This window comes from Longivirga aurantiaca, from assembly GCF_042660085.1.
Classification (GTDB): Bacteria; Actinomycetota; Actinomycetes; order S36-B12; family CAIYMF01; genus Longivirga; species Longivirga aurantiaca.
Window position 1 is genome coordinate 169,916 of the sequence record NZ_JBHSTI010000002.1, and the last position, 56,306, is coordinate 226,221.

A 56,306-nucleotide genomic window follows, 5' to 3' on the forward strand; every position below is an offset into this window, starting at 1 on the left:
GGACGGGTGACGGACGGCCGTCGGGAGGCCGTCAGGAGTCCTCGAACGCTGCGACGTCGGCCGTCGAGGACCGCAGCCGTGCGGACAGGCTCCGGGAGATCGCGAGCACGAGCTCACCCGCCGACGCCGGGTCGCGGCGGCGCAGCTCGGCGAACGCGTCCGGGGCCAGCACGTGGCAGATGGTCGGCTCGAGGGCGACGATCCTCGTCGATCGGGTGCTGCCGTCCACGAGCGCCAGCTCGCCGAACGACGACCCGGCCGAGATCGTGCTGAGGCGCCGGCGGCCCGACTGGTTCTTGATCCGTACGTCGGCCGCGACCTGACCGGCGCCGACGAAGTAGAGGCCGTCGGCCTCGTCGCCCTCGTCGAACACGATCGCCCCGGCCGTGATGACACGCGTGGTGCAGCGCTCCTCGATCGCCCGCACGGCGAAGTCGGGCAGCCCTTCGAGCAGCTCCTGCGCTGCGAGGGGCACGAGCCCCTCGAGCATGTCGTCCTCGATGCCGTGCTCGCGCAGGAGCTCGGTCTCGCACCACTCCAGCGCGGCATCGGCGTCGGCGAACCTGTGCACGGTGTCGGGCAGGGCCCGCAGCGTGGTGCGCGGCTGCATCGTGCGCGGCTCCACGAGCCCCACCACCACGCCGTCCGCCGTCAGCTGGTCGACCAGCGAGAGCAGCAGCGCCGCGGCGGCGGTGTCGATGCGCGTCACGCGCCGCAGGTCGAGCACGCGCCAGCGGGCAGGCCGAGGGTCGTCGAGCACCGCACGGATGAGCAGCTCGGTGCTCGCGAAGCCCTCGTCGCCGACGAGCTCGTGGACGACGATCGCCGAGGCCTCGACGTCGAGCACGGCTCGGTGGGCGCGGGGGCGGCCGCGGCGCGAGCGGATCGCGTCCGCCCGGTAGGTGCGGCGCAGGCCGCTGCGGGTGCGCTCGGACGGCAGCAGCAGATGCATCCCGAGCCGCTTGGACAGCAGCTCGGCCGCGACGACGCCGCGCACGCTGTTGCCGTTGGAGTCGAGCAGGGGGCTGTGCAGGCCGAGGCCCAGCTGGCCCGGGAGGGCTGCCGAGACGCCGCCGCTCACCCCGCTCTTGGCCGGGATCCCCACGCGGTAGAGCCATTCGCCGGCGTAGTCGTACATGCCGCAGGTGGCCATGACGGTGAGCACCGAGGCCACGACGTCGCGCGGCACCACCTGCTCGCCGGTCACGGGGTTGATGCCGCTGTTGGCGAGGGTCGCGGCCATCACCGCGAGGTCGCGGGCGGTCACGAGCACCGCGCACTGGCGGAAGTAGCCCTCGACCTGCTCGTCGACGTCCTCGTCGAGCAGGCCGGCCGACCGCATGAGGTAGGCGATGGCGCGGTTGCGGTCTCCTGTGGTGCGCTCGCTGTGGAACACGTCCTCGTCGATCGCGAGCTCGTGACCGGCGAACGCCGACAGCCCCGAGTGGATGCGCTCGAACTGCTCCGCCCGCGTCTGCCCGGACACGAGCGTGGAGGTGACGATCGCGCCGGCGTTGACCATGGGGTTGAAGGCACGGCTCGACCGGTCGTCGAGGCTGATGCTGTTGAACGGGTCGCCCGTCGGCTCGACGCCGACCTTCTCGAGCACGGCCTCCTGCCCGCGGTCGGCCAGGGCCAGCGCGTAGACGTACGGCTTGGACACCGACTGGATCGTGAACGGCACCAGCACGCCGGCGTCGTACACCTGGCCGTCGAGGGTGGCGAGGCTGATGCCGCAGGTCGCGGGGTCGGCCTTGGCGAGCTCCGGGATGTACGTCGCGATCGTGCCCTCGTCGTTGGCGGACACCTCGCGCCACACCTCGTCGAGCAGGGTCTCGATCGGGCCCCGCGTGCGGCTGGGTGCGGCGTCGCTCACTGCTGGTCTCCCGGGTGGTTCGGCGTCTGGTGGCAAGGGTGGCAGCCAGGTGTTGCGCGTGCGTTTCGTTCGGTCACAACCGCCGGCCGCCGCGGCGGGTGAGGACCGCCCGCGGCCGCTGCTCGCCTAGGGTTCGGGTGACGTCGAGGGCTGGAGGGCACGTGGGCGAGGTGCTGCCGCTCGCGATCGGCATCGCTGCCTCGCCGTTCCCGGTGATCCCGGTGATCCTGCTGCTGTTCACCGACCGAGCCCGTGCGGCGGCGTGGTCGTTCCTGTCGGGCTGGCTCGTCGGCGTCGGAGGGACGGCCGCGGTCTTCGTCCTGCTGGCCGAGGTCGTCGACCAGAGCTCCGACACCCCCGAGTGGGCGTCGTGGCTGCGCATCGTCGGCGGCGTCGCGCTCGTGGCGTACGGCGTGAAGCAATGGGTCGGCCGCGGGCACCATTCCGAGCAGCCTGCGTGGATGCGCCAGATCAGCGGCGCGTCGCCGAGGGCCGCGTTCCGCCTGGCGCTGCTGCTGTCGGCAGCGAACCCCAAGGTGCTGCTGCTCGCCGCCGCGGCCGGCCTCGCCATCGGCGCGGACGACTTCACGGCGCGGGGCGACGTCGTCGCCGTCGTCCTCTTCACGCTCGTGGCGTCCGTGAGCGTCGCCATCCCGGTGCTGGCGTACACGCTGCTCGGCGAGCGGGTCCTGCGCCCGCTGGGCGTCGCGCGCGACTGGCTCGTGCGCAACAACGCCGCCGTGATGGCCGTCGTCCTGGTCGTCATCGGGCTCCTGCTCCTGCAGGAGGGCATCACCAGTCTGTAGCCGGCTCGGCGTACTGCCCCTGCAGTACGCCGCGGCGTTGCCGGCTACCGCATCCGGGGGACGCGTCGCCGACGGCACCGCACCTACAGTGGCCGCGTGAGCTGGCCCGCCGATGCCCGTGCGTGGATGCGTGGGCATCCGCGCGCCAGCGACGTCGGCTTCGCGGTGCTCGTCGCGATCCCGTCGATGCTCGTCCCGGCGGACGCCCCCACGGGCATCGCGGCGGCCACCCCGCTGTCCACGCTCCTCGTCCTGACCGCCTGCGCGGCTCTCGTCGTGCGCCGCCGCCGCCCGGTCGCGGTCTGGGTCGTGACGCTGGTGGTCGCCGTCGTGGCGGTCGCGGTGCAGGCGGGCCCGACCGGCGCGCTCTTCCCCGCCCTCGTCGCCCTGTACACGGTCGCCCTGCTCCGCCCGCGTCGCGACGCGGCCGTCGCGGGTGTCGTGACGGTCGTCGCCGTGATCACGGCCCTCGGCGTGTTCGACGACTGGCGCTCCCCGACGACGTACATCGTGCTGGCCTGGGTGGGCCTCGCGGTGTCGGCAGGCTTCGCCGTCAGCAGCCAGAGGGCGATCGTCGCAGCTGCCGAGGAGCGCGCGCAGCGGGCCGAGGCGAGCCGCGAGGAGGAGGCCCAGCGCCGCGTCACCGAGGAGCGCCTGCGGATCGCGCGCGAGCTGCACGACGTCGTCGCGCACCACATCTCCGTGGTCAACGTGCAGTCCGGCGTCGCTCTGCACCTGCTCGACGAGCAGCCCGAGCAGGCGCGCGCCGCCCTCGGGCACGTCCGTGAGGCGAGCCGCGACGTGCTCGCCGAGATGTCGTCGCTGCTCGGTGTCCTGCGGACCAACGACGACGGCACGGAGACGGCGCCGGCGCCGGGGCTGTGCGAGCTCGACACCCTCGTGGAGTCGATGCGCCGCACCGGGCTGCGGGTGACCGTGCACGAGGAGGGCGGCCGACCGTCGCTGGCCCCGATCGCGGACCTGACGGCGTACCGGGTCGTGCAGGAGGCGCTGACCAACGCGTACAAGCACGGGGCGGGCAGCGCGGACCTGCGCATCGTCGACTCCGACCCCACGGTCGTCATCGAGGTGACGAACCGGGTCGCCGGAGGAGCGGTCGAGGGATCGGGGCTCGGGCTCGTGGGGATGCGCGAGCGCGTGCTGGCCAGCGGCGGCCACCTCGAGGCCGGGCCCGACGGCGCCGGCGGCTTCCGCGTACGCGTCGAGCTCCCGGCGTCCGCCCAGGCGGCGTCGTGAGCATCCGGGTGCTGCTGGCCGACGACCAGACCCTGATCCGGGCCGGCTTCGCCGCGCTCGTGGCCAGCGCGTCCGACATGGAGGTCGTCGGCGAGGCGGTGGACGGCGAGGACGCCGTCCGCCAGGCGCGCGAGCTGCGGCCCGACGTCGTGCTCATGGATATCCGCATGCCGGGGACCGACGGGCTCAGCGCCAGCCAGACGATCACGGCGGACGCCGATCTCGCCGACGTGCGGGTGGTGGTCCTGACGACGTTCGAGCAGGACGACCTCGTGCTCGCGGCGCTCCGTGCGGGTGCCAGCGGCTTCCTGGGCAAGTCGGTCGAGCCGGCCGAGCTGCTCGAGGCGATCCGGGTCGTCGCGGCCGGCGAGGCGCTGCTGTCGCCGAAGGCCACCCGGGCCCTCATCGGCCGGCTGCTCGCTCAGCCGCAGGACGTGCCGGACGCGTCGTCGTCCGATCTCGACGTCCTCACCGAGCGGGAGCGCGAGATCGTGGGACTGGTCGCCCACGGCCTGTCCAACGACGACATCGCGCAGCGGCTCTTCGTCTCCCCACTCACGGCCAAGACGCACGTGAACCGGGCGATGGCCAAGCTCGGTGCCCGCGACCGTGCGCAGCTCGTGGTGCTCGCGTACCAGTCGGGCCTCGTGCGCGCGGGCGACCCGGACCCGCGCGGCCGCTAGCCCGCTGCGCGACGTACTGCGTCTGCAGCAGTCGCGAGAGCCCGCAGCAGGACGACGACGACTCGTACCCGCGCAGGCGACGGTGGTGTCACCACGAAGACGACACCACCAGGAGCACCCATGATCGAGGTCCACGAGCTGACCAAGCGGTACGGCGACGTCACCGCTGTCGACTCCATCAGCTTCACCGTCCAGCCGGGCGTCATCACCGGCTTCCTCGGCCCCAACGGCGCCGGCAAGTCCACGACGATGCGCATGATCCTCGGCCTCGACCGGCCGACCTCCGGCACCTCGACGGTCAACGGCCGCCCCTACGCCGAGGCGCCCGCACCGCTCACCGAGATGGGCGCGCTGCTCGAGGCCAAGGCCATCGACAAGGGCCGCTCGGCGCGCAACCACCTGCTGGCGCTCGGTGCGACCATCGGCGTCGGTGCGCGACGCGTCGACCACCTGCTCGACGTCGTCGGCCTCACCGAGGTGGCCGGCAAGGGTGCCGGCGGTTTCTCGCTCGGCATGGGTCAGCGCCTCGGGATCGCGACGGCGCTGCTCGGCGATCCGCAGACCGTGATGCTCGACGAGCCCGTGAACGGGCTCGACCCCGACGGCATCCTCTGGATCCGCAACCTCCTCAAGGAGCTCGCGGCCGAGGGCCGCACCGTCTTCCTCTCCTCGCACCTCATGAGCGAGATGGAGCTCACCGCCGAGCATCTCGTCGTGATCGGGCGCGGCCGCATCCTGGCCGACGTCCCCATGGCCGAGTTCATCGCCCAGTCGTCGCAGAACAGCGTCCAGGTGATCTCCCCGGACGCCGGTCGGCTGCGCGATCTCCTGATCCAGCCCGGGGTCGTCGTGGCCTCGAGCGCGCCAGGGCGCCTGGACGTGACCGGATTGAGCTCGAGCCAGGTCGGAGAGCTGGCGGCCGCAGCGGGCCTGGTGCTCCACCAGCTCGTCGACGTCGCCCCCTCGCTGGAGGAGGCGTTCATGGAGCTCACCCGCGATGCCGTGGACTACCACGGCTCGACCGACACGACCGGAAGGACGGCAGCCTGATGAGCACCACAGCCCTCGAGACGGGGACGACGCGGGCCGCCGCCACAGCGCCTGTCCGGACGACGACCTCTCGCGTGCTCGTCAGCGAGTGGATCAAGCTGCGCACGCTGCGCAGCACCTGGGCGTACGTCGTGGGGACGCTGGTCGTCCTCATCGGCTTCGGGGTGGTGGCCGCGCTCACCGCGAGCGGTCAGGCCGACAGCCCCGGGGGCGGCCCGGCGTTCTCGGCGAGCGACCCGGTGAGCACCACGCTGACCGGCGCGAACCTCGCGGTGCTCGTCGTGGCGGTCATGGGATCGATCGTCGGTGCGCGCGAGTACTCGACCGGCATGATCCGCACGACCCTGGCGGCGGTGCCGAAGCGCCTGCCCGTCCTGTGGGGCAAGCTCGCCACCTTCACGGGCCTCATGGCCTCCGTGGTCGTGACCGGCGTCGTGATCGCGTTCTTCGCGGGCATGGCGGTGCTCGACGCCGGCGGCGCTGCGACCATGGCGTGGTCGGACGACGGCGTGGCGCGGGCCGTGCTCGGCACCGCGGCGAACGTCGTCGGCCTCGGGGTCATGGGGCTGGCGCTGGGCGTCATGCTCCGCAGCACCGCGGCGGCGATCGGCACGGTGATCGGTGCGGTCCTGTTCATCCCGACGCTGGCCTCGGCGCTGCTGCCGGACAGCTGGGACGACGTCCTCAAGTACCTGCCGTCGAACGCCGCCCAGGCCTTCACGTCCCTCTCGGACACCGGCGCATCGCTGCTCAGCCCCGGCGCCGGCATGGCCGTCTTCGCGAGCTGGGTCCTGGCCTCCGTCGTCGGCGCCGCCGTCGTGCTGAAGCGACGCGACGCCTGATCCCGCAGCGCCGTGCGGCACCGCCCCCGAACCCGGCCCCCGTCGTCCCTCGGCGGGGGCCGGCCCATGCCGCGGTTGGTCAGGCGTTGGGCGGGGTCGGCGGCCTCGTCGTCTCCCTGGTGCTCGGAACGGCCCGCTGCCGCCCACGCGAGCATCACTCCCCTCCGGCTCGTACGTCTTCGGGTGAATTGCGCGTGCCGTGGCGCCGCTCGGCCTCTTAGCATCGGGTGCCGTGCGCATCACTCCCGCCGTCCGCATCTGCGCGTCCGTCGCCGTGGCACTCCTGGCGCTGACTGCGTGCTCGACCGGTACCGAGCAGACCCCGGCGCCCACCACATCGACTCCGGGAGGCGCGCCGCCCCCGTCGCCGTCCGGCCCGTCGGATGCCGAGGCTGTGCAAGCCCTCGCGGCGCCGGGCCCGTACGAGGTCGCCGCCGCCGACTACGCCCTCGACGACCTCGCTGTCGAGGGGCTCTCCTCCCCGCTCGAGGTGGAGGCTCAGGTGGTCGGCCCCGTGGGTGCGACCGGTCCACTGCCTGTCGTGGTCCTGCTCCACGGGTATTGGGCGTCGTGCTGGAACCCGACGACCAAGGACTCGAGCACTGCGTGGCCGTGCCCGACAGGGCAAGAGCCGATCGGCAACAACCGCGGCTTCACGTACCTCCAGGAGCGGCTCGCCTCGCATGGGTTCCTGACGGTCTCTGTCTCGGCTAACGGTGTCAACGTGCTGGCAACCGACATGGGCGACGACGCAGGAGCCGCCGCCCGCTCAGTGCTCGTCCGGCGACATCTCGACGCGCTCGCCAATGGCGCGATCGGCTCCTTGGCCCAGTGGCCTTCGCTCGACCTGAGGTCCGTGCTGCTGATGGGCCACAGTCGTGGCGGCGAAGGCGTCGATCGCGCGGCCTGGGAGGGCGCGGGGTCCTCGGCCTGGACGGTCAAGGGCGTGGTCCTCGTCGGGCCGACCGCGTTCGAGCCCTCGCCCCGCAGCACGACCGCGGTCGTCGCGATCTCCGGCGACTGCGACGGCGATGTCGGCCCGAGCCTCGGCCAGGCGTACGTCGATCGCGTCGCCGACCCCGGCCTCCTGCGCTCGTCGCTGCTGGTGCGGGGCGCCAACCACAACTACTTCAACACCGAGTGGGACGAGAACGTCTCGGTCTCGGGCGGTGGCTACGACGACGTCGTCACCGAGGGCGGCACGGTGGACCCGATGTGCAAGGCGTCCAGCCCCACCCGGCTCTCGCCTGCGGATCAGCGCGAGACGCTCGCACGAGGGATGACGCTCGTCGCCTCGGCCCTCCTCGGGGGGTCGGACATCGCTGGCCGCGTGCTCGACGCGTCTGTGGACTTCCCCGTGACCGACGGTGCCCGGGTCTGGGTGACCCCGACGGGTCACGGGCGCACTTCCGCCGCCCCCGACGCGTCGACCCGGGTGACAGCGACCGACGGAGCAACCGCCTTCGTCTGTCGTGGTGTGTCCGAGACGGAGCAGCCGCAGGACTGCGGCAGAGGGGCGAACCAGGGTCTGAACCCCCACTGGCCCAATGCATCCGACGGCACGGTCGGCCCGTCTGCGGTGGAGATCTCGTGGACGCGCGCCGGTGGGTCGGTGTCGATCAGGCCGTCCACGCCGATCGACCTGGCGGGTTCGACGTCGTTGGAGTCGCGCGTCGCGGTGGGTGCTGAGGGGTCGCCGGTGGCCTTCGAGGTGGCGATCACCGACACCGCCGGTCGCTCCGCCGAGCTCGGCGTCTGGGGCCCGATCGAGGCGATGCCGGGCGGTCCCGTATTGCCCTCGCGCACCTGGGCCCAGCTTCTCTCGCTGCCGCTGGGTGACGTGCCCGGGGTCGACCTGACGCGCATCGCGACCGTGACCTTCCGGCCGATGACGGAGAGCGGCAGGGCCTGGGTCCTCGACCTCACGACCTCGCCGACGTGAGGGAGTCCGCGAGCTCGCGCCCGCTGTCGGCTTCAAGCCTCCGGCGCGCTGCTCCGGGCAGGGGTCCGCGGGCGGTCAGGCGTCGGGGGAGTGGGTGCCCTCGGTCTCGTCGTCCTCGCGGCGGCGGCTGAGCAGCCAGCCCGCGCCGGCCGCGATCGCGGCGAGCACGAGCAGGATGATCCAGCCCCACGAGGGCATGCCCGAGGAGTCGGACGCCGGCGGCGGGGTGCCCTGGCCGACCGACGCCGAGGCGCTCGGCACCGCGCTGCTCGACTCCGCCGTGGGGCTCTCCGACGTCGGCTCGGGGGTCGGCTCGGGGGTCGGCCCGGCGGAGGACTCCGTCGGGGTGGCCGACTCGCTCGTGGGCTCGGCGGACGAGCTCGTCGGTGTCGGGCTGGGGGTGGGCTTCGCCGACGACGTCGTCGGCGTGGGCGAGGCCGCCTCGGTCTCGCTCTCGGCCGGCTCGGGCGAGCTCTCGGACGCGGTCGGCTCGGGCGTGGCCGACTCCGTGGGCTCGATCGACTCGGACGGCGACTCGCTCGGCGACTCGCTCGGCGGTTCCGACGTACGGCTCGGGAGGATCGTCGGGAGCTCGCTGGGAAGCGAGATCGACGGCGTCGGCAGGGTCGGGCGCTCGCTCGGGAGCGAGATGCTGCCGCTGCCGCAGCCGGCCACGAGCCCGACGACGAGCGCTGCGCCCGCAGCACCGGTGAGAAGCCTCGATCGCACGCTGAACCCCGTCCCGTCCGGGCGGCTCGTCCCGCCGGGGCTACCTCAGCACAGGAGGGGTCGGTGATGCGCGCATCCGAGCCGACTCGTGACCTCCGGGTCGGCGGCCGGAACGCGAGCCCACGTCCGCGGGGCGGGCGCATCGGGCGCGGCCGCGTGGTTGGCTGGACGTCATGAAGGCGTTGGTGAAGGCGGAGGCTGCTCCGGGGCTGTGGCTGAAGGACGTGCCGGAGCCTCCTACGGGGGCCGGCGAGGTGCGGATCCGGGTGCTGCGCACAGGGATCTGCGGCACCGACCTGCACGTGCGGTCGTGGGACCCGTGGGCCCAGGGCGCGGTGCGCACGCCGGTGACTCTCGGCCACGAGATCGCAGGGCGCGTGGAGGAGATCGGCACCGGGGTCGACACGGTCGACGTCGGCGACCTCGTGAGCGTCGAGGGGCACATCGTCTGCGGACGGTGCCGGTGGTGCCTCGGCGGACGGCGTCAGCTGTGCCCCCACACCGTGAGCGTCGGCATCGACCGCGACGGCGGGTTCGCCGAGGTGGTCGTCGTGCCGACGACGAACGTGTGGCGGCACCCGAAGCCGATCGACCCGGACGTCGCCGCGATCTTCGACCCGTTCGGCAACGCGGTGCACTCGGCGCTCGCGTTCGAGGTGCTCGGCGAGGACGTGCTCGTCACGGGCGCCGGCCCTATCGGGATCATGGCCGCGTCGGTCGCGCGGCACGCGGGCGCGCGCAACATCGTCATCACCGACCTCTCGCCCGAGCGGCTCGCGCTCGCGGAGTCGATGGGCGCCGTGACGCGTGCGATCGACGTGCGCACGGCCAACCTGCGCGACGTGATGGCCGAGCTCGGCATGGTCGAGGGCTTCGACGTCGGGCTCGAGATGTCGGGTGCTGCACCGGCGCTCCAGTCGATGATCTCCTCGATGGCGCACGGCGGGAAGATCGCCCTGCTCGGCCTGCCGTCGACGTCGGTCGAGTTCCAGTGGGACCGCGTCATCCGCTCGATGCTCACGGTGAAGGGGATCTTCGGCCGGGAGATGTTCGAGACCTGGTACGCGATGTCGGTGCTCGTCGGAGCTGGCCTCGACATCTCGCCCGTGATCACACACCGCTTCCCGTACACGGACTTCGACGAGGCGTTCGACACCGCCGCGTCCGGCCACTGCGGGAAGGTCGTCCTCGACTGGGAGGTGGCGTCATGACGGCGTCGCTCGACGCGCTCCGCGCGGACATCAACGGCCGCCTCGACGAGATGCGCGCCACCGGCGTCTTCAAGCCCGAGCGGGTGATGGCGTCGCCGCAGGGCACGCACGTCGTCGACGGCGAGGGCCGGGACGTGCTCAACCTGTGCGCCAACAACTACCTCGGGCTCGCCGACGACCCACGAGTGGTGGAGGCGGCCGAGAAGGCCGTGCGCCAGTGGGGCTACGGGATGGCGTCGGTGCGCTTCATCTGCGGGACGCAGACGATCCACCGCGACCTCGAGCAGCGCCTCGCGGCGTACCTCGGCACCGAGGACTCGATCCTGTTCGGCTCGTGCTTCGATGCGAACGGCGGTGTGTTCGAGGCCCTGCTCGACGAGCGCGACGCCGTGATCTCGGACGCGCTCAACCACGCGTCGATCATCGACGGCGTGCGCCTCTGCAAGGCGCAGCGGCTGCGCTACGCCAACCGCGACATGGCCGAGCTCGAGGCCAGGCTCGTCGAGTCGGCCGGTGCGCGCTACCGGCTGATCGTCACCGACGGCGTCTTCTCGATGGATGGCTACCTCGCGCCTCTCGACGAGATCGTCGCGCTCGCCGACAAGCACGACGCCCTCGTGATGGTCGACGACTCGCACGCCGTCGGCTTCGTCGGTCCGACGGGTCGAGGCACGCCCGAGCTGTTCGGCGTGCGCGACCGCGTCGACATCGTGACGGGCACGCTCGGCAAGGCGCTCGGCGGTGCGTCCGGCGGCTACGTCGCCGCGCGGGCCGAGATCGTGGCGCTCCTCAAGCAGCGCGCGAGGCCGTACCTGTTCTCGAACTCGGTCGCGCCGCCGATCGTGGCGGCGTCGCTCGCCGTGCTCGACCTGCTCGAGGGCGAGAGCGCGCTCCGCGACCGCGTGCACGCCGCCGCGGCTCGGTTCCGTGCAGGGATGGAGGCCGAGGGCTTCGACCTGCTGCCGGGCTCGCACCCGATCGTGCCGGTGATGTTCGGCGACGCGATCGTCGCGGGGCGGATGGCGGAGGAGCTGTTCGCCCGCGGCGTGTACGCCGTCGCGTTCTCGTTCCCGGTGGTGCCGCAGGGCCAGGCCCGCATCCGCGTGCAGCTATCGGCCGCGCACACGGACGCCGACGTCGACCGCGCCGTCGCCGCCTTCGCGGCCGCCCGCACCGCGGTGTCCTAGGGGTACCGGGACCATCGGCCGGGTTCCGCGCCGCCCTCGGGCGGACGCAGCCTTCTCGTGCCGGGAGACGGACAGCCTCCCGGGAACCACGAGGAGGACCACATGCTCAGCATCCGGAACACTGCCGCACTCGGCGCGGCCGCAGCGTCGCTCGTGCTCGTGGCCGGCGTGGTCGTCACCGCGCCCGCCAGCGCCAAGAGCACCGATGTCATCGCGACCGGCTCCTGCACGGGCGGCAGCAACTACAAGCTCAAGGCCAAGCCCGACAACGGCGCGCTCCAGGTGGAGTGGGAGGTCGACCAGAACCGCAACGGCCAGGTCTGGACCTGGGCGATCACCCATGACGGCGTCACCAAGGCCTCGGGCCGCGCCACCACCCAGGCTCCGAGCGGCTCGTTCTCGGTGACGCGCCGTGTCGTGAACGCCGCCGGCACTCACACGATCAGCGGCGCCGCGCGCAACGCGGCCACCGGTGAGGTGTGCCGAGGCTCGCTCGTCATCTGATCTCCGGCACGGAGCCACCGCGTCGGTCGCGGCCCGGTGGCCGGTTCCTCTCCCACCGGGTCGCACGCTGCGGCACCCGCCTCCGCGGAGGTGGGTGCCGCCGGTGATGCCGGCCCTCCAGACGCCGTCACGCACCCCCGCCATCCCCGTGGAGGCGGTGCGTGACGGCCCCCGGCCCGCCGGGACGATCGCCCGCCCCACGCACCTCGGCCTCCCCCGACACGAGGTGCGTGGGGCGGACTTCGTCGTGAGGGGGTGCCCGCCGGCGTCCGTCGTGGGAACCTGGAGCCGCCCGAAGGCGTCGGACGGTACGAGCCCGAATCTCCGGGACGAGGGAGGCACGACATGGCGAGCACCCGCAGGAAGGCCGCGTACGCCGCGGCCGCCAGCGCCGCGGCGACCGACGGACCGGTCGGCTTCGCGCAGCGCGTGGGCTCGATCCCGCGCATGGTCCGCGACGTCATGTCCGGCCGGTTCGACGGCATCGGCCGAGGCCGCCTGCTCATCATGCTGCTCGCGGCCGTCTACATCGTGTCGCCGATCGACCTGCTGCCCGAGGCCTTCCTGACGCTGCCCGGCATGATCGACGACGCCGGCATCGCGGCCTGGCTGATCGCGGCGCTGTTCGGCGCGACCACGGCGTACCGGCACTGGGAGAGCGGCCGAGTCGACTCGCCGACCGTCGACGACCCGCGCGTGGTCCCGGGCGAGGTACTGCACCCCTAGCCGTCGCACCCGCCGCGCCGCCCGGCCTAGGGTCGGGGCGTGGGAACCGACGAGTGGATCGCCACGGCGACCGTGGCCGAGAAGGCCGAGCTCCTGGCCGGCCGTGACTTCTGGTCGATGCACGGAGTCGCCGCGCTCGGCATCCCTGCCATCGTGCTCACCGACGGCCCGCACGGCGTGCGTCTGCAGAGCACCGCGACCGACGAGCTCTCCATCGGCGCCAACCATCCCGCCACCTGCTTCCCCACAGCGGCGACGCTCGCCTCCACCTGGGACCCGGCCCTGGTCGAGCGCGTCGGCGTCGCCCTCGGCGTGGAGTCGCGCGCCCTCGGCGTGAGCGTGCTGCTCGGCCCCGGCGCCAACATCAAGCGCACGCCGCTGTGCGGCCGCAACTTCGAGTACTTCTCCGAGGACCCGCTCGTCTCCTCGAGCATGGCCGCCGCCTGGATCCGCGGCGTGCAGAGCCAGGGCGTGGGTGCCTCGCTCAAGCACTACGCGGCCAACAACCAGGAGCGGCTCCGCTACAGCGTGGACGCCGTGGTCGACGAGCGGGCGCTGCGCGAGATCTACCTCGCGAGCTTCGAGGCCGCGGTCCGCGAGGCGCGTCCGTGGACCGTGATGGCGGCGTACAACCGGGTGCTCGGCGAGTACGCCACGCAGCACCCGTGGCTGCTCACCACGGTGCTGCGCGACGAGTGGGGCTTCGACGGCGTCGTCCTGTCCGACTGGGGTGCGACCGACGACCGTGCCGCCGCGCTGCGCGCCGGCCTCGACCTGCAGATGCCCGGCGTCCCGGACGCCGCCAAGCCGGTGGTCGACGCCGTGGCCGCCGGCTCGCTCGACCCCGCGTACGTCGACACCTCGGTGCGGCGCCTGCTCGACCTCGTCGACCGCACGGAGGCCGCGCGCACGCCGGTGGAGATCGACGTCGAGGCCCACCACGCGCTCGCCGAGGAGGTGGCCGCCGCCGGCAGCGTGCTGCTCAAGAACGACTTCGGCCTCCTGCCGCTGCGCGACGCCGCGGGGCTGAAGATCGCAGTCCTCGGCGACCTCGCGCGCACTCCGCGGTTCCAGGGCGCGGGCAGCTCGCTCATCAACGCGCGCAGGGTGGTCGCCGCGCTCGACGCCCTCGAGGAGCGGGTCGGCTCGGTCAGCTACGGGCAGGGCTACGAGCGGTACGTCGACCGCCCCGACGCCGGACTGCTCGACGAGGCGCGTGTGCTCGCCTCGCAGGCCGATGTCGCGATCGTCTTCGTGGGGCTGCCCGAGGTGTTCGAGACCGAGGGCGCCGACCGCGAGCACATGCGGATGCCGGCGTCGCACGACGCGCTCGTCGAGACGGTCGCTGCTGTGAACCCGCGCACGGTGGTCGTCCTCAGCAACGGCTCGCCGGTCGAGATGCCGTGGATCGGCCACGTGCCCGCGGTGCTCGAGGGCTACCTCGGCGGGCAGGAGTCGGGCGGCGCGATCGCGCGGATGCTCGTCGGCGAGCTCGAGCCCGGTGGTCGCCTCGCCGAGACCTTCCCGCTGCGCTGGAGCGAGCACCCGGTGTCGGCGCTGCCCGACGGCCCGCGCTTCACCGAGTACCGCGAGAGCGTCTACGTCGGCTACCGCTGGACCGACACCGTCGACGCCGACGTCCTCTTCCCGTTCGGCCACGGGCTGTCGTACACGTCGTTCGGGTGGTCCGCTGCCGCGGCCGACCGCACCGCGCTCACCTCGGACGACCCTGCCGTCACGGTCACGCTGACCGTCGCCAACACCGGGGAGCGGGCCGGGACGGACGTCGTCCAGGTGTACGTGCGCCCGCCGATGTCGGGCACGTTCCGCCCGGCCCACCACCTGGGCGGGTTCACCAAGGTCGCGCTCGCCGCAGGGGCCTCCGCCGACGTGCAGGTCGTGCTCGACCGGCGCGCATTCGCGCGATGGAGCCCGAGCCGGCACGACTGGGTCGTGGACCCGGGCACCTATGTGCTCGAGGTGGCGGCGTCCTCCCGCGACGTCCGCGGCACGCTGGAGGTGCAGGTCGCCGGTGACTCCGTGCCCGAGGCGGACGCCGCCGTGGTCTACACCGCGCCGCGCGCCGGCCAGGAGCTCGACCGGGCGTCGTTCGAGGCGCTGCTCGGCCGCGCGCTCGAGCCGAACGAGCCGGAGCGCAAGGGCGAGTTCACGATGAACACCCCGCTGTCGCAGCTGGGCACGTCGACGGCCGCGGCCCGGCTGCGGGGCCTCATCGCCGACCGGATGGGCGGTGTGATCGGCGAGGACGAGGTCGCGCGCGTCATGGTGCGGCACACCCTCGAGGACGCATCGCTGCGGATGCTGTCGATGTTCGGCCAGGGCAGGGTGTCGCCCGCTGTGGCCGAGACGGTGCTCCTGGTCGCGAACGGACGGATGGCCGACGCCGTGCGCGCTCTGCGCGCCCTGAGCACGCCGCAGGCGTGACGGCCCGACCGGATACCGGCCGACCGGGTGTCGCTCAGCCTGGCCCGACGCGCCTGCTGGTTACGCTGCACGGCATGGTGCGTCGTGGTCGTCTCCTTGCAGCAGCAGCACTCACCTCGGTCGCGCTCGCGCTCACCGCGATCCCCGGGGCCGCCACCGCCGCGACGCCGAGCCTGGTGATCGCACCGACCTGGACACCGATCCCGACGTACTCGGTCGCCAAGCACGACGAGCCGATCACGTACGCCAACGGCTGTCACGCCAAGGGTGTGGTGACCACGCCGATCGTCTGCACCTTCAACCCCGGCGGCGGTCGCACCGTGATGCTGTTCGGGGACTCGCACGCCAACCACTGGTTCGGCGCCGTCCTCAACGCGGCCAAGGTCGGCAACTGGAAGTTCAAGACGATGACGAAGTCGGGCTGCCCCGCCGTCACCGTGAGCGTCCGCCGCTACAAGTCGGCGAACTACTACCCCGAGTGCAACTCCTGGCGTGCCGGGACGCTCAGCAACCTGCAGGCCGTCAAGTACGGGCGCATCGACGTCGTGGTGATGAGCTCGTGGCACTTCCACCAGGTGCTGACCTCGACGTACGGCAGCAACCTCACCGGTGCCACCAAGTACGCGACGTGGAAGAAGGGGATGAGCGCCACCCTCACGAAGATGCTGAAGGGCGTCCGGCAGATCGTGATCCTGCGCGACTCGCCGGACCTTCCCGGAGACATGCTGCAGGCGCAGGCCTGCTACGCGGCGTACGGGCTCGCGGCCGAGACCAGGTGCGGCACGACGCTCGCCAAGGCCACGAGCGCCGGCATCTGGAACGCCGAGCGCCAGGCCGTGGCGGAGCTCCCGTCGACCCTGCGCGCGCGCGTGAAGACGGTCGACCTCACCACCCCGACCTGCCCCAACTCGTGGTGCGGCCCGATCGATGGCCCCTACCTCGCGTTCAAGGACGACAACCACTGGACGCAGACGTGGGTGAAGGCGCGCATGAACAAGCCCGTCTACACCGAGGTCAAGGCCGCGATGCTGCGCGCGGGCTGACCTCCTCGACCCCCGTTCTGCGTGCAGGACGGAAGAGGACGACAGTGGGGGCATGACCGAAGAGCAGGACTACCAGGTCGTCATCCGCTATCCGGGGTTCGAGGTGCGGCGCTACCCCGAGCACGTCGTCGCCGAGATCGAGGTGTCCGGCAGCTTCGAGGCTGCGGGCAACGCGGCGTTCCGGCCGCTGGCGTCGTACATCGGCGGGGCGAACGAGTCGAAGGCCGGCATCTCGATGACCGCGCCGGTGCTGCAGCGCGCACCCGCCGAGCAGCCCGCGACGGTGTCCGAGACCGAGGACGGCGCGCATGTGATCGCCTTCGTCCTGCCCTCGACGATCACGGCGACCGGCGCGCCGGTGCCGGCCGACCCGCGGGTCAGCATCCGCGTGGTGCCCGAGGAGCTGGCGGCGGTGGCGTCGTACTCCGGCCGCTGGACCGAGCACTCGTACCGCAAGCATGTGGACGAGCTCCTCGCAGCGATGTCGGCAGTCGGCCTCGAGCCGGGAGGGCCGCCGCGGTTCGCGCGCTTCGACCCGCCGTGGAAGCCCTGGTTCGCCCGCCGCAACGAGGTCGTCATCCCCGTCGCGTGACGGTCAGGCGAACCGACGACGGTACGTGAGCATCGCGACGGCGTACGCGACGGCGAGGATGCCGAGGCACCAGGCGAGGGCAATCCAGATGTCGGAGCTGACGGCGCGCTGGCTGTAGAGGTCGCGGATCGCGTCGACGATGGGCGTCACGGGCTGGTTCTCGGCGAAGGCGCGCACCGGTCCGGGCATCGTCGCCGTCAGCACGAACGCGGAGCTCACGAACGGCAGGAAGATCAAGGGGTAGGAGAAGGCGCTCGCTCCGTCCACGGTCTTGGCCGACAGCCCCGCGATGACGGCGAGCCAGGTGAGGGCGAGCGTGAACAGCGTGAGGATGCCGGCGACCGCGAGCCAGGCTCCGACGCCCGCGCCCGAGCGGAAGCCCATGAGCAGTGCGGCGACCACGACGACCGCGACCGAGATCAGGCTCGCGACCAGTGAGGTGAGCACGTGCGCCCACAGGATCGACGACCGTGAGATGGGCATCGACTGGAAGCGCTCGAAGAGCCCGTCCTTGAGATCCATGAACAGGCGGAACGCCGTGTAGGCGATGCTCGAGGCGATCGTGATGAGCAGGATTCCAGGGAGCAGGTAGTTCACGTACGAGGCCGACCCCGCGCTGATCGCGCCGCCGAACACGTAGACGAACATCAGCAGGAACGCGATCGGCATGACCGTCGTGGTGATGATCGTGTCGGGGCTGCGGGAGATGTGACGCAACGACCGCCCCGTCAGCAGCGCGGTGTCGCCGAGGAGGCGGCTGCTCATGGCTGCTCCTTGCTGGTGGGGGAGGCTCCGACGACAGCCAGGAAGACGTCCTCGAGCGTGGGCTGCTTCTCGACGTACTCGACGGTGGTCGGCGGCATCAGCGCCTTGAGCTCCGCGAGCGTCCCGTCGACGATGATGCGTCCCTCGTGCAGGATCGCGATTCTGTCCGCGAGCTGCTCCGCCTCGTCGAGGTACTGGGTGGTCAGCAGCACCGTGGTGCCGTGCCGGGCGAGGTCCTTGATGCTGCGCCACACCTCGAGGCGCGACTGCGGGTCGAGGCTGGTCGTGGGCTCGTCCAGGAAGACCACCGGGGGATCCCCGAGCAGGCTCATCGCGATGTCCAGCCGGCGACGCATCCCGCCCGAGTAGGTCGCCACTCGCCGGTCGGCCGCGTCTGAGAGCTGAAAGCGGTGCAGCAGCGTGTCGGCGGCGGCACGCGCCTCCGGCACCCTGCGGAGGCGGGCGATGAGGACGAGGTTCTCGCGGCCGGTGAGGATCTCGTCGACGGCGGCGAATTGCCCGGTGAGGCTGATCGACCCGCGCACCTCGGCGGGGTGGGTGGCGACGTCGAAGCCCGCGACGGTCGCCGATCCTGCGTCGGCTCGGAGCAGGGTCGACAGGATCCTGACGACCGTGGTCTTGCCGGCGCCGTTGGATCCGAGCAGGGCGAAGATCGTGCCTGCAGGTACGTCGAAGTCGACGCCCCGGAGGATCGGCAGCTCCCTGAACGCTTTCTCGAGGCCCTGAACGCGGAGTGCGGGGGTCGCGGTGGTGGTCATGCGGGTGCCTCCGTCTCGCCGTCCGCCGCCTCGATCGCGCGGCGCAGGCGGTCCTGCTCACGGACGATCCACTGGCCGGCCGGGTAGTTGCGCACGAAGGCCTCGGCGAACTCGACGGGGTCGTCACCGACGACCTCCCTCACCGGGGAGCCGTCCGCCGCCGCCTGCTCGAAGAGGTCGGCCAGGTCGTCGAGCATCCTGAGGATGCTCTCGGCGTCGCCGACTCCGCCGAGGTGGTTGATGTAGCGCTCCATCCCGGCGACCGCCGTGCGGTAGCTCGGCGGCAGCTGCGCGATGCGAGCCTTGTACCGCCGGTACTGCCTCTTCTGCTCGAGCATCTTGAACGCCATGGCTACCGTCCTCCTTCGCGGAGCTGCTCCAGCTGTTCTGCGAGGAAGCTCCAGGTCCTCCAGAAGTCGTCGAGGTGCGCCCGGCCGGCCGCGTTGAGCGTGTAGACCTTGCGCGGGGGGCCCTTCTCGGAGGGCTCCTTGGCCACATCGACCAGGCCCCGCTGCTCGACGCGGATGAGGAGGGCGTAGATGGTCCCCTCCGCGATCTCGGCGAAGCCCTTGTCGCGCAACCACGCGGTGATCTCGTAGCCGTACGCCGGTCGATCACGGAGCAGCGCGAGGACGATCCCCTCGAGAGTGCCCTTGAGCATCTCCGTCTCCTGCTTGCCCATCCGGCTCGCCGTCCTTGCTACTCAGTGATAGTGACTACTGGTACAAAGTAACACTGAGTACCGGGAGGGTCCACCCCGTCGCGTGACCCCGCCCGGCTCGGGGAGGAGCAGACTGGGCGCATGGCCGACCTCGACGCCGTGCGACGGGTGCTGCTCGACAAGCAGCGCGACCTCGTCGAGCGCGCGGCCGGGCTGACCGCTGCCCCCGACGCCACCGGCAACATCTCGTTCGGCAAGCGCGTCGGCGACGGCACGAGCCTGGCGGTCGAGCGCCTCACCCAGGTGGCCGCGCACGAGCAGATGCTCGTGCAGTCCGAAGAGGTGCAGCGCGCCCTCGACAAGCTCGACGAGGGCACCTACGGCATCTGCGACGGGTGCGGGGCGACGATCCCCGAGGGCCGTCTCGAGATCCATCCGTGGGCCGTGCGCTGCGTCGCCTGCGCCGCCGGCTGACCGGCCGACCTGGCCGGAAGTACGACGCGGTCACCGGCCGGCGGACCGACACAGGTCGGGCTCGGGGGCTGATGGCTCAGCGGCTGGGTGCGACCAGGCTCGACCGGACAGAGGTCGTGGTCGAGGAGGCGTCAGCACCATGTCGAACGGATCCTGGAAGCAGTGGCGCGTGCCGGCCGGACTGCTCGTGCTCTCGGCGGTGCCGATGGTGGCGGGCGCGAGCCGCCTCAACCAGCTCGCGAGCGACGCGACGGTCACCGAGGCCAACGCCCGGTTCTTCGACCAGCCGCTGCCCGTCGTCCTGCACATCGTCGGCGCGAGCATCTTCTGCCTGCTCGGTGCCTTCCAGTTCGTGCCCAGCCTGCGCCGTCGCCCCTGGCACCGCGTCGCGGGCCGCATCGCGCTTCCGATGGGCCTCGTCGCGTCGCTCTCCGGTCTCTGGATGACGGTCTTCTACGACTGGCCGGCGGGGGACGAGCTGTCGCTGGCGGTCGTGCGGGCGGTGGTGGGCGTGGGCATGACGGCGTCGCTCGTCGTGGCCCTGACAGCGGTAGGTCGACGCGACTTCCGCACTCATCGCGCGTGGGTCACGCGCGGCTACGCCCTCGGCCTCGGCGCAGGCACCCAGGTCGTCACGCACCTGCCGTGGATCGTCGCGACGGGGCACGCGCCGCTGGGCTGGCCGCGCACCGTCCTCATGGCGCTGGGCTGGGGCCTCAACCTCGCCGTCGCCGAGTGGGCGATCCGACGCCGGCCGATGGGGACGCCGATGCCGCGCCGGGAGCGAGAGCCGGCGTTCGCGACCGGGGCGGCGTGAGCGTCCGGCCCGGTCGACCGGCGGCGTTGCCTACAGTGGCGCCGTGATGCGACGCGCGCTGCAGTCGGTCTGGGCCGCGCCCCGGGCCGCGCATCCGCCTGGACCGCTGGCGCGCGACTGGGTGCTCGTCGCCGTCGTGATCGGGGCCGCGCTGCTCGAAGGGCTGCTGCGGTCCGACATCGAGCAGCGGCCTCTCGAGATCGTGCTCGTCGTCGCCATCGCCTTCACGCTCCCGTGGCGCCGCGTCCACCCCCTCGCCATGGTCGCTGTCGCGATGGGCGTGAAGTCGGTGGTGGTCGCCGGGATCGTCGCGTCGGGCGGCACGGTCGTCGGGCTGACGGCGGGCGTCTTCGTCCTCGTGCTGCTCTACGCGGTCTTCCGGTGGGGCTCCGGGCGCGAGGCGTTCGGCGCGGTCGGCGTCGTCGCGCTGGTGGTCGCCCTCGGCTTCAGGCGCGACTACACGTCGATCGCGGAGCTGCTGCCCGAGCTCGCGATCCTCACGCTGCCGGCTCTCGCCGCCGTTACCGTGCGCGCGCTGTCGACGTCGCGCACCCGTGACCTCGAGCGGGTGCGGCTCGCCGAGCGCGAGCAGCTGGCGCGCGAGCTGCACGACACCGTGGCCCACCACGTGTCCGCGATGGTGGTGCGGGCCCAGGCCGGCCGCGTCGTCGGCGCCACCGACCCGTCCGCCGCGATCGACGCACTGGCGGTCATCGAGGCCGAGGGCGCGCGCACGCTGACCGAGATGCGCGTGCTCGTCGGTGCGCTCCGCCAGGGGGACGACCCCGCCCTGCTCGCGCCGAAGGGCGCAGGCGACATCGCGTCGCTCGCGCGCGCGACGGGCACCGGCCCCACTGTGGAGGTGTCGTCGACCGGTGACGTCGACGGCCTGCACCCGTCGGTCGGCGCGGCGCTCTACCGGATCGCGCAGGAGTCGGTCACGAACGCGACCCGGCACGCCGTGCGCCCACGACGCGTGCGCGTCGACCTCGTGGTGGACCCCGACGTCGCCCACGTGGCGATCGTGGACGACGGCGAGCCCGTCGCGGTCGAGCGTGACCGTCCCGGGTACGGCATCGTGGGGATGACCGAGCGGGTGTCGCTGCTCGGCGGCACGCTGACGGCCGGCCCGGGCGTGCAGCGCGGCTGGGTGGTCGAGGCCCGGGTGCCGACGACGGGGGTGAGGCCATGACGATCCGCGTGGTGCTCGCCGACGACCAGGAGATCGTGCGGACCGGCCTCAGGATGATCCTCGACGCCCAGCCCGACATCGAGGTGGTCGGCGAGGCAGGCGATGGTCGGGAGGCGGTCCGGCTCGCGCGGGAGCTGCGCCCCGACGTGTGCCTGTTCGACATCCGTATGCCCGAGGTGAGCGGGCTCGACGCCACGCTCGCCCTGGCCGGGCCCGACGTCGAGGACCCGATGGCCGTCGTGGTCATCACCACGTTCGACCTCGACGAGTACGTCCACGGGGCGCTGCGGGCGGGAGCCCGCGGCTTCCTGCTCAAGGACGCCGGACCCGACCTGCTGGTGCAGGCCGTCCGTGCTGCCGCCGACGGTGAGGCGCTGATCGCCCCGAGCGTCACGGTGCGGCTGCTGTCGGCGTTCGCGCGGCTCGACCCGCGGGCGTCGCCGACCCAGCCCGTGGAGCCGTTGACACCGCGCGAGGAGGAGGTGCTCGTCGCCGTCGCCCGTGGCCTCACCAACGCCGAGATCGGCGAGGCGCTGCACATCAGCCTGTCGACCGTGAAGTCGCACCTCGCCGCCCTGATGGCCAAGCTCGGCGTCCGCAACAGGGTCGAGATCGCCCTGTGGGCCTACGAATCCGGGCGCCTCGACAGTTGATTCTTCACCTACCGGGCTACCCCGGGGGGTGTGCTGGTGGCCGCCGGTAAGGGAAACGTCTGAAACGCCGGTTCAGCAGGTACATGCAACGCCGGACGTCGTACATTGGGGGTGTCCGGGGGCCGACGTCCCCCCTCTGCTCCCGGTCAACGCGTCCCGCTCCGGCCCGAGTCCCCCTCGCGCCGGGGTGGGACGCCCCTGGTACGGGTGCGGGTCAGCGGCCGACCGAGAGGGTGCCGGGCGCGGGGGCGGACGAGCCGTCCGGGCGGGTGCCGGGGTCGCTGACGATCAGCGCGACGACGCAGGCGGCGAGCAGGGGCGGGACCGCGACGCGCGCGGTCTCTCGTGCGATGTGCATGGCGATCCTCAGGACGACCGGACAGGGCACCCCCCATGGATCAGTGCATCGTCGTCGCCCGCCGCGGGCTTGATGCACGCGAACCTCAGGATCTGCTCACGTCGTCACACGTCACGTCACACGCCGCGGCACTGGGCTGGGCCCGTCCACCCCGGACACCGCCCTGAGCGGACCGCACACCTGGGAGCACGCATGCCTCGATTCATGGATGTCCACACCATCGCCGGCGGCGTCACCGAGGAGGCCGTGGCCGGTGCCCACGCAGCCGACCTCGCGACGCAGGCGGCGCACGACGTCCACTACCTGAAGTACTGGGTCGACGGGGAGGCGGGCAAGATCTTCTGCCTCGTCGACGCGCCCGACGCCGAGGCGGCCAACACCGTCCACCGCGAGGCGCACGGGCTCGTCGCGGACGAGATCTACCGCGTCACCGAGCACGAGTGAGCAGCAGCCGACGCCGTACGTCCCGGGGGCCGGCCGGCCCGGGCGAATCCCGCCGCCGGGGCGCACCGTCGTGCGACGATCCGCGGCAATGACACTCGAGGTCTCGTTGCTGGGTCGTCCGACCATCTCGCGCGGCCCGGATCCGGTCTACCAGTTCCGGAGCCGCAAGAGCTGGGCGCTGCTGGCCTACCTGCTGCTCGCCGAGCGCCCGCCGTCGCGCGCCCGGCTGGCCTCGCTCCTCTTCGACGACGCCGAGGACCCGCTCGGCGCCCTCCGCTGGAACCTGGCGGAGGTGCGCCGTGGCCTCGGGCCCGAGGCCACGGTCGAGGGAGACCCGGTGGTGCTCGCCCTGCCGGCGGACGCGATGGTCGATGTGGCCGTGCTCGCCCGCGGCTCGTGGGCCGACGCCATCGACCTCGCCGATCTCGGCGAGCCGTTGCTCGACGGCGTCGACGTGCGCGGGGCGGCGGGGTTCGAGTCGTGGCTGCTCGTGGAGAAGCAGCGGCTGGCCGGCGCGTCCGAAGCAGTGCTGCACGAGGCGGCTCAAGGGCTCATGGCCCGGGGCGAGGTCGCGCGCGCCCTGCCGCACGCCCGGCGGGTGGCGGCGCTCAGCCCGCTCGACGAGAACCACCAGGCGCTGCTCATCCGGCTGCTCCGGCTCTCGGGCGACGACGCGGCAGCCGCGGCGCAGCTCGAGGCGTACGCGCGGCTGCTCGATGACGAGCTCGGTGTCGAGCCCGGCCCCGCCGTCCGGTCGGCGCTGCGCGAGCCGCTCCGGCGTACTGCACCGGTCACCGGGAGCGTCTCGATCGAGGCGATCCGGGAGTCGGGTGCGGCGGCCGTCGCCGCCGGTGCGACCGATGCCGGGATCGCCTCGCTGCGCGCGGCCGTCGGGCTCGCGGACCTCGCCGAGGACACGCGGCTCCAGGTGCGGTCGCGCGTCATCCTGGCCGAGACGCTGGTGCACTCGCTGCGGGGCATGGACGAGGAGGGCCTCGCAGCCCTCTACGCGGCGGACGAGATCGGCCGCGGTCACGGGCAGCCTGAGTGGCTCGCCGAGGTTCGGGTCGAGCTGGGGTACGTCGACTTCCTGCGCGCCCGGTACGACCGCGCGGACCGCTGGCTCACGGACGCGCTCGACCTCGCGCCCGACGTCCCCTGGATCAGCGCGAAGGCCACGACGTATCTCGCATCGGTCGACAGCGACCGCGCCGACTACCCGAGGGCGCTCACCCGCTTCGCCGAGTCGATCGAGCTGGCCCGCGAGGCGGGCGACGTCAGGCGGCAGGTGTTCGCCACCTCGATGCTCGGACGGCTGCACCTGCTTCGGGGCGACCTCGACCTGGCGGACGACGCGCTGCGCACGGCGATCGAGCTCGGCGAGCGCGACCGGTGGCTCGCCTTCCTGCCGTGGCCGCAGGCGTTCCTCGGCGAGCTCGAGCTGTCGCGGGGCCGCGTGGAGACCGCAGCCTCGGTGCTGAGCCAGGCGTTCGCCCGAGCCTGCCAGCTCGGGGACCCGTGCTGGGAGGGTGTGACCGCGCGTGCGCTGGCCCTCGTGGCTGAGGCCAGGGGGGACACCGCGGAGGCGTTCGAGCTGCTGGCGGACGCGCGAGCCCGGTGCAACCGTCTGGCAGATCCCTACGTGTGGCTCGACGCGTACATCCTCGACGCGCAGTGCGACCTCGGGGTCCGTCACGAGCATCCGGACTCGGCGCGCTGGGTCGCCTCGATGCACTGCCTCGCGTCGCGGACGACCATGCGCGAGATGACGGTGCGCGCGCTCGTCCACTCGGCAGCGCTCGGGGACGCTGCGGCGGCGGACGGCGCGCGCCTGCTGGCCGGCGACCTCGACAACCCCGTGCTCGACCGGCTCGTCGCGGCCGCAGCGCCGCGGCGGTGATTCCCTTCGGGAGGTGGGACGTCGACGTCCCGCGGTTCGAGCTCTCAACGATGCCCGGGGGCACGTACCCGTGACCCCCTGATGCCGCCGTGCGCGGCGATGATCGAGCGCCAGCCCTGACCGGATCCGCGCCTGGCCTGCCGAAGTTCCAGAAACCGCAACGGTTCTCTGGCACGTGCGTGCGTCAGGCGGGGTCCCGCGCGATCCAGTCCTGTGCCTCGGTCCGCGCCCGGGCCAGCGCGGCGCCTACCCGTGCGTCGCCCTCGAATACGCTGTCAGGGCCGATGACGTCGATGACGCCGCCGGCCCTCAGCTGCGGCATGACCCGCGCGTCCACGGACACGATCATGAGCCGGGAGCCGACGGCGTCGAGCTCGCCGGCATAGCGCACCAGGACGTCGACGAAGGTGGTGCCGAGGTCGGTGTGGCCACGCAGCCGGAGGATGACGACCGACCGCCGGCTGCTCGCCTCCACGCGTGGCAGCGCCGCTTCGAACACCGGTGCGGAGGCGAAGAAGAGGCTGCCGTACGGCTGCAGCACCACGGTCTCGCGCGGCGGCACCACCGCGACAGGGTCCACCTCGAGGACGTCGCCCGTGTCGGTGCTGACGCGCTGCTTGATCACGACCTTGTTCGACTGCTGCACGACGTGCAGCACCACGGACACGCCGACGCCGACGAGCACGGCGTACTGCAGGGGGACGACCATGGTCAGCACGAACGTCACACCGAGGACCGCGCGCTGGACCGTGCCCGTGCGCCACACCGCCTTGATGTCGGCGGGCTTGATGGTGCGGAAGCCCACGAGGATCAGCAGGCCGGCGAGCGCCGGCATCGCGAGGTAGCCGACGGCCGAGCCGAAGACCAGGACGACGACGGCCATCACGAGGGCCGCGATCATCGGCGCGACGCGGCTGCGGGCCCCGGCTGCGGCGTTGATGGCCGACGCTGATGCCGAGCCGCCCACCGGCATCCCGCCCGTGAAGGCGACGGCGGCGTTGGCCGCGCCCTGGCCGATGAAGTCGCGCGATGCGTCGGCGCGCTGGCCGTCGGGCCGTCCGTACATCGCGGAGATGCCCGCGCCCTGCACGAGCCCCACGAACGCCAGGGACGCCGCAGGCACGAGGAGCTGCGGCGCGAGATCCCAGGCGGGGAGCGTGATCGGCGGCAGGCCCTGCAGCTCGACGCCGAGGTCGTTGAGGGTCGCGACCGTGGTCCAGCCGAGGACGGCCGCCATCGCGGACGTCGCGATGACAGCGACGACGAGGCCCATCGAGCCGACGACGGTCCGCTCCAGCAGCACGATGAGCGCGATGGTGGCGGCGCCGATGATGACGCTGCGCCAGTCGAGCGACGCAGGTGACAGCACCGTGTTGATGGCTCGGATCACGCGATTGGCGCCGGGGGCGGCGTACCCGGTGAGGTTGGAGAGCTGGCCGAGGATGATGTTGACGCCGACGGCGTTCATGAAGCCGACGAGGACGGCGTTGGACACGAAGCGCAGCAGGCTGCCGAGCTTCAGGAAGCCCGCTGCCAGCATGACCGCACCGGTGAGGACGGCGAGGGTCGCGACCGCCTGCGACTGGTCGTCCATCGCGTGCAGCGCCGGCACGTCGGCGATGATCATCGCCATGGCGCCGGTCCCCTGCACCACCATGAACGCCGACGAGGTCACGGCCGCGCCGACGAGCGTGCCGACGAGGTAGCCGTACAGGCCGTTGAGCGGGCTCAGGCCGGCGAGGATGCCCGTCGCCAGGCCGTCGGGAACGCTCTGGACGCCGAGCACGAGCCCGGCCTGGGCGTCCTGCTTGAGGTCGCGGGTGAAGCGCGCCGGGAGGCGCAGGCCGCTCACGCGGGCTCCTCCTCGGGTGCGTCGCCCGACAGGATCCGCCCGCGGCTGATCTGCCAGCGCCACCAGGCGAACGTGAGGGCGCCGAGCGCCAGGGTCCCGAGGATCGTGACGACCCGCCACACCACGAGCGCGGCGACGATCTCCGGCTCGAACTCGACGCCCGCGGTCTCGGTGTAGGCGACGACGAGCGCGGCGTCGAGCACGCCGAGGCCGGCGAGCGGGAGAGCCGTGAGCGGGTAGGCGACGAAGAAGCTGCCGAGCACCAGCCCGACGGGCAGCAGCGACGAGTCGACGCCGACGAGCCGAAGGCAGAGCAGGACGATGAGCCCGTCGACGACCACCATCGCCGCGAGAGCTCCGAGCGACGGGGGGAGCCCGCGGCTGAGGCGCGTGGACATCGTGGCGCGGAAGCCGGCGACCTTGTCAGACCAGACGTCGACGTCGACGTCGTCGCGGAAGCGCCCGGCGGCGAGCGCCGCACGCCGGCCGATGAGGCGTGCGAAGCTCTCGCCGCGGGCCACCAGCACCAGCGTGACGATGATCGCGACGGCCACGACGAACGAGATCACCGCGGACCAGATCTGCCCGCTGGTGAGGTCGCGCCCGATCAGCAGCAGCACCCCGAGGATCGGGACGCCGAACCGGATGACGTAGAACGCCAGGCTGTTCAGCGTCACGCCGGGCATGCCGTCGACCGGGGCGATCCCCCAGGACCGGAACATCGAGATGCGCACCACGATGTCGCTGGGCGGGGGCGCCACGGTGCCGACGAGGTTGGCCGTCAGGTCGTTCTGGAAGCCGCGCCGGAAGCCGAGCCCCGGGACGAAGACCGACAGCGGGACCGAGTTGAACGCCTGGCGCAGCACCAGGAGGCCGGCGAGCGCCGGCACCTGCGCCCACTCGAGCTGGCCGAGCGCGGTCGCCACCTGGCGCCAGTCCACCGACCCCACCAGGTTGATGAGGATCCGGGCGACGACCAGCGAGATCGCCAGGAAGATGAGCGGCCGGACGAGCAGGATCCACCAGCGGCTCTGCCGGAACCGCCGGAAGGACTCGACCGCGCTCATGCGCGCGTCAGGGCCGTGGCCCCGCCCGAGGTCACTGCCGTGCCAGCGCCGTGGACAGCCGGAGCTGGGGGTCCACCAGGTGGTTGAAGTCGGCGTCGCCGTCGGCGAGCTCGATGAGGACCGTCTTCACCTCGCCCGTGAACGCGCTGCCGTGCGAGGTGTAGTCGTCGCTCACCGGGAGGCCGCTGTCGTGGCCGACGTCGCACGTCTCGTCGAGCGAGAACACCAGCGGCACGCTGCGCTCGAGCCTGCCCTCTGCCACCGCCTCGCCGTCCAGCGTCAGCGTGATGTCGCCACCGCGGGCCGGCCCTCCGCCGTCGTACGCGAAGGACATGACCAGGCGGTGTCTGCCCGGCGGGACGGGAGCCGTGCCGGCGACCTTGGTGACCTGCAGGCCCATGAGGTTGTAGCAGTAGACCGGCACGCCGTCGTGGCGCAGGTAGAGGCTCCACCCGCCGAACGCACCGCCCTGGGCGATGATCACGCCGGCCGCCCCGCCCTCGGGCACCTCGATGTCGGCGGCGACCGCGTGCGACACGTTCTTCACGTTGAGCACGGTCGCCTCGGTGAGGCGGCTCATGCTGCCGTAGAGGATCTGCGTGCGGCCCTTGATGAGCGTCGGCCGTCCGGCGATGGCTGCGTCGAAACGCTCGACGCGGCGGTCGTCGAGGGGGAGCACGTTGTACTTCCTCGCCTCGACGAGGAAGAGCTCCTGCAGCTCGCGCAGCTTGTCGGGCAGCTCAGCCGAGAGGTCGTTCGCCTGGGTCCAGTCGTCGGGGGAGTAGAGCTCCCACACGTCGTCGACGAACGCCGGCAGCTCGGCCATCGCCACCCACGGCGTCGCGTGCTTGGTGCACGCCGTCCAGCCCTCGTGGTAGATCCCGCGGTTGCCGCCGATCTCGAAGTACTGCGTCGTGTGGCGGTCGGCCGCCGCGGCGTCGCCGAACGAGTACGTCATGCTCACGCCGTGCAGGGGAGTCTGCTCGGCACCGTTGACCTGCTCCGGGTGCGGGATGCCGGCGACGTCGAGCACGGTGGGCGCGATGTCGATGACGTGGTGGAACTGGTTGCGGACGCCCGGCTCGGTGATGCCCTTCGGCCAGTGCACCACCGTGCCGTTGCGGGTGCCGCCCCAGTGCGAGGCCACCTGCTTCGTCCACTGGTACGGCGTGTCCATGGCGTGAGCCCAGCCCACCGAGAAGTGGTTGTACGCCTCGATGGTGCCGAACTTGTCGATGCGCGAGGCCATGAACTCGGGGGTCTCGAGGGCGGCTGCGCCGTTGAAGAAGAGGTACTCGTTGAAGCTGCCGTTGATGTGGCCCTCGGCCGAGGCGCCGTTGTCGCCGATCACGTAGAAGACCAGCGTGTTCTCGAGCGAGCCCAGGTCGTCGAGCGCGTCGACGAGGCGGCCGATGTGGTGGTCGGTGTGCTCGAGGAAGCCGGCGTACACCTCCATCTGGCGGGCAAGCACGGGCTTGAGCGCCTCGGGCATGTCGTCCCACGCAGGGATCTCGTCGTGGCGCGCGGTGAGCTCGGCCTCCTCGGGCACCACGCCGCGGCGCTTCTGCTCGGCGAAGATCCGCTCGCGCAGGGCGTCCCAGCCGTCGTCGAACTCGCCCTTGTACTTGTCGGCCCACTCGAGCGGCACGTGGTGCGGGGCGTGGGTGGCGCCCGGCGCGTAGTACATGAAGAACGGGCGGTCGGGGGTCAGGGCGGTGAGGCGGCGGACCCAGGCGATCGCCTGGTCGGTCATGTCCTCGGTGAAGTGGTAGTCGTCGTCCGCAATGCCCTCGGGCTCGATCGGCGTGGTGCCGCTGAAGAGCGCCGGGGCGTGCTGGTTGGTCTCGCCGCCGAGGAAGCCGTAGAAGTGCTCGAAGCCGCCGCCGCCGGTCGGCCAGGCGTCGAACGGACCCACCGGGCTGGTCTGCCAGACCGGCACCTCGTGGCACTTGCCGAACTGCGCCGTCGAGTAGCCGTTGAGCCTGAGCACCTCGGCGAGCGGCGCCGCCGACTGCGGGCGGATGGACGAGTAGCCGGGTGCGGCCGTGGCGATCTCGGTGATCGCCCCCATGCCGACTGCGTGATGGTTCCGGCCGGTGAGGAGCGCCTGGCGGGTGGGCGCGCAGAGGGCCGCGGTGTGGAAGCGCGAGTACGCCAGGCCGTTGTTCGCGAGCCGCTCGGCGACGGGCGTGCGGCACGGGCCGCCGAAGACGCTCGCGGCACCGAAGCCGACGTCGTCGAGCAGGATCACGAGGACGTTGGGCGCGCCCACCGGCGGCCGGATGGGCTGGATGGGCTCGAAGACCGCGCGCGGGTCCTTGGCGTCGTCGTAGACGGGCCCGTCGTACTGCTTGTCCGGGATCGGGAGGTGGGTGCGGTCCATGACGTCGGGCTCCCTCGTCGAGATCGGCTGCAGACGCCTCGGGACGAAGCCCGTCACGCGGTCTGACTGATCGTCACCTGCGAGCAGGATTCAACCATCCCGGCAGCCGCTGGCAGGAGTGTTCGCAGGAGCGCACCCGCCGCGGCACCGGTCGGGGCGTGGGGGTCGTCGGACGTCCCGAACGGGTCGGCCGCCCAGGGATCGAACCCAGGACCTGCGGATCAGGAGCCGGGCCCGGACCTCCGTCAACTCGTTGATCGGCGCCTCGGCGGGAGTGACCTCGGACACGTCACTAAACTGAAAGCGGACGCTGCCGCCTCGCGTACGGCCGTCCGCGGAGGTGCGCTATGAGCGCCACCCTGATCCGCCGCCTGCTGTCCATGACCTCAGCAGCGGCGTTGGCCATCGCGATCACCGGGCTCGCAGCACCGGCCGCGACGGCCGAAGCACCACCCACCCTCACGGTCGACCCCGTCTCCGACCTGGTCTCCGGGGGGTCGTTCACGCCCGGTAGCGACGTCTCTCTGTGGCTCAACGGCGTGCTGGTCGCCGACAGCTTCACCCAGATCGACCCGCAGTGCGGCGACTGCGGGTTCTTCTTCCAGAACCCCGAGGTCGACATCGCCATCGGGGACACAGTCACCGTCACGGCCGGCGTGACGGTGACCTACGTCGTGGCTCCGCTGGTCATCACCTCGGTGAGCGCGGCGGCGATCCACGGTGAGTCCGCGCCTGACGGCGCCACGGTCGTCGTCACCCGCGACGACGACGAGGCGACGCTCGAGGCCCAGGTCGTCGCCGGCGACTGGGCCGTCGACCTCACCCCATGGCAGCTGGGAGTCGGCAACGCCGGAACGGTCGTGCAGACCGACGAGGCCGGCAACAGCACGTCTCTCGCATGGAGCGTCCCTGCGTTCACCGCCGACCCCGGCCAGGATCACGTCAGCGGCTGGGGGTTCGGCCGTCCGGTCACGGTCACGATCGGCGGCGTCAGCTGGACCGGTGACCGGATCGAGTACGAGGGCGACAGCTTCAACGTGTACTTCGGCCCTGGGCCGGGCAGCACCGAACCTGACATCGTGCCGGGCACGACGGTCACGGTCACCGGGCCCTACGCGTCCAAGTCGCTGACGGTCGTCGACCTGGGCCTCACCGGTTGGGACGTCGCGCAGAACACCCTCTGGGGCACGACCGACGATCCCGACCCGAACCACGCGCTGTTCCTGTGGGTGTCCCGGCCTGACGCCGACACCAACCTCACCGTCTTCGCCGACGGCGGCGTCTGGCTCGCCGACCTCGGCGCGGACGGCAGCGGCTACGAGCTGCGCATCAACGACAGGCTCGAGATCGCCCAGGTCGACGCCGACGGCGACGAGACCCAGGTGCACCGAGTCGTCGCCGGACCTCGTTTCACCGTCGGGCTCGAGGTGCAGGAGGTCGTCGGGCTCGACTGGCCTCTCGGTCAGGACGTCGTGCTCACCGTGGAGCGGGCCGGCACGTCCGTCTTCAGCGCCACGACGAGTCCCACCGCGGCCACCGAGGCCTACGGCGGGTGGCTCATGACCGGCGAGGGCGGCCGGGTGTACTTCGACCTGACCAAGGGTCCGATCCAGACGGTGCCGGGAGACGTCCTGACGATGAGCAGCGGGAGCGTCGTCAAGACGCAGGTGATCCCCTCGCTCACGGTCGACCTTCCGGACTACGCCGCCGACAGTGTCTCGGGAACTGCCGACCTGCCGGAGGACAGCTTCCTGACGCTGTCCGCGGACACGTTCTGGAACGGCCCCCCGATGCACGGGCTCGGCTCGGGCGGTGACTGGTCGTGGGCGTTCACCACGGACCAGGGCACCCCGGACGAGAGCACCGAGTACGACATCACCGAGTCGTCCATGCCGTTCGTCTTCGCGACCGATGCGGACGGCGACATGACCGAGTCGCACGCGCCCGTCCCCGACGTCCGGGTCGACCCGATGGCCGACCGCGTGTGGGCGTCCGACTTCGCGGGCCCGACGACCCTGACCATCACGAGCGGGACGACCACCTACACCGGGTCGGCGGATCCCACGAACGTGCTCACCCGCGGGTCGTGGAACCTCGACATGTGGGTGGAGCGGACGGGCAACCTGCCGCGTCCGGCAGTGTCGCTCTACGACCTCGCCGGCGTGTTCGACATCCGGGGCGGTGACCACATCTCGGTCACCGACGGCGTCAGCACCCGCGAGCTCGTGGTCGCCGACATCACCGTTGATACCGCGAACGCGTCGACCGACGTGATGAGCGGCCACGCCACCCAGCCGCTCACCCTGCACATGGGCGACGGCGAGGGCGGGTACTGGGGGTACGGGGTCACGCCGGTAGACGGCCAGTGGAGCTACTGGTTCGAGCCCGGCGTCTTCCCGAACCCTCCCGACGGCATCCCCGCGGGGATGCACCTCCAGGCGGTGGACGGCGGGACGGTCGTGCGTGTCACGGCGACCGCGACGCCGATCGAGCCGTCGGAGCTCGTCCCCACGGTGCAGGCGCTGCACCTCAAGGCGAGCACCGAGCGCGCGCTGCTGGCAACCCTGCAGTCCGCGCAGAGGTCCTACGACAGGAGCAAGGTCAAGGCGGGCAACGCGTCCATGGAGGCGTTCATCATCCAGGTCACGAAGCTCTCTCCCAAGACGATCCCGACGGCGGCCGCGAACCAGCTCGTGGCCGATGCCCGGGCGGTGATCGCCGCGCACAGCGGCTGAGCGCGCAACTGCGCACAGCACACCGGGCAGGGTCCGTCACAACGACGGGCCCTGCCGCGTGGCGGCGTAGTCGTCGGCGGCACCCGCAGAGCCGCCGGTGCGGTCCGTCGATCGGCACCTCAGGGCAGCGGGACGAGGCCGACGTCGCCGACGAGGACTGTCGCCGTCTCGCCCGGCTCTGCCTCGATCTCCCACTCCCGGAAGAAGGCCCGCGCGCCTTCGCGGGAGCCCCAGCAGGCCAGGGCGTAGAAGGCGCTGCCGTCCTCGGCGTACCAGGCTCGGTGGAACCGGCACCCATGGCCGGCCGCCGAGTGCTGCATCTCCTCGGTGATCCAGGTGAGCCGCTTCTCGTACATGGACTGCGCCGTCTGCCCGTCGTTGGTCGGCGCAGGCGCGCGGAAGAGGATCCACATGCGGTCAGGGTAGGCGTGGCGATGCGGCGCGTCCGGGATCCGCGCTCAGCGGCAGCGCGCGTACTCGGCGCACACTGGGCTCGCCCCCGGCCGCTGAACCCGGGCGTGCCGTGGGAGCCGAGCACCGGGGGCACGTCGGTGTGGACGCGGGCCATCGTGCTCGCCAACAGCGCAGGCGTGGACAACGGAGAGCCGCCCATCGAGGCGCTACGGCTGCACGACCTGCGCCACACGGCGGCACGCCTGATGCTGGCGAGCGGTATGGACATGCACCAGGTCGCCACGGCTCTCGGCCACGCCGGCTCCTCCATCACGGTCGAGGTCTACGCGCATCTGCTGCCCAGCGAGGTCGTTCCGAGCAGCGAGCGCGACGACGCGTTGATGGCCGAGGAGCGCACCCGCGCGCAGGAACCGGTCGAGCGCGTCAGGATCCTCCGCCGGGCGTGGGCCGGCGACGACGGCACATCGGAGCGCGATTTGGTAGTGGAAAGTCGGGGCCGAGCGCGAGGTTCCACTACCAAATCGGCCATCCGCGGCGGCGCCGGCCGCCGGTTGTTCCTCGGTTTCGCAGGCGCCGCTCCGTTGGAGGGGGCGGAGGGGTGAACGCCCCGAACGACAGGGGCGTAACCCAGCGTTTGCGCTGGTAGAACGGGTGGGCGCCTGGGGACCGAACCCAGAACCCGCGGATGGAGAGCGCGACCGGCGGTACGTGCGACTCCCTCCCGGCCGCGCGTAGATCGGCCGATGTCGCTTGGTGCGCATGGAAAGCCGGGCCGGTACGACTGTGCCTGGGCGAGATCGGCAACGGTGCAGAGGCCCGGCTCCCCGAGGGCTCGACGCCCACGCGCGCGACGCACGTACGCCAAGGGGCTGTAGCCGCGCCGTAGGCCGGGCGGTGTCCGGTGTGCCGCATGGCCAACCGTCGGGCATGCGCGTCGGCAGCTGCCCCGGAGGCCGTGCAACGCAGACCGCGGCGGCGTAGCGTCGTCGGCGAGGGGTTGATCATGACCGGATCGCCTGATGGTCTGCGCGCGGAGCCGTCGTACCTCGGACCCGAGTGGGCTGCTGCCGGGGCGCTGGCCCTGGTGGTGGCAGCCGCAGGGCCGCTGCTGCGCACGCTGTTCCCCATCCTCTACGTGATCGGGGAGGACTGGAGCTATCCAGGGGTCGGTGCGGTCGGGCTGCTCCTCTACCTCTCGCCGCTGCTGGCCGTGCTCGCGTTCCGCGCGCGTCCTCGCACGGCGGTGAGGCTCGGCGCCGCGATGCTGCTGGCAGCCGCTGTGGGCCTCGTCGCGGTCGCGCCGATCAGCCGGTACGTGGCTGCGGCAGCAACCGTCCTGGCTCTCGTCGGCGTCACGCTCGTCGCCCAGCATCTCGCTGCTGCGGGCAGCGGCCGTCGGCTGCTGCTGGTCGGCGCCGTCGTCGGCCTGACGTTGGACACAGCGGTCCGGGGGCTGCTGATCACGTGGGACCTGGTGTGGCGTGCGGCCGGGTTGGCCTCCGCCCTCTCGCTGCTCGTGCCTGCGACGGCGGTGCTCCTGGCATGGTGGGCGACCCGGCGCGATCCGCCGCGGACGGCTGTCGAACCGGCGAGCCGGTCGGCCGTCGTGGGGATCGGCGGGCTGATCGCGCTCGCGGCCCTGTTCCTGCAGAACCCCGGCTACGTGTCGGCGATGACGGGCTGGCCGTTCTGGGCCGGTGTCGCCGTCGTGCTGCTCGCCGACGCGCTGGCGCTCGTCGGCCTCGCGGCAGCTGCCGCGCGGGCGCCGCACGCTCTCGTGGTGGGCCTGCTGTCGGCCCTCGCCGCGGTGAGCACGGTGCTCGTGACCGTGGCCGCCGGCGCGGTGTCGTCGGTGCTCGTGGTCGTCGCCTGGGCGGCACTCGTCGCGCTGGTGTCGGTCGCGCTCGCGGCCGATCCAGCCCATCCCACCCGGGCGCCGTGGCTCGCAGGCCCGGCACGTGCCGCGGGGGCCGCCGCATTCGGTCTCGCCGTGGTCTTCCTCTGGCAGTTCTACATCGACACCGCGCTGCCCTTCCCACGCTGGGCCATCGCGCTGCTGCCCGTCCTCGTCGTCGCTGGCTCCGCGCTGCTGGCGGTACGCCGGGATCCGGGCGGTGCGCCCGCCGCACGCCGTCCCGCGCTCATGGGCGCCCTGGCAGCGACCGCCGCCGCGGTCGTCTGCGCCGCGTTCCTCGTGGCGACGACTCCCGCTGGCTCCTCCGCAGCGGCGTCCGGTCGCACGGTGACCGTGATGACGTACAACATCCGGAGCGCGTCGGACGTCGACGGCCAGATCCGGCCCGACGTCGTCGCCGACATCGTGCGCGAGTTCGACCCCGACGTGCTGTTGCTGCAGGAGACCGGCAGGGGCTGGCCCATCCACGCGTCGACCGACGTCGCGGCGGTCCTGGAACGCGAGCTGGGGTACGCCGCAGCCTTCATGGGATCGGCCGACGACACGTTCGGCAACGTGGTGCTGTCGCGCCTGCCGTTCGACGTGACCGCGACCGGCTACCTGCCCGACGTGGGCGGCCAGCGCCGCAGCTACATCGCCGTGATGGTCGATGTCGGCGGCAGCCCGCTTCTCGTGGTGAACAGCCATCTCGAGGACAGGTCCGTGCCCCAGATCGAGGCGCTCCTGGCCGTCGCCGGCGACACGTCGCCGGCGGTCGTGCTCGGCGACCTGAACACCTGGCCCGACCTCGAGGAGGCTGCGGCCTTCACAGCAACGGGTCTCGTCGACGTGGTCGATGCGTCCGGCGACGTGTGCCGCACGACCTCGGCGCAGCCGACCCGGCCGTGCGACCGCCCCGACTGGATCCTGGTAACGCCGGATCTGGCGATCGACGCCGTCTCGATCGGGACGGTGCCAGCATCCGACCACCTGCCGATCGTGGCCACGCTGACCCTGCCCTGACGGCGGTTGCGCAACGCCGCGCCGTCGAAGCCCGACAGCTCGCCCGGCCGATGTCCGCGGCCCGGGCGTCCTCAGAACCGGACCTGCGGGGGAGGCTCCTGGCCCTCCGCCGCCTGGTAGAAGGCGCGGGGCCGGACGCCTGCCGGTCCGGCCATCCACATCCAGGGGATGGTGGCCAGGCTGGTGTTCAGCGTCGAGACCGAGTCGTTGTAGTACTGCCGGGCGAACGCGAGCTGGTCCTCGGTGGAGGCCAACTGCTCCTGCAGGGAGATGAACCCCTGCGACGCCTTGAGGTCGGGATACGCCTCGGCAACGGCGTTGATGTGCAGGATGCCGCGCTGGAGCGCGGCCTCGGCCGCTGCGCGCTGCTCGACCGTCGCGCCGGCACCGGTCGCGCTCGCCACCTGCGCACGTGCCTGGGTCACCTCGTCGAAGACGGCGCGCTCGTGGGCGGCGTAGCCCTTCACCGTCTCCACGAGGTTGGGGACGAGGTCGGCGCGCCGCGTCAGCTGGACGTCGATGCCCCCGAGCGCCTCCTGCGCCGAGACGTCCTGCGTGCGCAGCCGGTTGAAGGCCACGGCGGCGAGGACGAGCCCGACCACGACCACCATCACCAGCACGACGATCCAGATCATCGTCCGCTCCTCTCCTCGACGTCGTACCGCGCGCGGTCGACCGTCACCAGGAACCGCCGCCACCGCCACCGCCGCCACCGAACCCGCCTCCGCCGCCGCCACCGCCACCGCTCGAGTGCGCGGAGGAGTAGGCGGCCACGGAGGTGTTGACGGCGACGTCGAAGGTGCTGAAGCTCCCGGCCTCGAAGTCAGACCAGCCGTAGTTGCCGGCGTACCACGTCGGCGCGGGGGTCTCGCGGCCCATGGATGTGCGGTACATCCCGGCCCACGCGTCGGCGCAGCCGAATGCGACGGCGTACGGGACGTAGGCGATCCAGAGGGAGTCCCGCGCTGCGAAGTCGTACCTGTCCTCCGACGACGGCGTCGAGAGGAACGTCCGGAACCCCAGAGCCTGCATCCAGGCCTCCCGCGCCCCCGGTGTCCGGCGCCGCGCCATACCGGTGGCGAGGACCGGTGCGCCGACGAGCGCGAAGGCGACGAAGGGAAGCCCCAACAGCATCGGCGTGTTCAGGCCGAGCACGGCACCGATCCCCAGGCTGAGCATCACGGCGACCCGACCGGCGACGACGACGGGGTCGCGCCGCCACAGCCCTGCCCCCGCCCAGTCGTCCACTGCCGTCTCCAGCGCGGCGACCGTGTGCCGCACCAGTGCGCCCGTCGGCTCGTCGGCCCTTGCGGTGAACGTGTCACCCGTCTCGTCCAGCTGGAGTCCCGCGAGGACCGCCTCGGCGACGGGGTCCAACGGCGACCGGGCGTACCCCGTCCGCCGGACGGCCCAGGCGCCGTGGTCGCCCTCGAGCGTCACGACGCCGAGGTCGGCGAGGTGCAGCACCGTCGCCGTGAGCGCGTGGTCGCCCGTCGTCTCCGTGATCAGGTACTCGCACTGCACGGGTCCGAGGCCCCGAGGCGGCTCGTACACGAGCGGTGCTCCCGGCGGCCTCTCGCGAGCCCGCCACACGAGCGCCGCGGCGGCGGCCGCCCCGCAGAGGGTGAGCACGAGGAGGAACCCCACGAATCCGGGGTCGTCACCGAGGTACAGGTCCCAGGCGGGACCCCACGGCAGTTGCGAGCCCGCCCCCGGCGTCGCGGCGGAGTAGGCGGCCACCTCGACGCCGGTGCGCGGCCTCATGTCGCCCACGCGGACGCTGATCGAGGTCGTCCCTGTCCCGTCCACGGTGCACCCGTCCGGTGCCGTCGTGCGGCACATCGCCTCGGTCACCGGGCTGGGCAGCCTCACGTGCGCCGAACCGCTGAGGATCCGCATCTCCCAGAACGGTGCGACGACCCACCAGGCGAAGACCGACTGCTCGCTGCCGTCCCGCGCGCCGCTGACCGTCGCGCCCAGCGTCGCGACGTCGCGCACCGGGCGCAGGACGTCGCTCACCGTGTAGCTCAGGACGTAGCGGTGCGACCCGGCGGCGAGCAGCACGTCCGGGTCGCCGATCTTGGCCACGACGACCGTGCCCTCGCGCCAGACCTCCAGAGGTTCGGGACTGCCGTCCCGGGTGGCGTACACCTCCGTGACCCTGGAGCGGGCCGAGCTGTCGACCGGGTCGGCCTCGTCCCAGAAGCGGTAGACGCCATGCCGCCCGTACGGGAAGACCGCGTCGAAGGTCTCCACCACGGTCAGCGTCCCGTCGGCGGTGACGTCGAGGTCGGCGTTGAACCAGGTCACGACGACGGGGTCCGGCTCGCTCGAGCCCCCGGAGGACGGGCCGGCTCGGAGGAACCACAGCACCCCGCCGCCGACCACGACCAGGGCGAGCATGGCCAGGGTCGCCATCGCGACCGAGATCTGCGGCTTCTGGCGCTGTGCGCTCATGGGACGCCTCCCGCTCGACTGCGAGGCTAGTCGCGTCGGCAGGGTCGTTGCAGGTCCGGCGAGCCGTGACGCGACCGCCCGGTGAGGAGCGTGCGGGTCGTCCCAGGCGGGCCGACGTTCAGGCGCGTAGGGCCTCGGCGAACTCCTGGAACTCGTTGACGAGGACGTCCTGTCGACCTCGGTGTGGGCGAGGGAGAAGCCACTGCTCGTCGAGCCCGGGCGGGGTGGGGACGCCGCGGTTGACCCCCACAGCCACGACTGCCGGGCGGCACCGAAGCGGTGCGCTCGTTGTCCGCACGTGCTCCGACCGGGACAGGTTCGCCTTCGCCATCTTCAGCAGCAGCATGTTCATCACGTGGCAGAAGACGATCGGCGGGCGTCCGACCCTCTTGCTGGGTTTCCGCTGGGGCCTTCACAGACGACAGAGGCGCACTCCAGCGTTTGCGCTGGTAGATCGGGTGGGCCGCCTGGGGATCGAACCCAGAACCCGCGGATTAAAAGTCCGCTGCTCTGCCAGTTGAGCTAACGGCCCGACGTACCTCGGGACTGTAGCCGCAGGCAGGCGCCAGTCGTCGCGTCAGTGGTCGTCCAGGCCGGTGAGGCGGGGAGCGAAGGTGGCGCCGCCGTCCACGGACTCGTGGACCTTCCCGCCCCCGAGCACGGCGACCCGTCCGTCCGCCGCTGCGAACGCCTCGGGCCGCGCGCCGATCCCGCCGGTCCGGATCCATGTCGCACCACCGTCGGACGATACGTGCGCGGCCCCATCCGGGGAGACGCCGTACGCCGTGCCCGCGGAGAAGGCGACGAAGGCCAGCAGCGGCGCCTCGGCGATGGGGCTCCACGACGTGCCCGCGTCGGTCGACAGCAACGGCCCGTTCTCGGTGGTGGCGAGGGCTCGGCCCGGAGAACTCGGGTCCAGCGCGACGTCGAAGACGCCCGGGTTGTCCAGCCTGGTCCAGCTCGCCCCCTTGTCCTGCGAGCGCAGCAGGGCGCCGTCGTGGGCGGAGACGCCCAGGACCGTCGCGCCCGAGGCGGTGAGCCGGTGGAAGTCGACCTCCCCGAGCAGGCTCACCGTCGTCCAGGTGCGTCCGTCGGCCGAGGCCCGGAGGCCGAGGTCCGCGGGCAGGTCGTCATCGGGTGCGGGGTGGCCGGAGGCGAGCCACCGGCGGCCGTCGTAGGCGAGCCCCATGACGTCGAACCCGGTCTCGCTGCGCAGCTCGGGCGCTCGCCCCTGCTGCTGGAGGAACAGGCCGCCGTGGGTGCCGAGGACGAGCGTGTCGCCGTCGTAGGCGAGGTTGTGAACGTGCCCCCAGCCGATGCCGTCGACATCGACGGGCACGGTTGCCGGCGGCGTGCCGGCGGGGGAGGGCGGAGCGGATGAGGCGGGGGAGGCCGACGCCGAGGCTGCGGCCGTCGGCGGCGCGGGAGCGGCAGTCGCGCCGCACGCGGTCAGCAGGAGGGCGCCGGCCGTCGCGGCGGCGGCCGGCGTCGACCGGTCGAGGACCCGGCGGAGGTGGTGCGTCCGGCGTTCGCTCATGAGGTGATCCGCTCCTCGTGGTGCTCGTGGACGACGTCCCTGCCGCAGGGACGGATAACGGCCGGCCAGTGTTCCCGCCGGACCCTGCGGCGGGGCTCACATGCCGGGCCGCGGGTGCCCGGGGAGCGGAGCCCGGCCGCATCGCGGACAATGGGACCACCCTCGACCCGAGCCCGAGAGAAGCGCCGTGACCACCGACCCGCAGACCGACGTCGTACGAACCGACGTCCTGGTCGTCGGCGCCGGCCCCGGCGGGTCCTCCGCTGCGATCCACCTGGCCCGGCTCGGCCGTGACGTGCTGCTCGTGGACGGCGCGGAGTTCCCGCGCGACAAGGCCTGCGGCGACGGCCTCACGCCGCGCGCAGTGGCCGAGCTGCAGACGCTGAAGCTCGACCACATCCTGGAGGGCGGCCCGGTCAACAAGGGGCTGCGCGGCCACGGCTTCGGCCGCAGCCTCATGCTCCCGTGGAACGGACCGCACCTGCCCAAGCACGGCTCCGCCATCGCGCGCACCGTGCTCGACAACGCGCTGCGCGACGCCGCCCTCGACGCCGGCGCCACCGGCCTCGACGGGCACAAGGCCGTCGACGTCGAGCTGACGGGCGGCCGCCTCACGACCGTCCTGCTGCGCGGCCGCGACGGCACGGTCCGCGTCGAGGCCGAGCACGTGATCGTGGCCGACGGCGGCAAGTCGCACCTCGGCCGCCTGCTCGGGCGCGCGTGGCACAAGGAGACCGTGTTCGGCGTCGCGTCGCGCGCGTACGCGACGAGCCCGATGGCCGACGACCCGTGGATCACCTCGCACCTCGAGCTCCGCGACGAGTCCGGCCGCATGATGGGCGGCTACGGCTGGGTCTTCCCGCTCGGCAACGGCCTCGTCAACGTCGGCGCGGGCACCCTCGCGACGAGCAAGCGACCGGCCAACATCAACCTGCGCAAGCTCACCGAGGAGTACGCCCGCCAGCGCCGCGACGAGTGGCAGCTCGGCGAGCTCACCGGCTACGGCTCGGCGCCGCTGCCCATGGGCGGCGCGGTCAGCAACGTGGCGGGCCGCAACTGGATGCTCATCGGCGACGCCGCCGCGTGCATCAACCCGCTCAACGGCGAGGGCATCGACTACGCGCTCGAGACCGGGCGCCTCGCGGCCGAGCACATCGTCGAGAGCGGCGCGCGTCCGGACTTCACGGCGTCCTGGCCGGCCGAGCTCTACGCCGAGTACGGCGAGGCCTTCTCCATCGCGCGACGCCTCGGCATCCTCATCACCCACGAGCGGCTGCTCGCGATGTCGGGCCCGATCGGGATGCGCATCCCCGCGATCATGGCGGTCGCCTTCCGCGTCATGGGCAACCTCGTCACGCCCGAGGACAGCGACGTCGTCGCCAGGGCCTGGCGCACCGCCGGCCGCGCCTCGCTGCGCCTCGACCGCCGCCGCCCTTTCCACTGATCCCCCCGGCTTGGCTGGGTGGGGAATCCGTCGTAGAGAGCACGCGCGTTACCCAGCCACGCCGGTGCTCGGGTAGCTGCGTGGGGAATCCGTCGCAGAGCGCACGCTCGTTACCCGGGTAACGTGGCGCAATGACGTCGACCGCCGACAAGGCCGCCCTCCTGCAGCAGCTGCACGCCGACCCCGAGCTGCTCGTGCTCGTCAACGTCTGGGACGTCATCACCGCGCAGGTCGCCGCGGCAACGCCCGGCGTGAGGGCGATCGCCACGGCCAGCCACTCGATCGCCGTCGCGCACGGCTACCCCGACGGCGAGGTGATCCCGCGCGACGAGATGCTCGAGACGGTCGGGCGTATCGCCGCCGCCGTCGACCTGCCTGTCACGGCCGACCTCGAGGCCGGGTACGGCGACGCCGGCGAGACCGCGCGCCGCGCGATCGACCTCGGCGTCGTCGGCATGAACCTCGAGGACCAGCTGAAGCCGCTGCCCGACGCCGTCGCCGCGGTGCGCGCCGTGGTGCAGGCCGGCGAGGCGGCGGGGATCCCGTTCGTGCTCAACGCCCGCACCGACGCGTTCCTCCGCGCCGGCGACAAGGACCCCGACGCCGTCCTCGCCGATGCGATCGAGCGCGGCAAGGCCTACCTCGACGCTGGCGCCTCCACCTTCTTCGCACCGGGCAGGCTCACCGAGGACCAGGTCGAGGCGATCGTCGCGGCGGTCGGCCCGCAGAAGCTCAACCTCATCGCGGTGCCCGGAGCGATCCCGCTCGCGACGATGCGGCGCCTCGGCGTCGCGCGGGTGAGCTTCGGCCCGTGGAGCCAGAACGTCGCGCTCACGGCGTACGCCGACCTCGTCGCGTCGGCGGTCGACGGCGGCGGCGTGCCCGACGGGACGCGCCGCTTGAACTAGCGGGCACCGTCCGTCACCGCCATCCGACTCGACGGCGGCGGCTCGACGTCCCTCTGGGAGCGCAGGACGGTCGGCGGCACGCTGCTGCGCCTCGACCGCCCGGCCACGGAGTACGAGCTGCCCCTCGTGGACGCCGTCGCCTTCCGCGCCGTCTGACGCGCTAGAGGTCGATGCGGGTGCCGATGGCGATCACGCGGTCGGACGGCAGGCCGAAGAACTGCGACGGTGCCTGCGAGTTGCGGTGCAGGAAGGCGAAGAACTTCTCGCGGTGCTCGGGCACCGACCCGGCGTCGGTGCCCGCGAACTTGCGCTCCGACAGGTAGTACGTGGCCACCGACTCGACCTTGCCGAGCACCGAGGAACGCAGCGCGGCAGGGATGTCCGGCGTCTCCATATAGCCCACGGGGATGACGATGCGACGGACGCCCTTCATCACGTCGATGATCTCGGGCGGCCCGTCGGCGACGGGGATGCTGACCGTGCGCACGGTGACGACGAGCACCTCGGCCGGCATCGCGTGCAGCACCTTGATCTGGGAGCTGAGCGCGGCGGGCACGTCCTCGGCCGGGGAGGCGAGATAGACGCCGACGCCCGGCACCCGGGTGATGCTGCCGTGCTTGAGCTCCTCCGCGATGCTCGGCCAGTGGACGGCGGTGCGCGCCATGTAGTTGTTGAGCGCGCGGTAGCCGTTCGACCAGCCGATCATCACGAGCATGACCACGGCGCCGAACGCGACGGGCACCCAGCCGCCCCTGAGCAGGTTCGACAGCGTCCCGACGAGGAACGTGAAGTCGACCACCAGGAACAGGGTCGTGAACGGCCAGAGGCGGTATCCCGGCCAGCCCCAGGTGCGGCTCGCGACGGCGTGGAAGGCGATCGTGGTGATGAACATCGTGCCCGCGATCACCAGCACGTACGCGTGCGCGAGGGCCGACGACGACTGGAAGGCCACCACCACGGCGATGCAGAGCGCGCCGACCGTGACGTTCACGAAGGGCACGTAGATCTGGCCCTCGTGGTCGGCGTGCGTGTGCTTGATGGACAGGCGCGGCAGCACGCCGAGCTGGATGCCCTGCCGCGCGAGGGAGAACACGCCGGTGATGAGCGCCTGCGACGCGACGACGGTGGCGGCGGTGGCGAGGATGACGAGCGGCAGCGTGCCGCCGTCCGGTGCCAGCCCGAAGAACGGGTTCTCCGCCATCTCGGGGTTCTCGAGGACGAGCGCGGCCTGGCCGAGGTAGCAGAGCACGAGCGCCGGCCCCACGAGGAGCGCCCACGACAGCCGGATCGGGCGGCGGCCGAAGTGGCCCATGTCGGCGTACAGGGCCTCGGCGCCGGTCACCGCCAGGATCACCGACGAAGCGACGGCGAGCGACACCCAGCCGTGCGAGGCGATGTAGCCGAAGGCGTACGACGGCGACAGCGCGAGGAGCGCGTCCGGGCGGGCGGCCAGCCGGAACACGCCGAGCGCGGCGATCACGAGGAACCACAGCACCATCACCGGGCCGAAGAACTGGCCGATGCGATGGGTCCCCCGCGACTGCACCGAGAAGAGCAGGACGAGGATCACCACGGCGATCTCGACCGCGTAGGCGCCCAGGCCGGGGCGCACGAGCTCGAGACCCTCGGTGGCCGACAGCACGCTGATCGCCGGCGTGAGGACACCGTCGCCGAAGAGCAGGGCGGTGCCCACCAGCACGAGGAGGAAGAGCAGCCGCTCCCTGCCGGTGGAGCTCTCACGGATGCGGCGGGGCATGAGTGCCAGAAGGCTGAGGATGCCGCCCTCGCCGTGGTTGTCCGCCCGCATCACGATGAGGAGGTACTTGATCGTCACGACGATCATGAGGGCCCAGAAGATGAGCGACACGAGGCCGAAGACGTCGTCGAGGTCCCGGCCGCTGGTCGCGAAGGACTCCTTGAAGGCGTACAGCGGGCTCGTGCCGATGTCGCCGAACACCACGCCCGTGGCCCCGAGGGTCAGCGCGAGCGTGCCCGTGCGTCCCTGCGCCCTGGTCACGGCCGGAAGGCTACCTGCCGCCGTCGGGCGCACGTGAGTCACCGTTCCGGGTGGCACCCGTCGGGCCCGGGGGTGAAGACTGTCGGGGACACGAAGGAGCCCACCATGGCTGACAAGGCGGCGTCCGGCGCCAGCGAGGACACCAAGGCCAAGTTCCTCGAGGCCCTTGAGAAGAAGAAGAACGGCCACGCCAAGCCCGGCGAGCACAAGCACGACGGACCCGACCACGCGCACGGCGAGCACGGGGCGGCCGGCGGCAAGCGCGAGTTCCGGCGCAAGTCCGGCGGCTGACCTGACCGACGGCCCGCTCCCGTGGGCCGTCGGTTCGCGCTGGACTACGTATCGGCTGCGGCAAACGGCCCTGCGCGGCGCCCGTGCACCGGCACGATGGCGCCCATGACTGGGAACCCGGCACAGACCATCGCCTACCCCGCGCCGGGGTCGCGCCCGCGCAAACAGAGCTCGGAGCGCACCCTCCCGCACGTCATCGTGCTGTTCGGCGCCACCGGCGACCTGTCCCGCCGCAAGCTGCTGCCGGGCCTCGTGCACCTCACGACCTCCGCCCTCGCCCCCGACATCCGTGTCGTCGCCACCTCCCTCGAGGACTACGACGACGACGCGTTCCGCCGGTTCACCAAGGACGCGCTCGACGAGTTCGGCACGCATGCGCTGTCCGACGAGGCCTGGGCGACGTTCGCCGACCAGCTCAGCTACGTCCCGACGTCTGCCGGCCCGGACGCACTGGCCGAGGTCGTCAACCGCGAGCGGGCGGCCCTCGGCGAGGAGGCGCACCTGCTGCACTACCTGAGCGTGCCGCCGCGCTCGGCATTCGAGGTGATCGCCATGCTGCGCGAGGCCGGGCTGGTGCAGGACTCCCGGGTCGTGATGGAGAAGCCGTTCGGCACCGACCTCGAGACGGCCATCCACCTCAACGACCACCTGCACGAGACCTTCTCCGAGGAGCAGATCTTCCGCATCGACCACTTCCTCGGGAAGGAGGCTGCGCAGAACATCCTCGCCTTCCGCTTCGCCAACGGGCTCTTCGAGCCCATCTGGAACCGCAACTTCATCGACCACGTGCAGATCGACATCCCCGAGACCCTCGACCTCGGGAAGCGCTCGGCCTTCTACGAGGCCACCGGTGCCTACAAGGACATGGTCGTCACGCATCTCTTCCAGGTGCTGGCGTTCGTGGCGATGGAGCCGCCGACGGCGCTGGAGCCGCGGGCGATCAGCGAGGAGAAGAACAAGGTCTTCCGCTCGCTGCTGCCGATCGATCCCGCGAACGTCGTGCGCGGCCAGGTGGCCGGCTACAAGGACCAGCCCGGTGTCGCCCCCGACTCCGACACCGAGACCTTCATCGCGCTGCGCTGCGACATCGACAACTGGCGCTGGGCGGGTGTCCCGTTCTACCTGCGCACCGGCAAGCAGATGGCCGAGGGGCAGCGCATCATCTCGATCGCCTTCAAGGAGGCACCACGGACGATGTTCGCCGCCAACTCGGGTGTCGGGGCGGCCGGGCCGGACCACCTGACCTTCGACCTCGCCGACGCCTCGAAGGTCTCCCTGTCCTTCTACGGCAAGCGGCCCGGACCGGGCATGTTCCTCGAGAAGCTGTCGATGCAGTTCTCCACCCAGGACACCGAACGGGCGGGCGACGTCCTCGAGGCGTACGAGCGGCTGCTCCTGGACGCCATGCGCGGCGACCACACGCTCTTCACGACGTCCGAGGGCATCGAGAGCCTGTGGGCGCGGTCGCAGGACCTGCTCGACGACCCGCCGCCGGTGAAGCCGTACGGCGTCGGCACGTGGGGGCCGAACGCCATCCACCAGCTCATCGCGCCGCACGCCTGGCGGCTCCCGTTCGAGCGGGTCTGGCGCGAGCAGAGGTAGGTCAGCCGAGCGCCCCCCAACGCGGGGGGACAAGCACATACGTCGTCCGGGCGCGGTCCCGTGCCGCGCTGCGGCGCATCCGTTCAGGCATCGAGGGCCACCGCCGTCGTGATCGCGGCCAGCGCACGACGGTCGCCGGTGCGGGCGTGGACGTCGAGGGCAGTGTCGGCCAGCTTCACGACGTGCTCCCCACCGTGGAGCACCGCGCTCTCCCAGATCTCGTCCGCGGTCGCCTCGGTGCTGCGCCCAGGGCCGTCCGCGGCGGGTCGGTACGCCGCGAGCACCGCCGCAGTGGCTGTCCAGGCGGCATCGAGGCTAGGCCGCCACAGCTCGCGCGGGAGCGTCGGCAGGGTCCGTGCGACGGCGTTGGGCGCGGTTGCCGCGTGCACGAGCATCGTCGGGTTCCCGACCGCGATGCGCGGGTAGGCGAGCACGACCGCGTCGACCACGGCGTCCAGGACCGCGGGGACGTCGGCGTCCGACTTCGGACGGCGCAGGGCCGAGGCCTGCTCGGGCCAGCCGTCGGTGGTGGCCAGCTGGGCGAGCCGGTCGCGGATCCCGCCCTCCTGCCTCGCGACGCGGGGAAGCGTCGCCAGGAGTGCACCGGGGTCGGCGTCCCCGTGAACTGGGGCGAGCGGCACGGCCTGCCAGCGAGCAGCCCAGTAGCCGAGGGCGTGCGCGAGCTCGGTCACGCGCGGCTGCGTCACCTCGCTGCGCAGCGCGTGCACGGCGTGACCGACCCGGATGACGCCGTGCGTCGCGCCGGCCGCGATCCCGGGCAGCAGCACCGGCCACCACGTCGCGAGGACGTCGGTCCATGCCGCCTCGTAGAGCTCCCGCTCGAAGAAGCCGATCCAGTCGGCGAGCCGGCGCCCGTCGCCGAGCGCTTCGGATGTGTCGGCACGGCCAAGCCGGGCCCACGGTCGCGGCATCTCCTCGAGCCGGAGCGCGTAGTCGTCGGTCCACTGGTGGACGACGGAGCCGGAGCCGCGACGCGCGAGCGCCTCGACGGCCATCGGCCCGTGGTTGGACAGCCAGCCCTCGAACTCGGGGCCGGTGGCGTGGAGGCGCTCGAGCGCCTCGTCATAGGTACCTGCGGCGGTTGTCTGCATGCGACCATGACAGGACATCAAGTGGACTTGAGGTCAAGCATGAAGACGTCCGATCTTCTGAGCATCGGCGAGGTGGCCGAGCGCAGCGGCCTCGCTCCGTCCGCCCTTCGCTACTACGAGACGCTCGGCCTCATCACCAGCACGCGCACGGCGGGCGACCGTCGGCGCTACCGCCGGTCGGTGCTGCGGAGGCTCGCGGTGATCCGATCGGCGCAGAACGTCGGGCTGGCGCTCGACGAGATCGCCGGGTCCCTCGCCGACCTGCCGGCGGACACCGCCCCCACCAAGGCACAGTGGGCGCGGATCTCGGCCCGGTGGCGGCCGCTGCTCGACGCGCGGATCCGCGACCTCGAGGCCGTCCGGGACAACCTCTCCAGCTGCATCGGCTGCGGATGCCTGTCGATGCGCCAGTGCGCGCTGTTCAACCCCGCCGACGAGCTCGGGGCGCAGGGGTCCGGACCCCGTCGCAAGGTGCCCCTGCTGGACGCCGTGCCGCCCCGACGCGAAGCGGCGCGGTGACGAGGAACGGTCACCAGAAGGCCGCTCAGCGCTGTGTGAATCTAGGGGTCCACAGGTGCCCTTCAGGGGCGCCTCGTGACCGCTGTCAGGGGGCGCAGCGCGCGGGGTGGGCGGAGCGGGCCGGTGCGTGTGCGGGGCGGGATTATCCGATAGGCGGGGCGGTCTGGGACACTTCACGGCGGGATTCGGGCGCCCCGGCAGGAGCCGGGGCGCGGAGCGCAGAGGACGGACGTCGTGAGCGGAACGTGGGTGGTCGTCCCTGCGTTCGACGAGGCGGAGAACCTCGAGGTCCTGGTCCCGCGCATCCTCGACCACCTCGACCTCATCCCCGGCGGCGGCCATGTGCTCGTCGTCGACGACGGCTCGCGCGACTCCACGCCCGACGTCATGGCCAAGCTCTGCGCCGACAACGACCGGGTCCACGTCGACCGTTCGGTGCGCAACCGCGGCAAGGCCGCGGCGATGCAGCGCGGATTCGCCCTCGCGATCGATGAGGGCGCCACCGCGATCGTGATGATGGACGCCGACGGCCAGGACGACCCGGCCGAGCTGCCGCGCCTCGTGGCTCGGCTCGACGACGGCTTCGACCTCGTCACCGGTGCCCGCGTCGAGCGCAACGACCGCTTCGTCAAGCGGCACACCTCACGCCTCTACAACTGGGCGACCGGCCGTCTGTCGGGCGCGCCCGGCCGTGACTTCAACTCCGGCTTCAAGGCCATGCGGCCCGACGTCGCCCGCGATGTGAGCCCGATGCTGTACGGCGAGCTGCACCGGTACGTCACGGTCATCGCGCACTGGCTCGGCTACCGCATCACCGAGGAGCCGGTGCAGCACCACGAGCGGATGTTCGGTAAGTCGAAGTACGGGATCGCCCGCTTCTTCCGCGGCTTCATGGACCTCATGACGGTGCGCTTCCTCATGAGCTACGAGCACCGGCCCTCGCACCTGTTCGGCGGCATCGGCATCGTCTCCTTCCTGCTCGGCGGCGCAGTCCTCGCCTACCTCACGGTGCTGCGGTTCCTCGGCCAGACCATCGGCGACCGGCCGCTGCTCATCGCCGGCGTGCTGCTCGTCGTCGTCGGCGTCCAGCTGCTGCTGTTCGGCCTGCTGGCCGAGCTCGTGGTCTACAACCGGCAGCGGGACGGGCGCACCAAGCCGTGAGCGTCCGCCTCGAGGCCCGCCCTCCGGGCGACGCGGTGGCACGGCGGGTCGACCCGCGAGTCCCGACCGCGCTCCTCGTCGTCGCCGGGGCCGTCCTGGCCTTCAACGTCGTGGTCCTGTTCCTCGGCGCGTGGTCGATCGGGGTGACGACCGACGAGCCGATCCACGTCGACCGGCTCCAGCACTGGTTCGACCTCGGCTGGTACGTGCCCGACAGCCAGATGGACGGCGTCGAGCCCGATCAGGGTCTGTCCGGCATCTACGTCTACGGCCCCGTGGCCGCGCTCGTGGCCCATCTCGTCTCGGTCCTCAGCGGCACCGAGGCGTGGGGCACCGTCTCCGGCGCGCCCGAGGCGTACGCGACCCGGCACCTCGCGGTGGCGCTCTTCAGCGTGCTCGGCCTCGCCGCGGTCGCGGCGACCACCCGGCTCCTCCTGCGCTCGTGGCGCTGGGCGCTGATCGCCGCTGCGGTGCTCTCGGCCGTCCCGACCTGGACAGGCCACGGCATGTTCAACATCAAGGACACGCCGGTCGCCGCGGGCTACACCGTCGCGACGCTGGGCCTCGTCGCGCTCTCCCGACCGTCCGCGCCCGGGTCGCGCCGTCTGCGGCTGCTCGGTGCGGGAGCGCTCGCGCTGGGCGTCACCGTCCTGGTCGGTACGCGCCCCGGCACCTGGGTGGCCCTGCTGCTCGGCGTCGGCTTCATGCTCGTGCTCACGTGGATCGTCGACCTGCTCGGTCCCGATCGCGCGCTCGCCGGCCATGCCCTGCGCCGCCGTGCTGCGGGCGCCGCGTCCGGGCTGGCGCTCGGATGGCTCGTCCTGCTCGTCGCGTACCCGAAGGTGTTCGGCGTCCCCGCACGGCTCGTCGCAGCCTTCGCCGACTCGGCCGACTACCCGTGGAAAGACACCATCCTCACCGCGGGCATCACGATGTCGATGCCGCCGCCGCCGGCGTACCTGCCCCTGTGGTTCGGCGCCCAGACGCCTGTGGTGATCTTCGTCCTCGCGATTGTCGGCGTCCTCAGCCCGGTCGTCCTGCTGCTGCCGCGGCTGCGCCGTGGGGGCACGGCGGACGACGTCGCGCTCGGCACCGGTCAGGCCCTGGTCTCGGTGCAGGCGCTCCTGCTGCCGCTCGGCGCGGTCGTCACGAGCGCGGTGCTCTACGACGGCACGCGCCAGGTGCTGTTCGTCCTGCCGGCCTTCGCCGTGTCCGCCACGGTGGCGACCTGGCTCCTGCTGCGCAGGCTCGAAGCGCCGCGCTGGCGGACCGCGCTGGTGTGGGCCCTCGGCATCTCGCTCGTGGTGCCGACCGCATCGGCCGCGCGGCTCTTCCCCTACAGCTACTCGTGGTTCAACGGCGTCACGTCCGCCTTCCCGGTCGACGGCGCGTGGATGACCGACTACTGGTCGGCGAGCAACCGCGAGGTCATCCCGCTGGTGCCCGCCGGCGACGAGCAGAGCTGTCACGAGTGGACGCCGGGCGAGCGGCTTCTCCCCTGCGACGACTTCGCCGAGCAGGCCGTGTTCTGGCCCACCGTCGGCACCGAGGCAGCCGCGGAGGCGCTCGCCCCGGGCGAGTACGTCCAGCTCTCGTTCAACCGCGGCAGCGTGAACCCGCCCGAGGGCTGCACCCAGGTCGCCGCCGTCGACCGGCCGTTGTTCGCGCGCCGCATCACCATGAGCTTCGTCATGCGCTGCGACGTGCCGCTCCAGCCCTATCCGGCGGGCGGGATCGACGCGGCCTCGAACGGCGACCCCTACCTCCTCTGGGGCTGGCAGGCAGAGCCGATGCCCGACGTCGCCTGGGCCGACGGCTCCCACGCAGACGTCGGCTTCACGCTGCCGGCGACCGCGACGGCCGGCGACGTGCTCGTCATGCTCGACGCCGCACCCGTCCTGCCCGAGGGCGCGACCACCACGACGCTCGAGGTGCTCGTCAACGGCGAGCCCGTCGGACGCTTCTCGTACGCCGACGACGCGATGCGCACGCTCACCGTGCGGGTGCCGTCGTCGGTCGCGGGGTCGCTGGGCGACGGCCGGGTCGTCGTGCGGCTCGCCGTACCGGCTGACGACGCCCCCGCGGCGGCCGGCGTGGAGCAGCGCACGCTGCGCCTCGGTAGCGTTCGGGTCGAGCCGGCGGACGGAGCAGGATCGTGAAGGACCTCTACGTGCGCGGTGTTCGCGGCGTGCGCTCGGGCCTGGAGCAGGTCGGCCTCCTCGACCCGCTCGACCGCTGGGCCGCGCGGTCCGACGCCGGCGCCTGGACCCGCTCGCTGCTCGCCGTCTACGACCTGCACGACCTCATCGCCCTCGACGTGCCGTGGTGGACGTACGAGGCGGCGGGCAAGGTCGCCCGCTTCCTCGCCTCACGTGACGACGCACGCGTGCTCGAGTGGGGGTCGGGCGCCTCGTCGGTGTGGCTCGCCCGTCGGGCCGGCTCGGTCACCTCGATCGAGCACGACCCCGAGTGGGCTGCGGAGATCGCACCGGTCCTGCCGTCCAACGCGCAGGTGATCGCGGTGCCGCCCACGCTCGCCTCGCAGAGCAGCGAGCCGATCCGCTCGGCCAAGAAGGGCTTCGAGGGCCTGGACTTCCGCGACTACGTCGAGGCGATCGATCGTCAGCACGGCGACTTCGACCTCGTCGTCGTCGACGGGCGTGCGCGCGAGGCATGCCTCGCCCGTGCCATCGAGCGGGTCGTCCCCGGCGGGATGATCGTGGTCGACAACGTCGAACGCGCCCGCTACCGCGCGGCGATCGCCCGCCTCGGTACCCGCGTGACCGTCGACTGGACCTCCGGGCTCACGCCGTCCCTCCCGTACCCGACGCGCACGGCGCTGCTGCGGCCCGAGGCGTGAGCGAGCCCGACCACGTGGCCGACGATCCGGGTGCCCCGAGCCCGTCCGCGCGAGGGCGGTGGCTCGTGGTCGCCCGGGTGGCGTTCCTGCTCGCGGCGGTCGGCTTCGGCTGGCTCTGGCTGCGCGACGACTGGGACGACGTGGTCGCCGCGGTCGCGAGCGTCGGCCCCGCGTCGTGGGCCCGGGCGCTCATCGAGGTACTCCTCGGCCTGCTCCTGACCGGCTTCGTGTGGACCCTGGGCCTGCGTCGCTTCGGCCACGACGTGCCGAAGGGGGCAGCGCTGTCGGTCTTCTTCGTGGGCCAGCTCGGCAAGTACATCCCTGGATCGGTGTGGTCGCTCGGCGCGCAGGCGCAGATGGCCACGCGGTACGGCGTCCCCCCGCGCACGACGGTGGTCGCAGGGCTGGTGTTCCTCGGCTGGAACGTCGTCACCGCGGTGCTCGTCACGGCGTTGGGCGCTCTGCGCGGGCTCGTCGACCTCCCGGTGCCGGGCTGGCTGCTCATCGTGGCGGCGATGGCTGCACTGGCCTGCCTCACGCCGCGCGTGGTCAACGCCGCCGGTTCGTGGGCCGCCGGCGAGGGCAGGCGGCTCGTGCTCGGCGGGGGCGACTGCATCCTGGTCACGGTCGCGCTGATGGCGACGTGGCTGCTGTACGGCATGGCGCTGTACGCCGTGTCGCCCGGGCTGAGCAACAGCGAGTACTACTACCCGGACGACTACGGCCCGGGCGCTGCCATGGTGGCCTTCACCGCGGCGTACGCCGTCGGCGTCCTGGTAGTCCTCGCGCCCGCCGGGCTCGGCGCGCGCGAGGCGATCCTGACGCTGCTGCTCACGCCCTTCCTCGGCGTCGCCGGGGCCGCCGCTGCGGCGCTGCTCACCCGCGTGGTGCACACGGTCGCCGACTTCTCCATGGCGGGCGCAGCCTGGGTGCTCGGCCGCGGCTCGGCCCGGCCGACGCCTCCGGAGTGACAGGGGCGGGAACACGGCGCCCGTGCTCCGGCGTTGCCCCGACGACGTGAGGAGAGGGCGATGACAGCGGTCGAAGTGCTCGACGGGCGCGAGGCGCAGGTCGGCAAGTTCACGGTGCGACGGGTGCTCCCCACGCGGCCGCTGCGCACCGTCGGCGCCTGGTGCTTCGCCGACCACATGGGCCCTGCCGAGGTGACCGAGACCTCCGGCCTCGACGTCGGACCGCACCCGCACACCGGCCTGCAGACCGTGACGTGGCTGATGTCGGGCGAGGCCCTGCACAAGGACTCGCTCGGGTCGGAGCAGCTCATCCGCCCCGGTCAGCTCAACCTCATGACGGCCGGTCGCGGCATCGTGCACGCCGAGGAGGCCACCGGCACCTACCGCGGCACCTTGCACGGCGTCCAGCTCTGGGTAGCGCAGCCCGACCGCCTCCGGCACGGAGACCCTGCCTTCGCCCACCACGCGGAGCTCCCGGTGGTGGAGCACGGCGTGGCCTCCGCCACGGTGCTGGCCGGATCGTTCCTCGGCGCCACGTCTCCGGCCGCGTTCGTGACCGACCTGCTGGGGCTCGATCTCGTCCTGCGCCCAGGCAGCAGCACGCTGCCGCTGCGGCCGGACTTCGAGCACGCCGTCGTCGCGCTCGACGGCGAGGTGCTGGTCGGGGGAGCGGTCGCCCGCCCGGGCCAGATCGCGTGGCTCGGCGTCGGTCGGTCCGAGGTGGAGGTGCAGGCACGCGACCAGTCGCGCGTGCTCGTGCTGGGCGGGGTCCCGTTCCCGGAGAAGCTGTTCATGTGGTGGAACTTCGTGGCCCGCTCGGCCGACGAGGTGTCGGGGTTCTACTCCGACTGGCGCGACCGCGGGGAGCGCTTCGCCGCGGTCGACTCCGCCCTCGAGCGGATCCCGGCGCCGACCCCGCCGTGGGAGCCGGTCCGCGTGCGACCTGCCCCCTGACCTCGATCAGGTCGGGAACGTGAACCCTCGCGCGACGACGCGCTCGAACGCGTCGACGACGTCGGCGTCGAACAGCGATCCGCGGCCTTCGCTCAGCACCGCACGGGCGCGCGTGTCTCCGGGCGCGGTGCGGTAGGGGCGGTCGTTGGCCATCGCCTCGTAGAGGTCGGCGACGGCGATGATGCGCGACTCGAGCAGGATCGCGTCGCCGCGGAGGCCGAGCGGGTAGCCCGTCCCGTCCATCCGCTCGTGGTGCTGGTGGATCATCTCGGCGATCGGCCACGGCCAGGGGAACCGGCTGGCGATCGTCCACCCGGTCGTGGGGTGCGCCTTGAGGACCTCCCACTCGTCGCCGGTCAGCGGGCCTGTCTTGCCGAGGGTGCTGTGCGAGATGGAGATCTTGCCGAGGTCGTGGATGGACGCCCCGAGCACGAGGCCCTGGATCCTGTCCTCGTCGAGCCCGAGGTCGCGACCGATGGCCTCGGCCAGGACTCCGACGTGCGACTGGTGCCCTGCGGTGTACGGGTCGCGCGACTCGACCGCGGCGGCGAGGACGAACACCGAGCTCTTCAGCGCCTCGGTGAGGCGCACGGCGTCCCGCAGGCGCTCGATGCCGTAGCCGATGTCGGCGGCGAGGTCCTCGAGCAGGCCCTGCGACACCTGGTCGAACGCGTGCTGCTCGTAGGCGTAGACCATGAGGGCGCCGTCGGTCACTCCGTCGACGTCGACGGGCAGCGAGATGGAGGAGCGGATGCCGCGGCTCTCGGCCGCCTCGCGCCACGGCGAGTAGTCGGCGTCGACGAAGGACTGCTTCACCTGGGTCCGGCGGGTGCGGATCGCGGTGCCCGTCGGGCCACGGCCCGTCGCGCTGTCGTCCCAGGTGATGACGACCTCGTCGACGTAGCCCGCGAGCTCGCCGGCACGCGCGACGGGCTGCACGGTGCGGCGTTCGTCGGTCACGGCGCGGCCGTACCAGGCGAGGGCATAGCTGCCGGCCTCGACCGCCGTGCTGCACATGTCGTCGAGCAGGCCTTGCTCGTCGCGCGCGCGGACCAGGACGCCGTTCCCGCGGGAGAGGGTGGCGAGGGCGCGCAGGGTGGAGGTGGCCTCATGGGTGTCGCGGATGGCCGCGAAGGCCCCGACCACCTGGCCCTGCGCGTCGTGGGAGGGGCGGGCGCGGATCGTCACGTGCCGGTAGCCGCCGCCGGCGGCACGCACGCGGCAGGAGAGGCGGTCGATGACCGCGTCCTCGGTGTACAGCCGGGCGCGCTCCGCGAGGACCCGCTCGACGTCGTCCGGGTGGACGAAGGCCATGATCGAGTGGCCCGTCAGCTCCTCAGGCTTCCAGCCGAGCAGATCTGTGACGTTGGGCGCCACCCACTCGATCACGCCGTCGGGCGTCGTCTGGTAGATGACGTCGCCCTGGTCGGCGATGAGGCGCAGGTCGTCGAGCCCGGTGGAGCGCCGTGGCAGATGTGCCGTGACCGGCCGCGCGCCCATCGCTGCTCCTTGCCCCGAAGGCCTTCATGATCGTGCACGGTGCGTGACGGTGGCTAGCGCTGCGCGACCTTCTCTCCCTCGGTACACGATCGGGTGCCGCCTCGAGTGCCTGATGGGGCAGAGCAGTAGCACGAAGTGACCAGTGAGGGCGTCAGGAGGTGCGGTCGGGGTTCTCCTGCGCGTGGTCAGCCAGCACGGTCAGAACGCGCTCGAGATAGCGCTCGACGGCCGCGCGCTCGCGCGGTGTCATGGGGTCCTCCGCGGCGACCAGGTCGGTCACGAGCGGGGCGACCTGGGCGATGACGGCGCCTGCGCCCTGCTGGGTGGGCCGCACGACGCGACGGCGCCGGTCCTCGGGGTCGGACTCGCGGGCCACGTGCCCCGCCTCCTCGAGGCGGTCGACGAGCACGGTGGCCGAGGCCGAGGTCATGTGCAGGCGTCGGGAGAGCTCGACCGGGCCCATGGGCTCGGACATGAGGTGCTCCATGGCGTCGACCTCGCTCGGGTTGAGGCCGAGCCGGCGGGCCATCGCGAGACGGGTCTCGCCGGTCAGGTGGAGGACGTCGTACAGCAGCGTGGCGACGCGGCTCGTCGGCCACGCGGCCTCGGGGTGCGCACTGCCCGTCATTGATGTACTCTCCACTATCGCTAGACAGTCTAGTGATAAGG

At 72.3% G+C, this 56,306-nt stretch carries 51 protein-coding genes and 1 tRNA gene; 33 read left to right on the top strand and 19 right to left on the bottom strand.

All coding sequences use genetic code 11. The features are described 5' to 3' along the window. Positions 1–31 precede the first annotated feature (31 nt). Positions 32–1,876: a glutaminase A gene (gene glsA / locus ACFQGU_RS00970; protein ID WP_386763477.1), complete on the bottom strand. Its 1,845-nt coding sequence runs from the start codon at positions 1,874–1,876 to the stop codon at positions 32–34. Between the two features lie 161 nt (positions 1,877–2,037). Here glsA and ACFQGU_RS00975 point away from each other — a divergent pair, with 161 nt between their 5' ends. The 6 genes from ACFQGU_RS00975 to ACFQGU_RS01000 all read left to right on the top strand — a co-directional run bounded on the left by ACFQGU_RS00975 (position 2,038) and on the right by ACFQGU_RS01000 (position 8,456). Further along, entirely contained in the window at positions 2,038–2,682 is a 645-nt protein-coding gene (locus tag ACFQGU_RS00975; protein ID WP_386763478.1) for a GAP family protein, read from the top strand. A 96-nt stretch (positions 2,683–2,778) separates the two neighbouring features. Further along, complete coding sequence (locus tag ACFQGU_RS00980; RefSeq protein ID WP_386763479.1) at positions 2,779–3,939, top strand: sensor histidine kinase; 1,161 nt, start codon at positions 2,779–2,781, stop codon at positions 3,937–3,939. Continuing rightward, entirely contained in the window at positions 3,936–4,622 is a 687-nt protein-coding gene (locus ACFQGU_RS00985; RefSeq protein ID WP_386763480.1) for a response regulator, read from the top strand. The genes ACFQGU_RS00980 and ACFQGU_RS00985 overlap by 4 nt, the downstream gene beginning before the upstream one ends. Positions 4,623–4,742: 120 nt before the next feature. Further along, positions 4,743–5,672 (top strand): ABC transporter ATP-binding protein, encoded by a 930-nt coding sequence (locus ACFQGU_RS00990; RefSeq protein ID WP_386763481.1) that lies wholly within the window; start codon positions 4,743–4,745, stop codon positions 5,670–5,672. Then, on the top strand, positions 5,672–6,514 hold the full coding sequence (locus ACFQGU_RS00995) for an ABC transporter permease (protein ID WP_386763482.1): 843 nt from the start codon (positions 5,672–5,674) through the stop codon (positions 6,512–6,514). The genes ACFQGU_RS00990 and ACFQGU_RS00995 overlap by 1 nt, the downstream gene beginning before the upstream one ends. 232 nt (positions 6,515–6,746) lie before the next feature. Further along, positions 6,747–8,456 carry a hypothetical protein gene (locus ACFQGU_RS01000; RefSeq protein ID WP_386763483.1) on the top strand — a complete coding sequence of 570 codons (1,710 nt, stop codon included), beginning with the start codon at positions 6,747–6,749 and terminating at the stop codon, positions 8,454–8,456. 75 nt (positions 8,457–8,531) lie between these two features. Here ACFQGU_RS01000 and ACFQGU_RS01005 read toward each other — a convergent pair whose 3' ends face one another. Beyond that, positions 8,532–8,654, bottom strand: coding sequence for an LPXTG cell wall anchor domain-containing protein (locus ACFQGU_RS01005; protein WP_386763484.1), 123 nt, complete (start codon positions 8,652–8,654; stop codon positions 8,532–8,534). Here ACFQGU_RS01005 and ACFQGU_RS01010 point away from each other — a divergent pair. The 8 genes from ACFQGU_RS01010 to ACFQGU_RS01045 all read left to right on the top strand — a co-directional run bounded on the left by ACFQGU_RS01010 (position 8,632) and on the right by ACFQGU_RS01045 (position 16,893). Further along, complete coding sequence (locus ACFQGU_RS01010) at positions 8,632–9,252, top strand: hypothetical protein (protein WP_386763485.1); 621 nt, start codon at positions 8,632–8,634, stop codon at positions 9,250–9,252. The genes ACFQGU_RS01005 and ACFQGU_RS01010 overlap by 23 nt on opposite strands. 106 nt (positions 9,253–9,358) lie before the next feature. Beyond that, positions 9,359–10,396, top strand: coding sequence for an L-threonine 3-dehydrogenase (tdh, locus tag ACFQGU_RS01015; protein ID WP_386763486.1), 1,038 nt, complete (start codon positions 9,359–9,361; stop codon positions 10,394–10,396). Next, the gene (locus ACFQGU_RS01020) at positions 10,393–11,583 is read left to right on the top strand and encodes a glycine C-acetyltransferase (RefSeq protein ID WP_386763487.1); all 1,191 of its coding nucleotides are present in this window, start codon (positions 10,393–10,395) and stop codon (positions 11,581–11,583) included. The genes tdh and ACFQGU_RS01020 overlap by 4 nt, the downstream gene beginning before the upstream one ends. 102 nt (positions 11,584–11,685) lie before the next feature. After that, a complete protein-coding gene (locus ACFQGU_RS01025) occupies positions 11,686–12,087 on the top strand; it encodes a hypothetical protein (protein WP_386763488.1) in 402 nt (133 codons plus the stop codon). Positions 12,088–12,432: 345 nt separating this feature from the next. After that, the gene (locus ACFQGU_RS01030; protein ID WP_386763489.1) at positions 12,433–12,813 is read left to right on the top strand and encodes a YkvA family protein; all 381 of its coding nucleotides are present in this window, start codon (positions 12,433–12,435) and stop codon (positions 12,811–12,813) included. Positions 12,814–12,852: 39 nt separating this feature from the next. After that, on the top strand, positions 12,853–15,258 hold the full coding sequence (locus ACFQGU_RS01035; RefSeq protein WP_386763490.1) for a glycoside hydrolase family 3 C-terminal domain-containing protein: 2,406 nt from the start codon (positions 12,853–12,855) through the stop codon (positions 15,256–15,258). Between the two features lie 74 nt (positions 15,259–15,332). After that, complete coding sequence (locus ACFQGU_RS01040; protein WP_386763491.1) at positions 15,333–16,301, top strand: SGNH hydrolase domain-containing protein; 969 nt, start codon at positions 15,333–15,335, stop codon at positions 16,299–16,301. A gap of 52 nt (positions 16,302–16,353) precedes the next feature. Next, entirely contained in the window at positions 16,354–16,893 is a 540-nt protein-coding gene (locus tag ACFQGU_RS01045; RefSeq protein WP_386763492.1) for an SOUL family heme-binding protein, read from the top strand. Between the two features lie 3 nt (positions 16,894–16,896). Here the strand turns inward: ACFQGU_RS01045 and ACFQGU_RS01050 are convergent, their stop codons facing one another. From ACFQGU_RS01050 to ACFQGU_RS01065, 4 genes are read right to left on the bottom strand one after another with little or no spacing between them, the layout of a single operon-like run. Next, on the bottom strand, positions 16,897–17,658 hold the full coding sequence (locus ACFQGU_RS01050; protein ID WP_386763493.1) for an ABC transporter permease: 762 nt from the start codon (positions 17,656–17,658) through the stop codon (positions 16,897–16,899). Further along, positions 17,655–18,437 (bottom strand): ABC transporter ATP-binding protein, encoded by a 783-nt coding sequence (locus ACFQGU_RS01055; RefSeq protein ID WP_386763494.1) that lies wholly within the window; start codon positions 18,435–18,437, stop codon positions 17,655–17,657. Before ACFQGU_RS01055 ends, ACFQGU_RS01050 begins: the two co-directional genes overlap by 4 nt. Further along, the gene (locus tag ACFQGU_RS01060; RefSeq protein WP_386763495.1) at positions 18,434–18,787 is read right to left on the bottom strand and encodes a DUF1048 domain-containing protein; all 354 of its coding nucleotides are present in this window, start codon (positions 18,785–18,787) and stop codon (positions 18,434–18,436) included. Before ACFQGU_RS01060 ends, ACFQGU_RS01055 begins: the two co-directional genes overlap by 4 nt. Positions 18,788–18,789: 2 nt before the next feature. Further along, a complete protein-coding gene (locus ACFQGU_RS01065) occupies positions 18,790–19,119 on the bottom strand; it encodes a PadR family transcriptional regulator (protein WP_386763496.1) in 330 nt (109 codons plus the stop codon). A gap of 120 nt (positions 19,120–19,239) precedes the next feature. Here ACFQGU_RS01065 and ACFQGU_RS01070 point away from each other — a divergent pair, with 120 nt between their 5' ends. The 4 genes from ACFQGU_RS01070 to ACFQGU_RS01085 all read left to right on the top strand — a co-directional run bounded on the left by ACFQGU_RS01070 (position 19,240) and on the right by ACFQGU_RS01085 (position 22,234). Continuing rightward, positions 19,240–19,572, top strand: a complete 333-nt coding sequence (locus ACFQGU_RS01070; RefSeq protein ID WP_386763497.1) for a TraR/DksA family transcriptional regulator — start codon at positions 19,240–19,242, stop codon at positions 19,570–19,572. Positions 19,573–19,711: 139 nt separating this feature from the next. Then, complete coding sequence (locus ACFQGU_RS01075) at positions 19,712–20,389, top strand: DUF2306 domain-containing protein (protein ID WP_386763498.1); 678 nt, start codon at positions 19,712–19,714, stop codon at positions 20,387–20,389. Positions 20,390–20,435: 46 nt separating this feature from the next. Next, positions 20,436–21,581, top strand: a complete 1,146-nt coding sequence (locus tag ACFQGU_RS01080) for a sensor histidine kinase (protein WP_386763941.1) — start codon at positions 20,436–20,438, stop codon at positions 21,579–21,581. Next, entirely contained in the window at positions 21,578–22,234 is a 657-nt protein-coding gene (locus ACFQGU_RS01085) for a response regulator (RefSeq protein WP_386763499.1), read from the top strand. The genes ACFQGU_RS01080 and ACFQGU_RS01085 overlap by 4 nt, the downstream gene beginning before the upstream one ends. 214 nt (positions 22,235–22,448) lie before the next feature. Here the strand turns inward: ACFQGU_RS01085 and ACFQGU_RS01090 are convergent, their stop codons facing one another. Continuing rightward, complete coding sequence (locus ACFQGU_RS01090) at positions 22,449–22,592, bottom strand: hypothetical protein (RefSeq protein WP_386763500.1); 144 nt, start codon at positions 22,590–22,592, stop codon at positions 22,449–22,451. A 192-nt stretch (positions 22,593–22,784) separates the two neighbouring features. Here ACFQGU_RS01090 and ACFQGU_RS01095 point away from each other — a divergent pair, with 192 nt between their 5' ends. Continuing rightward, the gene (locus ACFQGU_RS01095; protein WP_386763501.1) at positions 22,785–23,036 is read left to right on the top strand and encodes a DUF4242 domain-containing protein; all 252 of its coding nucleotides are present in this window, start codon (positions 22,785–22,787) and stop codon (positions 23,034–23,036) included. 88 nt (positions 23,037–23,124) lie between these two features. Continuing rightward, positions 23,125–24,936, top strand: a complete 1,812-nt coding sequence (locus ACFQGU_RS01100; RefSeq protein ID WP_386763502.1) for a BTAD domain-containing putative transcriptional regulator — start codon at positions 23,125–23,127, stop codon at positions 24,934–24,936. Between the two features lie 184 nt (positions 24,937–25,120). Here the strand turns inward: ACFQGU_RS01100 and ACFQGU_RS01105 are convergent, their stop codons facing one another. From ACFQGU_RS01105 to ACFQGU_RS01115, 3 genes are read right to left on the bottom strand one after another with little or no spacing between them, the layout of a single operon-like run. Beyond that, entirely contained in the window at positions 25,121–26,788 is a 1,668-nt protein-coding gene (locus ACFQGU_RS01105) for a SulP family inorganic anion transporter (protein WP_386763503.1), read from the bottom strand. Then, positions 26,785–27,855, bottom strand: coding sequence for a hypothetical protein (locus ACFQGU_RS01110; protein WP_386763504.1), 1,071 nt, complete (start codon positions 27,853–27,855; stop codon positions 26,785–26,787). The genes ACFQGU_RS01105 and ACFQGU_RS01110 overlap by 4 nt, the downstream gene beginning before the upstream one ends. A 31-nt stretch (positions 27,856–27,886) precedes the next feature. Beyond that, positions 27,887–30,238, bottom strand: a complete 2,352-nt coding sequence (locus ACFQGU_RS01115) for an arylsulfatase (protein WP_386763505.1) — start codon at positions 30,236–30,238, stop codon at positions 27,887–27,889. A gap of 347 nt (positions 30,239–30,585) precedes the next feature. On the opposite strand from ACFQGU_RS01115, the gene ACFQGU_RS01120 reads away from it, so the two are divergent. Beyond that, positions 30,586–32,973: an FIMAH domain-containing protein gene (locus ACFQGU_RS01120; protein WP_386763506.1), complete on the top strand. Its 2,388-nt coding sequence runs from the start codon at positions 30,586–30,588 to the stop codon at positions 32,971–32,973. A gap of 119 nt (positions 32,974–33,092) precedes the next feature. Here ACFQGU_RS01120 and ACFQGU_RS01125 read toward each other — a convergent pair whose 3' ends face one another. After that, on the bottom strand, positions 33,093–33,386 hold the full coding sequence (locus tag ACFQGU_RS01125; protein ID WP_386763507.1) for a hypothetical protein: 294 nt from the start codon (positions 33,384–33,386) through the stop codon (positions 33,093–33,095). 156 nt (positions 33,387–33,542) lie between these two features. Between ACFQGU_RS01125 and ACFQGU_RS01130 the strand changes: the two genes are divergently transcribed. Further along, the gene (locus ACFQGU_RS01130; RefSeq protein ID WP_386763508.1) at positions 33,543–33,989 is read left to right on the top strand and encodes a tyrosine-type recombinase/integrase; all 447 of its coding nucleotides are present in this window, start codon (positions 33,543–33,545) and stop codon (positions 33,987–33,989) included. 401 nt (positions 33,990–34,390) lie between these two features. Continuing rightward, positions 34,391–36,304: an endonuclease/exonuclease/phosphatase family protein gene (locus ACFQGU_RS01135; protein ID WP_386763509.1), complete on the top strand. Its 1,914-nt coding sequence runs from the start codon at positions 34,391–34,393 to the stop codon at positions 36,302–36,304. A gap of 71 nt (positions 36,305–36,375) precedes the next feature. On the opposite strand, the gene ACFQGU_RS01140 is transcribed toward ACFQGU_RS01135, so the two are convergent. The 4 genes from ACFQGU_RS01140 to ACFQGU_RS01155 all read right to left on the bottom strand — a co-directional run bounded on the left by ACFQGU_RS01140 (position 36,376) and on the right by ACFQGU_RS01155 (position 40,298). Next, positions 36,376–36,939, bottom strand: coding sequence for a LemA family protein (locus ACFQGU_RS01140; RefSeq protein WP_386763510.1), 564 nt, complete (start codon positions 36,937–36,939; stop codon positions 36,376–36,378). Positions 36,940–36,982: 43 nt separating this feature from the next. Continuing rightward, entirely contained in the window at positions 36,983–38,761 is a 1,779-nt protein-coding gene (locus tag ACFQGU_RS01145; RefSeq protein ID WP_386763511.1) for a DUF2207 domain-containing protein, read from the bottom strand. Between the two features lie 459 nt (positions 38,762–39,220). After that, positions 39,221–39,293, bottom strand: a tRNA-Lys gene (locus ACFQGU_RS01150). A gap of 45 nt (positions 39,294–39,338) precedes the next feature. Continuing rightward, a complete protein-coding gene (locus ACFQGU_RS01155) occupies positions 39,339–40,298 on the bottom strand; it encodes a F510_1955 family glycosylhydrolase (protein ID WP_386763512.1) in 960 nt (319 codons plus the stop codon). Positions 40,299–40,485: 187 nt separating this feature from the next. Between ACFQGU_RS01155 and ACFQGU_RS01160 the strand changes: the two genes are divergently transcribed. Next, positions 40,486–41,742, top strand: a complete 1,257-nt coding sequence (locus ACFQGU_RS01160) for a geranylgeranyl reductase family protein (RefSeq protein WP_386763513.1) — start codon at positions 40,486–40,488, stop codon at positions 41,740–41,742. Positions 41,743–41,873: 131 nt separating this feature from the next. Further along, a complete protein-coding gene (locus ACFQGU_RS01165) occupies positions 41,874–42,650 on the top strand; it encodes an isocitrate lyase/PEP mutase family protein (protein WP_386763514.1) in 777 nt (258 codons plus the stop codon). Positions 42,651–42,810: 160 nt separating this feature from the next. Here ACFQGU_RS01165 and ACFQGU_RS01170 read toward each other — a convergent pair whose 3' ends face one another. After that, complete coding sequence (locus tag ACFQGU_RS01170) at positions 42,811–44,667, bottom strand: potassium transporter Kup (protein WP_386763515.1); 1,857 nt, start codon at positions 44,665–44,667, stop codon at positions 42,811–42,813. 105 nt (positions 44,668–44,772) lie between these two features. Here ACFQGU_RS01170 and ACFQGU_RS01175 point away from each other — a divergent pair, with 105 nt between their 5' ends. Continuing rightward, the gene (locus ACFQGU_RS01175) at positions 44,773–44,958 is read left to right on the top strand and encodes a DUF5302 domain-containing protein (RefSeq protein ID WP_386763516.1); all 186 of its coding nucleotides are present in this window, start codon (positions 44,773–44,775) and stop codon (positions 44,956–44,958) included. Positions 44,959–45,054: 96 nt separating this feature from the next. Beyond that, on the top strand, positions 45,055–46,560 hold the full coding sequence (gene zwf, locus ACFQGU_RS01180) for a glucose-6-phosphate dehydrogenase (protein ID WP_386763517.1): 1,506 nt from the start codon (positions 45,055–45,057) through the stop codon (positions 46,558–46,560). 83 nt (positions 46,561–46,643) lie between these two features. On the opposite strand, the gene ACFQGU_RS01185 is transcribed toward zwf, so the two are convergent. Continuing rightward, positions 46,644–47,672: a hypothetical protein gene (locus ACFQGU_RS01185; protein WP_386763518.1), complete on the bottom strand. Its 1,029-nt coding sequence runs from the start codon at positions 47,670–47,672 to the stop codon at positions 46,644–46,646. Between the two features lie 39 nt (positions 47,673–47,711). Here ACFQGU_RS01185 and soxR point away from each other — a divergent pair, with 39 nt between their 5' ends. The 6 genes from soxR to ACFQGU_RS01215 all read left to right on the top strand — a co-directional run bounded on the left by soxR (position 47,712) and on the right by ACFQGU_RS01215 (position 54,137). After that, complete coding sequence (gene soxR / locus ACFQGU_RS01190; protein ID WP_386763519.1) at positions 47,712–48,191, top strand: redox-sensitive transcriptional activator SoxR; 480 nt, start codon at positions 47,712–47,714, stop codon at positions 48,189–48,191. Between the two features lie 234 nt (positions 48,192–48,425). Continuing rightward, entirely contained in the window at positions 48,426–49,352 is a 927-nt protein-coding gene (locus ACFQGU_RS01195; RefSeq protein ID WP_386763520.1) for a glycosyltransferase family 2 protein, read from the top strand. Beyond that, positions 49,349–51,511: a hypothetical protein gene (locus ACFQGU_RS01200; RefSeq protein ID WP_386763521.1), complete on the top strand. Its 2,163-nt coding sequence runs from the start codon at positions 49,349–49,351 to the stop codon at positions 51,509–51,511. The genes ACFQGU_RS01195 and ACFQGU_RS01200 overlap by 4 nt, the downstream gene beginning before the upstream one ends. Continuing rightward, a complete protein-coding gene (locus ACFQGU_RS01205; protein ID WP_386763522.1) occupies positions 51,508–52,212 on the top strand; it encodes a class I SAM-dependent methyltransferase in 705 nt (234 codons plus the stop codon). Before ACFQGU_RS01200 ends, ACFQGU_RS01205 begins: the two co-directional genes overlap by 4 nt. Beyond that, positions 52,209–53,183, top strand: coding sequence for a lysylphosphatidylglycerol synthase domain-containing protein (locus tag ACFQGU_RS01210; protein ID WP_386763523.1), 975 nt, complete (start codon positions 52,209–52,211; stop codon positions 53,181–53,183). The genes ACFQGU_RS01205 and ACFQGU_RS01210 overlap by 4 nt, the downstream gene beginning before the upstream one ends. Positions 53,184–53,243: 60 nt before the next feature. Continuing rightward, on the top strand, positions 53,244–54,137 hold the full coding sequence (locus tag ACFQGU_RS01215) for a pirin family protein (RefSeq protein ID WP_386763524.1): 894 nt from the start codon (positions 53,244–53,246) through the stop codon (positions 54,135–54,137). A 6-nt stretch (positions 54,138–54,143) separates the two neighbouring features. On the opposite strand, the gene ACFQGU_RS01220 is transcribed toward ACFQGU_RS01215, so the two are convergent. Both ACFQGU_RS01220 and ACFQGU_RS01225 read right to left on the bottom strand, forming a co-directional pair. Beyond that, complete coding sequence (locus tag ACFQGU_RS01220; RefSeq protein WP_386763525.1) at positions 54,144–55,637, bottom strand: HD domain-containing phosphohydrolase; 1,494 nt, start codon at positions 55,635–55,637, stop codon at positions 54,144–54,146. A gap of 151 nt (positions 55,638–55,788) precedes the next feature. Continuing rightward, positions 55,789–56,265 carry a MarR family winged helix-turn-helix transcriptional regulator gene (locus tag ACFQGU_RS01225; RefSeq protein ID WP_386763526.1) on the bottom strand — a complete coding sequence of 159 codons (477 nt, stop codon included), beginning with the start codon at positions 56,263–56,265 and terminating at the stop codon, positions 55,789–55,791. Positions 56,266–56,306 lie beyond the last annotated feature (41 nt).

Coding starts and splice junctions, on each gene's coding strand:
- ACFQGU_RS01050 (WP_386763493.1), bottom strand. CDS start 17,658: ATGAGCAGCCGCCTCCTCGGCGACACCGCGCTGCTGACGGGGCGGTCG.
- ACFQGU_RS01070 (WP_386763497.1), top strand. CDS start 19,240: ATGGCCGACCTCGACGCCGTGCGACGGGTGCTGCTCGACAAGCAGCGC.
- ACFQGU_RS01090 (WP_386763500.1), bottom strand. CDS start 22,592: ATGCACATCGCACGAGAGACCGCGCGCGTCGCGGTCCCGCCCCTGCTC.
- ACFQGU_RS01080 (WP_386763941.1), top strand. CDS start 20,436: ATGCGACGCGCGCTGCAGTCGGTCTGGGCCGCGCCCCGGGCCGCGCAT.
- zwf (WP_386763517.1), top strand. CDS start 45,055: ATGGCGCCCATGACTGGGAACCCGGCACAGACCATCGCCTACCCCGCG.
- ACFQGU_RS01030 (WP_386763489.1), top strand. CDS start 12,433: ATGGCGAGCACCCGCAGGAAGGCCGCGTACGCCGCGGCCGCCAGCGCC.
- ACFQGU_RS01140 (WP_386763510.1), bottom strand. CDS start 36,939: ATGATCTGGATCGTCGTGCTGGTGATGGTGGTCGTGGTCGGGCTCGTC.
- ACFQGU_RS01045 (WP_386763492.1), top strand. CDS start 16,354: ATGACCGAAGAGCAGGACTACCAGGTCGTCATCCGCTATCCGGGGTTC.
- ACFQGU_RS00995 (WP_386763482.1), top strand. CDS start 5,672: ATGAGCACCACAGCCCTCGAGACGGGGACGACGCGGGCCGCCGCCACA.
- ACFQGU_RS01220 (WP_386763525.1), bottom strand. CDS start 55,637: ATGGGCGCGCGGCCGGTCACGGCACATCTGCCACGGCGCTCCACCGGG.
- ACFQGU_RS01185 (WP_386763518.1), bottom strand. CDS start 47,672: ATGCAGACAACCGCCGCAGGTACCTATGACGAGGCGCTCGAGCGCCTC.
- ACFQGU_RS01145 (WP_386763511.1), bottom strand. CDS start 38,761: ATGAGCGCACAGCGCCAGAAGCCGCAGATCTCGGTCGCGATGGCGACC.
- ACFQGU_RS01040 (WP_386763491.1), top strand. CDS start 15,333: ATGGTGCGTCGTGGTCGTCTCCTTGCAGCAGCAGCACTCACCTCGGTC.
- ACFQGU_RS01025 (WP_386763488.1), top strand. CDS start 11,686: ATGCTCAGCATCCGGAACACTGCCGCACTCGGCGCGGCCGCAGCGTCG.
- ACFQGU_RS01065 (WP_386763496.1), bottom strand. CDS start 19,119: ATGGGCAAGCAGGAGACGGAGATGCTCAAGGGCACTCTCGAGGGGATC.
- ACFQGU_RS01075 (WP_386763498.1), top strand. CDS start 19,712: ATGTCGAACGGATCCTGGAAGCAGTGGCGCGTGCCGGCCGGACTGCTC.
- ACFQGU_RS01115 (WP_386763505.1), bottom strand. CDS start 30,238: ATGGACCGCACCCACCTCCCGATCCCGGACAAGCAGTACGACGGGCCC.
- ACFQGU_RS01135 (WP_386763509.1), top strand. CDS start 34,391: ATGACCGGATCGCCTGATGGTCTGCGCGCGGAGCCGTCGTACCTCGGA.
- ACFQGU_RS01095 (WP_386763501.1), top strand. CDS start 22,785: ATGCCTCGATTCATGGATGTCCACACCATCGCCGGCGGCGTCACCGAG.
- ACFQGU_RS01110 (WP_386763504.1), bottom strand. CDS start 27,855: ATGAGCGCGGTCGAGTCCTTCCGGCGGTTCCGGCAGAGCCGCTGGTGG.
- ACFQGU_RS01085 (WP_386763499.1), top strand. CDS start 21,578: ATGACGATCCGCGTGGTGCTCGCCGACGACCAGGAGATCGTGCGGACC.
- ACFQGU_RS01165 (WP_386763514.1), top strand. CDS start 41,874: ATGACGTCGACCGCCGACAAGGCCGCCCTCCTGCAGCAGCTGCACGCC.
- ACFQGU_RS01005 (WP_386763484.1), bottom strand. CDS start 8,654: ATGCCCTCGTGGGGCTGGATCATCCTGCTCGTGCTCGCCGCGATCGCG.
- tdh (WP_386763486.1), top strand. CDS start 9,359: ATGAAGGCGTTGGTGAAGGCGGAGGCTGCTCCGGGGCTGTGGCTGAAG.
- ACFQGU_RS01100 (WP_386763502.1), top strand. CDS start 23,125: ATGACACTCGAGGTCTCGTTGCTGGGTCGTCCGACCATCTCGCGCGGC.
- ACFQGU_RS01225 (WP_386763526.1), bottom strand. CDS start 56,265: ATGACGGGCAGTGCGCACCCCGAGGCCGCGTGGCCGACGAGCCGCGTC.
- ACFQGU_RS01055 (WP_386763494.1), bottom strand. CDS start 18,437: ATGACCACCACCGCGACCCCCGCACTCCGCGTTCAGGGCCTCGAGAAA.
- ACFQGU_RS01010 (WP_386763485.1), top strand. CDS start 8,632: ATGATCCAGCCCCACGAGGGCATGCCCGAGGAGTCGGACGCCGGCGGC.
- ACFQGU_RS01125 (WP_386763507.1), bottom strand. CDS start 33,386: ATGTGGATCCTCTTCCGCGCGCCTGCGCCGACCAACGACGGGCAGACG.
- ACFQGU_RS01175 (WP_386763516.1), top strand. CDS start 44,773: ATGGCTGACAAGGCGGCGTCCGGCGCCAGCGAGGACACCAAGGCCAAG.
- ACFQGU_RS01020 (WP_386763487.1), top strand. CDS start 10,393: ATGACGGCGTCGCTCGACGCGCTCCGCGCGGACATCAACGGCCGCCTC.
- ACFQGU_RS01060 (WP_386763495.1), bottom strand. CDS start 18,787: ATGGCGTTCAAGATGCTCGAGCAGAAGAGGCAGTACCGGCGGTACAAG.
- soxR (WP_386763519.1), top strand. CDS start 47,712: ATGAAGACGTCCGATCTTCTGAGCATCGGCGAGGTGGCCGAGCGCAGC.
- ACFQGU_RS00990 (WP_386763481.1), top strand. CDS start 4,743: ATGATCGAGGTCCACGAGCTGACCAAGCGGTACGGCGACGTCACCGCT.
- ACFQGU_RS01120 (WP_386763506.1), top strand. CDS start 30,586: ATGAGCGCCACCCTGATCCGCCGCCTGCTGTCCATGACCTCAGCAGCG.
- ACFQGU_RS01215 (WP_386763524.1), top strand. CDS start 53,244: ATGACAGCGGTCGAAGTGCTCGACGGGCGCGAGGCGCAGGTCGGCAAG.
- ACFQGU_RS01155 (WP_386763512.1), bottom strand. CDS start 40,298: ATGAGCGAACGCCGGACGCACCACCTCCGCCGGGTCCTCGACCGGTCG.